This window comes from Flavobacterium chungangense LMG 26729 (assembly GCF_000735715.2).
In the GTDB taxonomy this organism is placed as follows: Bacteria; Bacteroidota; Bacteroidia; order Flavobacteriales; family Flavobacteriaceae; genus Flavobacterium; species Flavobacterium chungangense.
In genome coordinates, this window is record NZ_JASY01000001.1 from 288358 (window position 1) to 346028 (window position 57671).

The 57671-nt window shown below is 32.0% G+C and carries 55 protein-coding genes (2 of these 55 only partly in view); 20 read left to right on the forward strand and 35 right to left on the reverse strand.

The features are described from left to right. The 3 genes from JE46_RS01190 to JE46_RS01200 all read right to left on the reverse strand — a co-directional run. Positions 1–236 carry the beginning of a tetratricopeptide repeat protein gene (locus JE46_RS01190; protein ID WP_031453423.1) on the reverse strand. 670 nt of this gene lie to the left of the window's left edge, so only the first 236 of its 906 coding nucleotides appear in the window; its start codon is at positions 234–236; the stop codon falls past the left edge of the window. A 187-nt stretch (positions 237–423) separates the two neighbouring features. Then, on the reverse strand, positions 424–978 hold the full coding sequence (locus tag JE46_RS01195) for a hypothetical protein (RefSeq protein WP_031453424.1): 555 nt from the start codon (positions 976–978) through the stop codon (positions 424–426). A gap of 215 nt (positions 979–1193) precedes the next feature. Then, the gene (locus JE46_RS01200; protein WP_031453425.1) at positions 1194–1763 is read right to left on the reverse strand and encodes a hypothetical protein; all 570 of its coding nucleotides are present in this window, start codon (positions 1761–1763) and stop codon (positions 1194–1196) included. A 463-nt stretch (positions 1764–2226) separates the two neighbouring features. Here JE46_RS01200 and prfA point away from each other — a divergent pair, with 463 nt between their 5' ends. Continuing rightward, positions 2227–3303, forward strand: a complete 1077-nt coding sequence (prfA, locus tag JE46_RS01205) for a peptide chain release factor 1 (protein WP_031453426.1) — start codon at positions 2227–2229, stop codon at positions 3301–3303. 395 nt (positions 3304–3698) lie between these two features. On the opposite strand, the gene JE46_RS01210 is transcribed toward prfA, so the two are convergent. The 10 genes from JE46_RS01210 to JE46_RS01250 all read right to left on the reverse strand — a co-directional run bounded on the left by JE46_RS01210 (position 3699) and on the right by JE46_RS01250 (position 9530). Beyond that, entirely contained in the window at positions 3699–4073 is a 375-nt protein-coding gene (locus tag JE46_RS01210) for a hypothetical protein (RefSeq protein ID WP_031453427.1), read from the reverse strand. A gap of 30 nt (positions 4074–4103) precedes the next feature. Then, entirely contained in the window at positions 4104–4463 is a 360-nt protein-coding gene (locus tag JE46_RS01215) for a hypothetical protein (RefSeq protein WP_031453428.1), read from the reverse strand. A gap of 36 nt (positions 4464–4499) precedes the next feature. Beyond that, entirely contained in the window at positions 4500–4784 is a 285-nt protein-coding gene (locus JE46_RS01220; RefSeq protein ID WP_031453429.1) for a YtxH domain-containing protein, read from the reverse strand. 49 nt (positions 4785–4833) lie between these two features. Beyond that, a complete protein-coding gene (locus JE46_RS23975; RefSeq protein ID WP_007811479.1) occupies positions 4834–4986 on the reverse strand; it encodes a lmo0937 family membrane protein in 153 nt (50 codons plus the stop codon). A 30-nt stretch (positions 4987–5016) separates the two neighbouring features. Then, entirely contained in the window at positions 5017–5637 is a 621-nt protein-coding gene (locus JE46_RS01225) for a porin family protein (protein WP_031453430.1), read from the reverse strand. A 17-nt stretch (positions 5638–5654) separates the two neighbouring features. Continuing rightward, on the reverse strand, positions 5655–6239 hold the full coding sequence (locus tag JE46_RS01230) for a DUF4142 domain-containing protein (protein ID WP_031453431.1): 585 nt from the start codon (positions 6237–6239) through the stop codon (positions 5655–5657). Between the two features lie 138 nt (positions 6240–6377). Then, positions 6378–8162, reverse strand: coding sequence for a sensor histidine kinase (locus JE46_RS01235; RefSeq protein WP_031453432.1), 1785 nt, complete (start codon positions 8160–8162; stop codon positions 6378–6380). Between the two features lie 11 nt (positions 8163–8173). Next, entirely contained in the window at positions 8174–8623 is a 450-nt protein-coding gene (locus JE46_RS01240) for a response regulator (RefSeq protein WP_031453433.1), read from the reverse strand. 20 nt (positions 8624–8643) lie between these two features. After that, entirely contained in the window at positions 8644–9195 is a 552-nt protein-coding gene (locus JE46_RS01245; RefSeq protein WP_031453434.1) for a helix-turn-helix domain-containing protein, read from the reverse strand. Positions 9196–9344: 149 nt separating this feature from the next. Beyond that, positions 9345–9530, reverse strand: a complete 186-nt coding sequence (locus tag JE46_RS01250; protein WP_031453435.1) for a CsbD family protein — start codon at positions 9528–9530, stop codon at positions 9345–9347. Between the two features lie 253 nt (positions 9531–9783). On the opposite strand from JE46_RS01250, the gene JE46_RS01255 reads away from it, so the two are divergent. The 3 genes from JE46_RS01255 (at position 9784) to JE46_RS01265 (ending at position 13883) form a co-directional block, all read left to right on the forward strand. Further along, the gene (locus tag JE46_RS01255; protein WP_031453436.1) at positions 9784–11967 is read left to right on the forward strand and encodes a DUF5723 family protein; all 2184 of its coding nucleotides are present in this window, start codon (positions 9784–9786) and stop codon (positions 11965–11967) included. Positions 11968–12079: 112 nt separating this feature from the next. Beyond that, positions 12080–12907: an orotidine-5'-phosphate decarboxylase gene (gene pyrF / locus JE46_RS01260; RefSeq protein ID WP_031453437.1), complete on the forward strand. Its 828-nt coding sequence runs from the start codon at positions 12080–12082 to the stop codon at positions 12905–12907. A gap of 175 nt (positions 12908–13082) precedes the next feature. Then, complete coding sequence (locus JE46_RS01265) at positions 13083–13883, forward strand: ABC transporter substrate-binding protein (RefSeq protein ID WP_031453438.1); 801 nt, start codon at positions 13083–13085, stop codon at positions 13881–13883. 324 nt (positions 13884–14207) lie between these two features. Here the strand turns inward: JE46_RS01265 and JE46_RS01270 are convergent, their stop codons facing one another. Further along, positions 14208–15752, reverse strand: a complete 1545-nt coding sequence (locus JE46_RS01270; RefSeq protein ID WP_031453439.1) for a hypothetical protein — start codon at positions 15750–15752, stop codon at positions 14208–14210. Between the two features lie 154 nt (positions 15753–15906). On the opposite strand from JE46_RS01270, the gene JE46_RS01275 reads away from it, so the two are divergent. The 9 genes from JE46_RS01275 to acs all read left to right on the forward strand — a co-directional run bounded on the left by JE46_RS01275 (position 15907) and on the right by acs (position 29105). Continuing rightward, on the forward strand, positions 15907–17082 hold the full coding sequence (locus JE46_RS01275; RefSeq protein ID WP_055726139.1) for a 2-isopropylmalate synthase: 1176 nt from the start codon (positions 15907–15909) through the stop codon (positions 17080–17082). A 42-nt stretch (positions 17083–17124) separates the two neighbouring features. Next, a complete protein-coding gene (gene leuB, locus JE46_RS01280; protein WP_031453441.1) occupies positions 17125–18243 on the forward strand; it encodes a 3-isopropylmalate dehydrogenase in 1119 nt (372 codons plus the stop codon). Between the two features lie 271 nt (positions 18244–18514). Next, positions 18515–20188: a dihydroxy-acid dehydratase gene (ilvD, locus tag JE46_RS01285; protein ID WP_031453442.1), complete on the forward strand. Its 1674-nt coding sequence runs from the start codon at positions 18515–18517 to the stop codon at positions 20186–20188. Between the two features lie 20 nt (positions 20189–20208). Then, on the forward strand, positions 20209–21849 hold the full coding sequence (locus tag JE46_RS01290; RefSeq protein WP_031453443.1) for a WG repeat-containing protein: 1641 nt from the start codon (positions 20209–20211) through the stop codon (positions 21847–21849). A 5-nt stretch (positions 21850–21854) separates the two neighbouring features. Next, the gene (locus JE46_RS01295) at positions 21855–22922 is read left to right on the forward strand and encodes a hypothetical protein (RefSeq protein WP_031453444.1); all 1068 of its coding nucleotides are present in this window, start codon (positions 21855–21857) and stop codon (positions 22920–22922) included. A 56-nt stretch (positions 22923–22978) separates the two neighbouring features. Further along, complete coding sequence (gene ilvB, locus JE46_RS01300; RefSeq protein ID WP_031453445.1) at positions 22979–24667, forward strand: biosynthetic-type acetolactate synthase large subunit; 1689 nt, start codon at positions 22979–22981, stop codon at positions 24665–24667. Positions 24668–24672: 5 nt separating this feature from the next. Continuing rightward, complete coding sequence (gene ilvN / locus JE46_RS01305) at positions 24673–25197, forward strand: acetolactate synthase small subunit (RefSeq protein WP_031453446.1); 525 nt, start codon at positions 24673–24675, stop codon at positions 25195–25197. 47 nt (positions 25198–25244) lie between these two features. Further along, positions 25245–26714 carry a ketol-acid reductoisomerase gene (ilvC, locus tag JE46_RS01310; protein ID WP_031453447.1) on the forward strand — a complete coding sequence of 490 codons (1470 nt, stop codon included), beginning with the start codon at positions 25245–25247 and terminating at the stop codon, positions 26712–26714. Positions 26715–27194: 480 nt separating this feature from the next. Next, positions 27195–29105, forward strand: coding sequence for an acetate--CoA ligase (acs, locus tag JE46_RS01315; protein WP_031453448.1), 1911 nt, complete (start codon positions 27195–27197; stop codon positions 29103–29105). Between the two features lie 96 nt (positions 29106–29201). On the opposite strand, the gene JE46_RS01320 is transcribed toward acs, so the two are convergent. The 3 genes from JE46_RS01320 to prmA all read right to left on the reverse strand — a co-directional run bounded on the left by JE46_RS01320 (position 29202) and on the right by prmA (position 31028). Beyond that, positions 29202–29654 (reverse strand): hypothetical protein, encoded by a 453-nt coding sequence (locus JE46_RS01320; RefSeq protein ID WP_031453449.1) that lies wholly within the window; start codon positions 29652–29654, stop codon positions 29202–29204. Positions 29655–29883: 229 nt separating this feature from the next. Next, positions 29884–30159 (reverse strand): ATP-dependent Clp protease adaptor ClpS, encoded by a 276-nt coding sequence (locus tag JE46_RS01325; RefSeq protein ID WP_031453450.1) that lies wholly within the window; start codon positions 30157–30159, stop codon positions 29884–29886. Positions 30160–30194: 35 nt separating this feature from the next. After that, the gene (prmA, locus tag JE46_RS01330; protein ID WP_031453451.1) at positions 30195–31028 is read right to left on the reverse strand and encodes a 50S ribosomal protein L11 methyltransferase; all 834 of its coding nucleotides are present in this window, start codon (positions 31026–31028) and stop codon (positions 30195–30197) included. A 112-nt stretch (positions 31029–31140) separates the two neighbouring features. Here prmA and JE46_RS01335 point away from each other — a divergent pair, with 112 nt between their 5' ends. Continuing rightward, on the forward strand, positions 31141–32277 hold the full coding sequence (locus JE46_RS01335) for a hypothetical protein (RefSeq protein ID WP_031453452.1): 1137 nt from the start codon (positions 31141–31143) through the stop codon (positions 32275–32277). Then, positions 32237–34567, forward strand: a complete 2331-nt coding sequence (locus JE46_RS01340; RefSeq protein ID WP_031453453.1) for a hypothetical protein — start codon at positions 32237–32239, stop codon at positions 34565–34567. The genes JE46_RS01335 and JE46_RS01340 overlap by 41 nt, the downstream gene beginning before the upstream one ends. A gap of 23 nt (positions 34568–34590) precedes the next feature. Here the strand turns inward: JE46_RS01340 and recG are convergent, their stop codons facing one another. Next, on the reverse strand, positions 34591–36699 hold the full coding sequence (gene recG, locus JE46_RS01345; RefSeq protein WP_031453454.1) for an ATP-dependent DNA helicase RecG: 2109 nt from the start codon (positions 36697–36699) through the stop codon (positions 34591–34593). Between the two features lie 327 nt (positions 36700–37026). On the opposite strand from recG, the gene JE46_RS01350 reads away from it, so the two are divergent. Further along, a complete protein-coding gene (locus JE46_RS01350) occupies positions 37027–37917 on the forward strand; it encodes a hypothetical protein (protein WP_051872785.1) in 891 nt (296 codons plus the stop codon). A gap of 77 nt (positions 37918–37994) precedes the next feature. Beyond that, entirely contained in the window at positions 37995–38537 is a 543-nt protein-coding gene (locus JE46_RS01355; protein ID WP_031453456.1) for a DUF1697 domain-containing protein, read from the forward strand. 64 nt (positions 38538–38601) lie between these two features. Here the strand turns inward: JE46_RS01355 and JE46_RS01360 are convergent, their stop codons facing one another. After that, positions 38602–39456, reverse strand: coding sequence for a hypothetical protein (locus JE46_RS01360; protein ID WP_031453457.1), 855 nt, complete (start codon positions 39454–39456; stop codon positions 38602–38604). A 21-nt stretch (positions 39457–39477) separates the two neighbouring features. After that, positions 39478–40296, reverse strand: coding sequence for a 3-deoxy-8-phosphooctulonate synthase (kdsA, locus tag JE46_RS01365; RefSeq protein ID WP_031453458.1), 819 nt, complete (start codon positions 40294–40296; stop codon positions 39478–39480). Positions 40297–40637: 341 nt separating this feature from the next. Here kdsA and JE46_RS01370 point away from each other — a divergent pair, with 341 nt between their 5' ends. Then, a complete protein-coding gene (locus tag JE46_RS01370) occupies positions 40638–41549 on the forward strand; it encodes a phytanoyl-CoA dioxygenase family protein (protein WP_031453459.1) in 912 nt (303 codons plus the stop codon). A 109-nt stretch (positions 41550–41658) separates the two neighbouring features. Here JE46_RS01370 and JE46_RS01375 read toward each other — a convergent pair whose 3' ends face one another. From JE46_RS01375 to gcvT, 4 genes are all read right to left on the reverse strand, one after another. Further along, entirely contained in the window at positions 41659–41859 is a 201-nt protein-coding gene (locus JE46_RS01375; protein WP_031453460.1) for a hypothetical protein, read from the reverse strand. Between the two features lie 131 nt (positions 41860–41990). Beyond that, positions 41991–42704, reverse strand: a complete 714-nt coding sequence (locus JE46_RS01380) for a YebC/PmpR family DNA-binding transcriptional regulator (RefSeq protein WP_031453461.1) — start codon at positions 42702–42704, stop codon at positions 41991–41993. Between the two features lie 183 nt (positions 42705–42887). Next, positions 42888–44918 carry a S41 family peptidase gene (locus tag JE46_RS01385; RefSeq protein ID WP_031453462.1) on the reverse strand — a complete coding sequence of 677 codons (2031 nt, stop codon included), beginning with the start codon at positions 44916–44918 and terminating at the stop codon, positions 42888–42890. A gap of 199 nt (positions 44919–45117) precedes the next feature. After that, the gene (gcvT, locus tag JE46_RS01390; RefSeq protein WP_031453463.1) at positions 45118–46200 is read right to left on the reverse strand and encodes a glycine cleavage system aminomethyltransferase GcvT; all 1083 of its coding nucleotides are present in this window, start codon (positions 46198–46200) and stop codon (positions 45118–45120) included. Positions 46201–46433: 233 nt separating this feature from the next. On the opposite strand from gcvT, the gene JE46_RS01395 reads away from it, so the two are divergent. Next, positions 46434–47282, forward strand: coding sequence for an NAD(P)H-hydrate dehydratase (locus JE46_RS01395; protein ID WP_031453464.1), 849 nt, complete (start codon positions 46434–46436; stop codon positions 47280–47282). Positions 47283–47353: 71 nt separating this feature from the next. Here JE46_RS01395 and smpB read toward each other — a convergent pair whose 3' ends face one another. Next, positions 47354–47809, reverse strand: a complete 456-nt coding sequence (gene smpB, locus JE46_RS01400) for an SsrA-binding protein SmpB (protein ID WP_031453465.1) — start codon at positions 47807–47809, stop codon at positions 47354–47356. 70 nt (positions 47810–47879) lie between these two features. On the opposite strand from smpB, the gene JE46_RS01405 reads away from it, so the two are divergent. Further along, entirely contained in the window at positions 47880–48113 is a 234-nt protein-coding gene (locus tag JE46_RS01405; protein WP_031453466.1) for a VF530 family protein, read from the forward strand. Here JE46_RS01405 and JE46_RS01410 read toward each other — a convergent pair. From JE46_RS01410 to JE46_RS01455, 10 genes are all read right to left on the reverse strand, one after another. Next, a complete protein-coding gene (locus JE46_RS01410; protein ID WP_031453467.1) occupies positions 48110–48673 on the reverse strand; it encodes a DUF3575 domain-containing protein in 564 nt (187 codons plus the stop codon). The genes JE46_RS01405 and JE46_RS01410 overlap by 4 nt on opposite strands. 104 nt (positions 48674–48777) lie before the next feature. After that, the gene (locus JE46_RS01415; RefSeq protein WP_031453468.1) at positions 48778–49326 is read right to left on the reverse strand and encodes a GNAT family N-acetyltransferase; all 549 of its coding nucleotides are present in this window, start codon (positions 49324–49326) and stop codon (positions 48778–48780) included. 30 nt (positions 49327–49356) lie between these two features. Continuing rightward, on the reverse strand, positions 49357–51087 hold the full coding sequence (locus tag JE46_RS01420) for a sodium:solute symporter (RefSeq protein ID WP_031453469.1): 1731 nt from the start codon (positions 51085–51087) through the stop codon (positions 49357–49359). A 119-nt stretch (positions 51088–51206) separates the two neighbouring features. Beyond that, positions 51207–53735 carry a PIG-L family deacetylase gene (locus JE46_RS01425; protein WP_031453470.1) on the reverse strand — a complete coding sequence of 843 codons (2529 nt, stop codon included), beginning with the start codon at positions 53733–53735 and terminating at the stop codon, positions 51207–51209. 243 nt (positions 53736–53978) lie between these two features. Then, complete coding sequence (gene arsB / locus JE46_RS01430) at positions 53979–55052, reverse strand: ACR3 family arsenite efflux transporter (RefSeq protein ID WP_031453471.1); 1074 nt, start codon at positions 55050–55052, stop codon at positions 53979–53981. Position 55053: 1 nt separating this feature from the next. Continuing rightward, positions 55054–55683, reverse strand: a complete 630-nt coding sequence (locus JE46_RS01435; protein WP_031453472.1) for an arsenate-mycothiol transferase ArsC — start codon at positions 55681–55683, stop codon at positions 55054–55056. 17 nt (positions 55684–55700) lie between these two features. Further along, complete coding sequence (locus tag JE46_RS01440; protein WP_031453473.1) at positions 55701–56174, reverse strand: DUF6428 family protein; 474 nt, start codon at positions 56172–56174, stop codon at positions 55701–55703. A gap of 57 nt (positions 56175–56231) precedes the next feature. Beyond that, positions 56232–56801: a hypothetical protein gene (locus JE46_RS01445; protein WP_051872787.1), complete on the reverse strand. Its 570-nt coding sequence runs from the start codon at positions 56799–56801 to the stop codon at positions 56232–56234. 1 nt (position 56802) lies between these two features. Continuing rightward, entirely contained in the window at positions 56803–57129 is a 327-nt protein-coding gene (locus JE46_RS01450; RefSeq protein ID WP_031453475.1) for an ArsR/SmtB family transcription factor, read from the reverse strand. 303 nt (positions 57130–57432) lie between these two features. Beyond that, positions 57433–57671 carry the end of an endonuclease III domain-containing protein gene (locus JE46_RS01455; protein ID WP_031453476.1) on the reverse strand. It continues 412 nt past the right edge of the window, so 239 of the gene's 651 nt are visible here — the last part of the coding sequence; its start codon lies off the right edge, out of view; the stop codon is at positions 57433–57435.

Genomic DNA, 57671 nt, shown 5'->3' on the forward strand with positions numbered 1-57671 from the left:
TGAAAGTAAGTTGTACCTCTAACTCTAAAATATTTTGAGTTTTTCGCATTTAACTCAATTGCTTTGTTGGAATATTCTAATGCTTCAAGTGAAAGTTCTTCCGATAAAGCATTGTGAGTAGTATTATTTAATATTTCAAATGCTTTATTATAATAATATTCGGCTTTAAATTCATTTTCTTTGTTTTGTCCGAAACATAAAGAATTTAATAAGATAAATAAATAGAATATTCTCATTTTTGAAATTTTAATTGATATTTTCCTCGGTCTGCAGTAAAATTACTACTAACGTTCTGATACTACAACGGTTTTTTGACTAAATAAAACCCTATTTTCAGATTTGGCAAATCATCCCAAATACAAGAACAACTTTTCATTAAGCATATTTCCTAAATCCGTTGTAGCATCTGTTGCGGATGTTTTTTTAGTGAAATAATTGCGGATTAAATATTAAAATCACACCCCATCCTGCGATATTGAATCCAAATACCGTCATCAATAAACCAATTATGAACTTTGAACTTGAAGATGTTTCTTTTACAAGAATTTCAATTTTTTCAGTTGGTAATTTCTTTTGAAATAATCTTTTGGAAACTAGCATCGATTCTTTTACTTCTAAATCTTCAATACTGTTAAATATGAATTTGTGAATTCCAGGATTTTCAATTTCAAACTGATAAAATTCGGTTGCTAATTTACCCTTATGATGAAATTTAAATTTCATTTGTTTTTCAATAGTTTGAATTTCATTCCCGTTGTTAGTTATTTTAGCTTCAAAGTTGCCAAGATTATTTGCGTAACCTCCGCCTACTACGCAAACTGAATATAAACCTGTTTTTTCAAAATTGATTTCATTCAAATTATCTGATAATTTTAGTTCTCCAATAATTTTGCTTTTATATTTTTTAATTAGCATTTTACCACCAATTAGAAACATAACTAATCCAATTACTCCAATTAAAAAAAACACTATTTGCATATCAATTTATTATTTTAAAATTTATTTTTCCTCTAATACTTTTTAAATTTCTGTTACTCAAAATATCCGCCTACGTTTTGGTACTACAGCGGATTTGGAACTAAATAAAACCCTATTTTCGGATTTGCCAAATCATTCCAAATACAAAACTAACAATCCATTAACCCTATTGCCTAAATCCCTTGTACCAGTTAGCGGTTCGGGCTTTTTGTTGATTATGGATATTCAAAGCCAAATTCAATGTTTTCAAGTTTGTCATTTGTCAGTCTATAAGCCGCGTAATAGATTGGCATATTGTTACTCCTTAATAATTTTGTCTTGCTATCGTTAGGAAGTTCAAGTCTATAGTTAAGTGAAATGCCGTTTGTTGTACTGTCTTTTACTATATAACAAGTTCCAAGTTTTTCAATAATTTGTCTTTTGGTTATTCCGAGTTTAATTCCTTTTTCTGTCTCAAATTCTTTTGAATTTATTTGTCGGAAGTTCTTTTTCGAGTTGCCCGAATACGAAATATTGAAAACACTCACTTGACTGTAATAATCTCCTGGGTGCACAGTTAGTCCAAGTTTTTGCTTTTTGTCACTCGAATAGAAAACGTGAGTTGAGTCACCTTTTAGTTTCGTTTTTTTGCCTAATATGTTTAGAGTGCTTTCAATATTTCTAATCTTTATTCCAACTACTGAAGTGTCGGGATTAGAAAAAACACAAGTCGTCTGACTTAATGCTTTTTGCTTCTTTTCATATTCTTCTTTTAATTCTTTATCAGGTTCTGGAACTAATTCCATTCGGTCGGTTTTGTTAACAGTCTTATTATTAGAATTATTACAGTTCGTTAACAATAAGATTGTAATTATTGTTAAAAATAGTCTTTTCATTTTTCTTTTTATTCGTTTTGCCTAACTGTTAACTTGTTTATATGGGTGATAAACATAGGTAATATTTAATTTACGAATGTATAAATAAATTAGCATAACTCATTATGGGGACTTTTAATTAGTGATGCTTCTAATGTTCTTACAAGACCTGATGCCCATAGCCCTGATAGCAGCGGCATCCTTTTTAGGCAAACGAAAATATATAATTCAATCATAAATATTCTGCCTAAAAAGATATAGCGGATAGCAGGAACCAGCTCCTGAAAATCATTAAACTTATGATTAAATTTCTCATCAAAAAACACAAAAAGTTAAAGATAGAATTTTCCACAAAAATTTTGTAATTTTGCAGTCCAATAAAAGGAACTAGAAAATGTTAGATAGACTTCAATATGTAAAGCAGCGTTTTGATGAGATTTCGGATTTGATTATTCAGCCGGATGTTATTGCTGATCAAAAACGTTATGTACAGCTTAATCAGGAATATAAAAGCATTAAGGCTTTGGTTGAAAAGAGAGAAGAATACATTCTTGTTTTGGCCAATATTGACGAAGCAAACGAAATTATTGCTGACGGAAGCGATGCAGATATGGTTGAAATGGCCAAAATGCAATTGGATGAAGCAAAGGAGCGTTTGCCACAGCTTGAGGAAGAAATCAAATTTATGTTGATTCCTAAAGATCCTGAAGATGCGAAAAACGTTATGGTGGAGATCCGTGCCGGAACGGGTGGGGATGAAGCGAGTATTTTTGCAGGTGACTTATTCAGAATGTATACTAAATATTGCGAATCGCAGGGGTGGAGAACTTCTGTCGTAGATATGAACGAAGGAACCTCAGGAGGTTTTAAAGAGGTTATCTTTGAAGTTTCCGGAGAAGATGTGTACGGAACTCTGAAGTTTGAAGCAGGTGTTCACCGTGTACAGCGTGTTCCGCAAACTGAAACTCAGGGTCGTGTACATACATCGGCTGCAACGGTTATGGTTTTGCCTGAAGCAGAGGAATTTGATGTTCAGATTGATATGAATGATGTTCGTGTAGATTTTTTCTGTTCATCAGGACCTGGAGGACAATCGGTAAATACTACGAAATCGGCTGTTCGTTTAACGCACATTCCAACCGGATTAGTGGCGCAGTGTCAGGATCAGAAATCGCAGCACAAAAATAAAGATAAAGCCTTAAACGTTTTACGTTCCCGTTTATACGAACAGGAATTGGCGAAGAAAGAGGCTGAGGATGCTACAAAACGTACCTCTCAGGTAAGCTCAGGTGACCGTTCTGCTAAGATTCGTACCTACAATTACGCTCAGGGACGTGTAACAGATCACAGAGTTGGTTTGACACTTTACGATTTAGGAAATATCATGAATGGTGATATTCAGAAAATTGTAGCTGAACTTCAGTTGGTGAACAATATGGAAAAACTGAAGGAAGCTTCAGAGGTTTATTAATTTTAAGGATCTTGAATGCTGAGAGACTAAGTTTATAAAGTTTTTAACTTAATATATAGTAGGCCGAACTTTTGTTCGGCCTTATTTTTTAGAAATTAATTGTACAAAAAAAAAGAGACTCTTTCAACTTTGTGAAATAGTCTCTTTTTCGGTTGAGATAAAAACAATTATGGCTTAAAAATAAAGCTTGGGGTAATATCTCAGAACCTTAAATATATAATAATGTATTAACTGTTTAATCGTTTTTTATAGCAGAAACGTATAAAGCGAGTTAGATACCTAAAAAAACTCTTGTGTATTCAAAACATTTATAAAAATTTGAGTAAATGTAAACACCATTTTTGATTATTATTTCGTTTATCTTTTCCATAATACATATATTTAAGTTTAAACAATTACTCTTCGGATGTTTCGTATTGTGAGGATTCTTTTGTACTTACATTTTGATGCTGTGGTTTTGATACCAAAGTCGTGACAGCCAGCTGTACTATAGATCCGAAAATATTTTTGAATGTTGAATCTGTTTTTCCTATTACCAGTTTTTTTGCCAGATAACCTATACCTATGCTTATGGCTGACTGAGCAATATCGCTTTTAAAACCAATAGTTTCATTGATTTCTTCAACTGTGTTTCGAATTAGGTTAAGAGGTTTTAAATTCTCTTTAATTTCATCTATTTCATCCTTAATTTCACACCATTCCTTGTCTTGCTGAGCTTCTAAAAATTTAATTTTTTGATTTAATGAATCAATGGTGTAAATAGTTTCCATAACAGTCTTTTTTATTTATTAATCATTTAATCAATTTTTAGATTCTTTTAAAATACTCGAAACAATCATGTTTCCAATAGGTGTTTTAATCAGTTTATGTTGTGTTTTATGTAGAATCACAGCAACTAGTAAGTAAAACACTGCCAGAGCAAAAAAACCATAATAATATTCACCAAGTTCTTTTCCAATCCATAAACTAAGTCCAATATTAAGAAACAAAGTAAAAAATGCAACAACAGCGCCAACCGCTATCCGTGATGTTAATGTTGATAAAACATCTGCAGTTGCTGATACCGTTTTGAGTTTAATTAATTCCAAACTCGTTTTGGTATAGTTTTCTGCTTTTTCATACATATTCAGGTTTTCGTTTGTTGTTGCATTAGTTTCCATGATATTGGGTGTTTTTATGGTTTAAAAAAGTCACTTTTAGTAGTTCGTTTTCACGGTTTTTGCTTCATCTTTAATCGAATTGAAGTCGTCTTTTACCTGATTGAATTTTGCTTTTCCTTCTTCGATAATGTCTTTACCGTTTGTACTTAATGTGCTTAAAATACCATCTACTTTACCTTTAAGGTTATCTCCGTAATCTTTTGATTTGTCTTTGATTTTTTTTCTGGTTTCTGAACCTTTATCCGGTGCAAATAATACTCCTAAAAATGCTCCTGCCGCTGCGGCTCCTAAAATTCCTAAAATTGTGCTACTAGTTTTCATAATATTTGATTTAAAAGATTAATATAAAATGTTTAATATTGTTTGATTTTTAAATTTCGCGACCTTTAATAAGTCTGAATAGTATTGCTATAATGGCAATTACCAATAATATGTGAATAATACTTCCTGCGCTGTATACAAAGAACCCTAAAGCCCAAAGAATGACAAGAATTACTGCGATTGTGTATAATAGATTTGACATGGTTTGTTTATTTAAAGATTAATTAAGCTTTTAGTTTAATTTATATGATAAGTATAAGCTTAAGTTGCTGTTTTTTAAATCTGATGAATCATCTCCATCTTTAACGATAGTTGTCAATCCGTAGTTGTAACGTACTCCGATACTTATTGGGTTAAAATCTAATCCAACACCAGCGGCAAGACCTGCATCAAACTTGTTAAAATTATCAGTATCAAATTCTTCTTCAAAATTGAAGGATCCCTCGCCCGTAACTTTAGAACTAACCAGATAAGAAGCATATCCACCTGCATGTATGTTAAAGTTTTTGGTAAGATTTACTCTTACTAATAAAGGAAGCTCAATATAATTTAATTTGAATTTTGCATTACCTTCTATTAAAGCATTGTTGTATTCTAATTTTGAACCTCTTGTAGTGAATAATAATTCAGGTTGAATTGCTACAAAATCGGATACTGGCAGTGTAGCATAAACACCGGCATTAAAACCAAATAATACATTTTCGTCGTCTGCGTCATCTGTGTATAAATTAGACATATTAAGACCTCCTTTTATACCAAATTCAGTAGTTACATTTTCCTGGGCCTGAAGCATACCAAATGATGCTGTCATAAAAAGTGTCAAGGCGTATAAATAAAATGATTGCTTTTTCATGTTAAAAAAAAATTTAGTTAATAATTGTGATTTGATTTTGAATTGATTTCTTTTCTAATCTTCTCTGTTTCTCTTAAAAATTCGTATTGTTTTGGTAAATAATGAGTAATCAACTTCAATACTGCTACATCACTTGTTTCTCTCGCGATAGATTCAAATAATTTTATCATTCCCGATAAGGATTTTATGATAGAATTAATGCAGGCATAATCAAAATCCATTTCTTTTTTTGCAGCAAGCTCATACAAATCTTTATTTGCAACTGTTGTGTTTATTTCATTTATTATAATGAGTTTTTCAACAGCTGTTTTGCTAATATCCTGTAGTAACAAATTTTGACTGTTTTCTATTTTAATACTGACACTTTTTATTGCGTTATTTAAACTTTTATCTTGTGCCAACTGAGTTTTAGAAATAATTGATTTTGTTATCTCTGCAGTTGCAGTAAAAAAATAAGTTTCAATTTCTTCCGGATTTTTTGTAAGAACGTATTTGTTGTCTACTTTTTTCAGATTTTCATTTTCATTACAGGACGAAATAGTTATTGTTACAATTACTATAAAAAAAGCTGTTTTTAAAAATGATGGTTTTGATAAGCACATCTGTTAAATTATTACTTCATTATTACATTACAAAGATGCTAACCAATAGTAAGTTTTGCTTTACAGCATAAAAAAGAAACGTTATATAATTCCCATTCTGGAAAAATATAACGTTTTAAGAAATTTTTTTTTGGTAGGTTATTCCGGAAGAAATACTGTGAATATGGAGCCTTTACCCGGTTCACTGTCGGCAGTTATGTAACCTTTGTGATTTTCAACAATTTTTTTGCAAATCGCTAATCCGATTCCGGTTCCAGGATAATCTGTTTTGGAATGAAGACGTTGAAACAGGACAAAAATATTATCTTTAAATTGTGGGTCAAAGCCCAGTCCATTATCTGTAAAGGTAATTTTATAGAATTTTTTAAAGGGCAAATCGATCAATTCAGGATACTCATTTGATAAAATCTTATCGCAGTTAATATTGATTTGTGGCGCTGTTCCTGGCTGGCTGTATTTTAAGGAATTACCAATCAAGTTAATGAAGAGTTGTTCTATCTGATAAGGAATGACCTGGAGTTTAGGAAGTTTATCAACTTTAATGCTTCCCTTTTTTTCGTCAATTATTACAGCTAACTCTGATTTGGCATTTTCAAGTAACTCATTCAGATCAGATTTAATGAACTCTTTTTTTGTTGTATTTGTTTTCGAGAACAATAATAAATCATCAATTAAAACTCGCATTCTTTTAGCGGATGTTTCAATCTTTAGTATATATTCCTTGGCACTGTCAGACATAGCCGCTTTGTCTGCATCGGAAATTCTCGAAATAAAAGTTTGAATTTTGCGTAATGGTTCCTGTAAATCATGACTTGCAACATGATTAAATGATGCTAATTCTTTGTTGCTTTTTTCAAGTTCATTATTACGTTCCTGAAGTTCAATATTTAGTAAATGTTCATCAGTGATGTCAAAATTTATACCCAATAGAATCTTACTGCCATGCTGGTCTTCAAGTAATTTTCCCGTAGATTTAAAATATCTGATTTCATCATTTGGGTGAATAATTTTGTAATATATAAAAGGGAGCTCCTTATTATTAATTATCCCTTCCATTGAGGCTGCAATTGCTTCCTGATCTTCAGGATGTACAAAATTTAGAAAACTATCTTTGTTGGGTACAAAAGCATTTGGACGAAATCCTAAAAGACGAAATTGATTATCAGAATAATCTATTTTGTCTGTGTCTAAATCCCACTGCCAGGTACTAAATTTACCAATAACTTCAGATTCAGCTATTAAACCGGATGAGATTAAAAGCTTTTTGTTGTATATTTTTAAGCGTTCTAAGTCTTTGCTAATTTGGCGGTAAGCTAATAAAATAAAACTTAAAGCGGCTAAGAACAATGAAATTGAAAGAATAGGACCGAGAGAAATTTCTTCGTCGTATTTTTTTAAGCTTTTTTGTAAAAATGATTTTTCTATATCATTCATTTCATCCACCTTAAAACGAATGTTCTCCATTAAAATACGGCCTCCGAACATATGATTGTCTAATTTTCTTTTATCATAAGTTTTCGGAGCACTGTATTTTAAACAATTCTCAAATGAAACATAGCGCTGAATAATTAATTTGAATAATTTATTGAGGTTTTGTTTTTGTGTTGGATTGTCTGCAGTAAGTTTCTTTAAGGCAACAAAAGATGTGTTTACCTTGTCGCGGGAAAAAAGATATGGAGTAAGAAATCTATGATTGCGTGTAATCATAAAACCACGCTGACCGGTCTCTGCATCTTTTATAGCCGACATAAGCCGCTCAAGCTCTATGTTTATTTCATAGGTGTGCATGAGCAGCTTGCTGGATTCGTTTAAATCGCGGTTGTGTTTGTAAGCTATTGAGGAAAGAAAGAGTAAAATGAAAATAGCTATTATAAAAATAACTCTCAAATAGTTTGAGGAATTAAACTTAGGTATCCATTTCATTATTATTGCAATTATTTAAGGCTTAATAAGAAATTATCACGATTTAATCCTGATGTATGATAATGCCAATTTAGCGTTACAACTTCATTAATAATTTTTTTAAGTGCATTAAAGTCACTTGGTTTTTTTATGTAAATATTTGCCCCTTCAATAAATGTATCTTCAATATCCTCATCAGAAGATGATGTTGAATAAATTGCAATTATAAGGTTTTTAAGGTGTTCTGTTTTTTTTATTTCGATCAAACATTCTTTACCTGTTTTTTTAGGCATGTTCAAATCCAAAAATAAAATATCAGGCAATTTAGTGTCCGGATTCATTAGATGTTCCATTAACTGTAAGCCATCGAAAACAAATTCGACATTGGTTTGTACTTTTACCTCTTCAAAAGCATCTTTAAAGAAAAGTCTATCGTCTTCGTCGTCATCAGCGAGTAAAATGTGTAATGCGTTTTTTTGCATTGATTAAAGGTATTTGGGTTTTATTTTAAATTTTCTCTTCGTTTTTTAATAATTCTCAGAAATGCCGAAGGGGTTATTCCGGTTGTGTTTTTAAATTGAGTACTTAAATGTGCAACACTTGAATAATTCAGTAAAAAAGCAATTTCGGTTAAACTCATTTCATTTACAATCATTAACTGTTTAGCTCTTTCAATTTTTTGAATGATTATAAAATTTTCAATAGATGAATAGGTTACTTCAGAAAATACATTTGATAAATAACCATAACTATGATTTAATTTGTCAGCCAAATAAGCAGAACTTTTAAAGTTATTATTATCATCTGTATAAACTAATTCAATAATTGCATCTTTTATTTTTTGAACCAGTACACTTTTTTGATTTTCTACTACTTCAAAACCAAAAGGACTTAAATCGTTTTTAAGGGCATCTAATGCTTCTGTACTAAGATTCTCTTCAAGTTCAATTTCTCCAAAACCTAAGGTAGAAAAATTTAAATTTTGCTCCTCCAGTTTTTCTTTGAGAAAAAGTGTGCAAATTGTATTAATATCAAATTTTATAAATAATTTCATTTTGTAAAAAAATATGGTTAAAGATAACTAATTTATTTGGTTTATAAAGTTAATTCAAGCATTTAGGAAATCTAAGACTTTAAAGTTTGAAAATCAAAAAAATACCGCCTAATTTAAGTTAGGCGGTATATTGCATATTTTGAGATGATTTATAAATCTGATACAATTTTATCCCATTCCTCTTTTGTTTTACCTAATTTTTGCTGGATTCTACCGTATATTTCATCTTCTTTTCCTTCTTCATACAGCAAATCATCATCAGTCAAATCAGCATATTTTTGTTTCAATCTTCCTTTGAACTCGTTCCAGTTTCCTTTTATTTCTGTTGTATTCATGGCTTTTATAATTTGAAAATTTATATAGTATAAAATTCAAAATTTCGCTCTTGGTTTGTGTTATATAAAATATTAAAACTATTTCATAATTCACATTTTTTCTTTTGTACAGAGTGCGTTTTGGGTTTTTTAAAAGAACAGGATTATTCTACATAATAAGTATAAGATGTTACATCAAATCAATGTTTTGGTAATACCAATTTAAATGTAATGTTGTAGTTTTGCCGTCAATTAAACTTAAAACCCCGATTTAATGAAAAAACAATTACTCATTCTATTAATTTTAATGACATCCTTTGCGAGTAAAGCGCAATCTTATTCAGGTTATTTTCATGATAATTATGCCGGTGTACAAAGTGTACTGTTTAACCCGGCGTCAATTGCCGATTCTCGTTTTAAGACCGATATCAATTTGTTTTCTGTCAGCACGGCTGTTAGTAATGATTTGTATGGTGTAAAACTTTTTGATGTTTTTAAAGACGGTTATGATTTTGACAGTCAATCAAAAATGACCTCCTCAAACGCGAACAATGCTCTTATCAATTTGGATATTATGGGGCCGTCATTTATGTTTAATATTGCTCCAAAACATACTTTGGCTCTTTTTACCAGAGCAAGATCTGTTACAAATCTTAGAGATGTTAATGGTAATCTTGTTGATCAGGTTAAAGATGGATTAGATCAGTCAAACAGTTTTAGTTTTAATGTTGGTAGTCCAAACGGAGCATCACATGCCTGGGGAGAATTAGGAATTTCCTATGCAGCGGTTCTTTTTCAAAAAAATCAGCATTTCTTAAAAGGAGGTTTAACTGCTAAATATTTGCAGGGTGTTGCAAATGGTTATATTCAGGGAAAAAATGCAAATGCAGTATTTATCGAAAACCCATTAGATCCTGAAAATAGTACTTTAATTACTAATGGAGAATTAAAAATTGGCGGAAGTCAGGATTGGGAAGCTAATGAGGATTATGAATTTGATATAAATTCAAGCGGAGTAGGCTTTGATTTTGGACTTGTATACGAATGGAGGCCGGATTATGAAAAATATGATCTAAGCAAGGCTAAACCTGCAGATAATAATTTTAGAGATTTAAATAAATATAAAATACGTTTCGGATTATCGGTTACGGATATTGGTTCTATAAATTATAAAAAATCAAAACAGGATATTTACGATATATCAGGTACTCTTACGCAGCAAATGATTGATGATACAGATAATTTATATGATCTGTTAAATGATCGTTATACAAAAACATCAACTTCAAAAGGAGTAAAAACAAATTTGCCTACAGCACTTCACGCAGATGTTGACTGGAATATACACAATAAATTCTATCTGAATCTTAATGGAGATATCAGTATGGTTTCAAACACAAAATTAAACGCAACCAGTATTGCTGACAGAGTAAGTTTAACTCCCCGTTATGAAAGCAGATGGTTTAGTTTTTATGTACCTGTTACCTGGATGGAATATAGCGGAACTCAGATAGGTACAGGATTGCGTGTAGGGACTTTCTTCGTTGGGTCTGGATCTGTTGTGTCTAATTTAGTTTCTAAAGAATCGAAAGCAGCTGATTTTTACGTTGGGCTTAAGCTTCCGGTTTATGAGAAGAAATTTAAAGATACGGATGGAGACGGAGTTATAGATAAAGAAGATGGGTGTAAAAAAATAGCGGGACCAATTGAAAATAATGGATGCCCATGGCCAGATACAGATGGTGATAAAGTTTTTGATAAAGATGATACTTGTCCTGAAATTGCAGGTCCTTTAGAAAATAAAGGATGTCCATGGAAAGATAGCGATGGAGATACATTATTAGATAATGTTGATGCATGTCCAACAGTTTCCGGTCCGGTTGAAAACAAAGGCTGTCCATGGCCGGATACAGACGGAGATACGATTTTAGATAAGGATGATGCCTGTCCGGATGTTGCGGGGTTAATTGAAAATAAAGGATGCCCGGTTTTAGATACTGATAAAGATGGAGTTGCTGATAATGCAGATGATTGTCCGCTAGTAGCAGGACCGGCAGAAAATAAAGGTTGTCCTGAAGTTAGCAAAGCTACTTTGGCACAATTGCAGGTTGAAGCAAAATCTATTTTCTTTACAACAGGTAAAGCTACATTAAGTGATGCTAAAAAAGTAGAAACTTCAGGAAGACTTGATGCTATCAAAGAAATTTTAAAAAATTATCCAAATGCTAAGTTTGCCATTTACGGACATACTGATAATGTAGGAAATGCTAAGGCAAATCAAAAGTTGTCTGAAGAAAGAGCAAAAATTATTATGGATGCCTTAATTGAAAAAGGAGTAAATCCGGCTAACTTAACCTCACAAGGATTTGGAGCTTCAAAACCGGTTAAACCTAATAATACAGCTGCCGGAAGAGCTGCAAACAGAAGAACTGAAATTGTTTATTTAGGTAATTTCTAATAACAGTTGAATATAAATACCAAAAGCCATTCTTAATTGAGTGGCTTTTTTTATTTTTGCATACTTTCAAAAAAGAATCATTCTTCATATTGGAAGAACTAAAAAATCACCAATGACCACACAACAACTACACGAACAAATACTTCAGAAGAAATCATTTTTATGCGTTGGATTAGATCCTGATCTGGATAAAATTCCGTCACATTTGTTAGAAACAGAAGACCCTATTTTTGAGTTCAATAAAGCGATAATTGATGCGACACATGATTTGACTGTAGGATATAAACCCAACACAGCTTTTTTTGAGGCCTATGGTATAAAAGGCTGGATATCGTTGCAAAAAACGATCAATTATATAAACGAAAACTTTCCGGAAATTTTTACTATTGCGGATGCAAAACGTGGCGATATTGGAAATACTTCCAGCATGTATGCAAAAGCTTTTTTTGAAGATTTGAATTTTGACAGCGTAACTGTTGCTCCATACATGGGAAAAGATTCTGTTGAGCCTTTTCTGGCTTTCGAAAATAAACATACTATAATGTTGGCTTTAACTTCAAATGAAGGTGCTTTTGATTTTCAAACTCTGACCGCCAATGGAAAAGAACTATATAAGCAAGTTTTGGAAACTTCTAAAACATGGAAAAATAGTCATAATTTAATGTATGTTGTGGGTGCAACCAAAGCTGAATACTTTGCAGAAATAAGAAAAATTGTTCCCGACAGTTTTTTATTAGTTCCGGGTATTGGAGCTCAGGGTGGAAGTTTGTCAGAAGTTTGCAAATACGGGATGAATGATAATGTAGGGTTATTGGTAAATTCTGCCAGAGCTATTATTTATGCTTCAAAAGGAAATGATTTTGCTGAAAAGGCGAGGGAAGAAGCATTGTCTGTTCAACAAGAAATGGAAGAGATTCTTAGTTCGATGTTTCAAGTTTAAAGTTCAGGTTGGCAGCTACACTTTGAACATAATTCTGCCACAGAGATTCACAAAGTTATACTAAGATAATTTTAAAATTGTTTTATAAAAAGCTTTGTCAACTTTAAATATGATAATCTCTCTAAAAAAACTTTGCGAATCTCTGTGGTAAAAATACTAATCAGAAACAAATCAAATGAAACAACTCAGAGATCAAATTGGTACGTTGCATTCTTTTGAAACACACCCAAAACGCATTATTTCGTTAGTACCATCCCAAACAGAATTGTTGTATGATTTAGGTTTGGAAGAAAAAATTACAGGAATAACTAAATTTTGCGTTCATCCCTATCATTTAAAAGCAACTAAGAAAATCGTTGGCGGAACTAAAAAAATCCATTTAGAGAAAATAAAATTATTAGAGCCAGATATTATCATTTGCAATAAAGAAGAAAACACAGAAGAAATTGTAAACCAATTAAGCAAAATATGTCCTGTTTGGGTTACAAATATTGTTTCTGTTGAAGATAATTTCCAAATGATTTCAGATTTTGGGCAGCTTTTTAATTGCAGGACCGAAGCTCAAAAGTGGAATGATAAATTGGCTTTCGCTTTAAGGGATTTCAAAAAATATGTCCAGGATATTTCTATTAAAAAAGCAGCATATTTTATTTGGAAAGATCCTTATATGGTTGCCGGTAATGATACTTATATAAATGAGCTATTAAAGTTAAATCATTTTAATAATATCTACGAAGATAAAGGACGTTATCCCGAAATAGAACTTAAAAAAATGCGACTGGAAGGTGATCCGGATGTTGTATTTCTTTCCTCAGAACCATATCCTTTCAAAGAAGAAGATGCTTTTGAAATAGGGCGCTTCACTCATCATGCCAAAACTATTTTTGTTGATGGTGAGATGTTTTCCTGGCACGGAAGCCGGTTATTAAAGGCTTTTCTATATTTTAAATTGCTTCAGGAAAGATTGAAAAATTAGTTTAAAGTTTTTCTTTGTTTCATGTTTCAAGTTGTTGGAGTGTAAATTTAACTACAAAGCACGCAAAGTTTATATCACACAGCTTTGCGTGCTTTGTGGTTAAATAGTGCAAAGTAAAGCAACTTCAAACATGAAACAAAATAAACCATATAGATATAAAAAAAGAATGCCGGCATCTCGAAGACGCCGGCATCATTTAACTAACCAAAACCAAAATAATAAATAACCAGTTTATTACATTACAAATGTCTGACATATATCTTTCTTTTGCTGTTAAGGTTTTGTTATTACTTTGTTGGACATAAGTTAAGATTTTTAAAACTGTTAACGGCTGCTAAGTTTTGCCTTTTCTTTAATAATATCAGCAATTTTTCTGTTTTCAATTTTGCTTTCCAGCCATGATATTATATCCAAATACAGAAAAGCTCTTTTTTCATACGTGTTTTTTTCTAATTCAATAAAACGTTCCCGCATTTTGATAAATTCCCTTTTAATATCGGCTGGATAGAAATTATTAAGGTTTCTCATGAATTTAATAATTTCCTTCTGAACTTCATGCAGGTCATTCATTTTTAGTAAAAACTTATAGGTGCTTTTGAGGTGATTCTCCAGATAGTAATCCTTGCCTAATTCATAATGTGCTATTAAGGACAGGAGTCTTGCAAAACACATCAAATCTTCGCGCATTGTCAGGTTTTTATTATTGATGATTTTATCTAAATAGTAAATCGAATCGTTGTATTTTTCATTTCCAAAATAGATAGATGCAATTTTGTAATAAAATAACATTTCATGATGTTCATCAAGATGTTCGTTGTGAATTTTTATTTTCTCTAAAATTTCAGGAATCAAATATTCGCTTTCGGCAAATGTACCTTCAAGAATATGATAGTTTAATTTATTATTATATACATACAGAAATGATAGTGATGCGATGTTATCGTTTGCAGGAAATTTATCATCATTAATTGTCTCTTCTAAAAGCGTTAGGTATTTCTTAAAATTCGATTTATATTTCAGCATATAAAGCGATTCTAAAAAGTAATGATTTCCCTTAAGAAAAAATACCGGATTTTGGTAAATCATATTTGGATTATCATAAAACAACCTGACCCATTTATATGCGTATTTATAGCTGGCAAGAAAATCCTGAACAAGAAAACTTCTCCATAAATTGGCATTGTAAAACCAATATTTTTCACGGAAACCAAACTTGCTTTCGTCAAGTTTAGAAATGTGCTTATTGAAATAATCATCAATATATTTATACTCCTCATCGCTTTTTACATAACCGGTCTTCAACATAATTCCATAAAGCTGTAATGATAAATTAGATAACTTACTGGAGATTGTATTTCGATAATTCAATTCCTTTGCCTGAATGACCAATTCATCTGCACGACCCTGAATACTTCGTGTAATATATTGGGATTCGATTAATTTTTCGAATTCAACAATTTCATAAGCCATTAATTTTTCATCGTTTTCAAGTGCAGTGATTTTAGTTTTATCCAGGATTTTCAAGCTCTGTTTGTATAATCCTTTATTGTATAGAATAACAGCAAAATCAATTTGTTCCCGCAATTGATAACGAATATTCTGGCTCGGAATATTCAAGCGAATACTAACTAAAATCTGTTTATATAAGTATGATTTTAAATTAGATAACTGAACTTTTTTGATAATGCCACTTTTAAGAATAAGCTTTTCATCGTAAGTTTCAGACTTATCCAAAATATTAAATAACTCAATGAATTTAGTATTCGAACTCGTTTCTAAACGGCTTGCAAAAATTTTAAACTGTCTTTTTTCGGATTTAGAAAGGGATTTAATCAGTACAAATAAGAAATCTTTTTGATGGTTAGCCATTGTAAAATATAATAATGTAACTTATTGATTTTTAATTGTTTAACTCGTTATAAATTGCGTTATGAACAGTATAATTTCATTAAAATGAATTTCATACTGAAGAAGTACAATATATATTTGTTTCAAGATGTGAAATTACATTAAATAAATGAATATGAATAGAGAGAAAGTTCAAATTTTTGACACCACTTTGCGTGATGGTGAACAGGTTCCAGGATGTAAGTTAGATACCAATCAAAAATTGGTTATTGCAGAAAGACTAGACAAAATGGGAGTTGATATCATTGAAGCAGGTTTTCCTGTGTCAAGTCCGGGCGATTTTTTATCGGTCTCTGAGATTTGTAAAATTGTAGAAAATGCAACCGTCTGCGGATTAACAAGAGCCGTAAAAAATGACATTGATGTTGCTGCAGCTGCCTTAAAGCATGCTAAGAAACCTAGAATCCATACCGGAATCGGAACTTCACAATCTCATATCCTCCATAAATTAAATACTACTCCGGAAGATATTATTGCCAGAGCAAAATATGCTGTATCACATGCAAAATCATATGTTGAAGATGTTGAATTCTACGCAGAAGATGCTGGTAGAACTGATAATGCTTTTTTAGCTAAAGTGTGCGAAGAAGTAATAAAATCAGGTGCAACCGTTTTAAATATTCCGGATACAACAGGATATTGTTTGCCTGAAGAATACGGAGCAAAAATAAAATACTTAAAAGAAAACGTTAAAGGAATAGAAAATGTAATTCTTTCTTGCCACTGTCATAATGATTTAGGAATGGCTACTGCAAATTCAATTTCAGGAGCTATAAATGGAGCACGACAAATAGAATGTACTATTAATGGTATTGGTGAGAGAGCAGGAAATACAGCACTTGAAGAGGTAGTGATGATTTTCAAACAACATCCTTACTTAAATTTAGATACAAATATCAATACAAGAGAATTGAACGAAATGAGTCGTTTGGTTTCTGAAAGTATGGGAATGATAGTTCAGCCAAATAAGGCAATTGTGGGAGCAAATGCTTTTGCTCACAGTTCTGGAATTCATCAGGATGGTGTGATCAAAAACAGAGCTACTTACGAAATTATGGATCCTTTGGATGTAGGTGTTAATGAGTCTTCCATTATTTTGACTGCAAGAAGCGGAAGAGCTGCTTTAGCATACCGAGCTAAAAAAGTAGGTTATGAACTTACGAAAGTGCAATTGGATATCGTATATGTTGAATTCTTAAAATTTGCAGATATTAAAAAAGAAGTTTTAGACGAAGATATTCATCAGATTATTGAAGCTTCCAAGATTCAGGGAGATTTAATTAGAAGTTAATTTAGAAAAAACAGATTTTAAATACATAAAGAACGAGGCATTATGAATTTGAAAATAGCAGTTTTACCAGGAGACGGAATAGGGCCGGAGGTAATTGCACAAGCCAAAAAAGCGTTGTATGCAATTGGCGAAGTGTATAATCATGAATTTGTTTTCGAAGAAGCTCTCATGGGAGCAATTGCTATTGATAAAACAGGAAAACCGCTTCCTGAACAAACACTGAATCTTTGTTTAAATACTGATGCTGTTTTGTTTGGAGCTATTGGTGATCCAAAATATGATAATAATCCAAATGCTAAAGTTCGTCCTGAGCAAGGGTTGTTGAAGCTACGCAAAGAATTAGGGTTGTTTGCAAACATCCGACCAATTAAACCTTATAAGTCATTAATTGACGCATCTCCTTTAAAAAGAGAAATTATAGAAGGAGCTGATTTTACTATTTTCAGAGAATTAACAGGCGGTGCTTATTTTGGAGCAAAAACATTAAATGAAGAAGGAACACATGCTTCGGATTTATGTGAATATTCGGAAGAAGAAATTGCCAGAATTGCACATCTTGCTTTTAAATCGGCGCAAAACCGTCGTAAAAAGTTAACAATGGTGGATAAAGCAAACGTTTTGGAAACCTCAAGGTTGTGGAGAAAAGTTGTTCAGAAAGTTGGTGAAGAATATAAAGATGTTATACTGGACTTTTTGTTTGTGGATAATGCGGCAATGCAACTGATTTTAAATCCAAAACAATTTGATGTGATTTTGACAGAAAATTTATTTGGAGATATTTTGTCTGATGAAGCAAGTGTAATTACAGGATCAATCGGTTTGTTAGCTTCGGCTTCTTTAGGTGAAAAAAATGCGCTTTTTGAGCCAATTCACGGTTCGTATCCTCAGGTAAAAGGGAAAAATATTGCCAATCCAATAGCTTCTATTTTGTCGGCAGCAATGTTGTTAGAGCATTTTGGACTATTTAAAGAAGCAAATGTAATTTATAAAGCAGTTGAAAAGGCAATTGAATTTAAGGTAGTTACAATAGATTTAAAAGCAGATTCAAAATTTGGAACTAATGAAGTAGGGGAGTTTGTGTCAAACTTTATTTTCAGTAAAGATGATTTGCTCTATTTTAATAATGATAACGTTCATATCGGGCAATCTACGATTGTTTAATATTTTTTGTTAAATGTTGCAATAATTAACAACAAGTGTTTGAAATGTTGAGATTTTATTTTTTTTTGTCCTATTAGTTTTTGTACTTTTGTGGCATCAAAAAAATAAATGATGCAAATCTCAATTATTATTACTTCTGTCATTGTTGTCAATGTGTATAGCACATCTGCATCGGGAATGGTATAAATATAATTGAAAAATATATATTATAACCTCCCACTTAGTTGGGAGGTTTTTTTTAGGAATAAAATTAGAAATACAAATATTACAAATGGAATTAAACAAGTACAGCAAAACAATCACGCAAGATGAAACTCAACCAGCTTCACAAGCAATGTTCTACGGAATTGGTTTGACAGAAGAGGATCTTAAAAAAGCGCAGGTAGGAATTGTGAGTATGGGCTACGACGGAAACCCGTGTAACATGCACTTAAATGACCTGGCTAAAGATATTAAGAAAGGGGTCTGGGATGCTGATTTGGTCGGTTTGATTTTTAATACTATTGGTGTTAGTGATGGTATTTCTAATGGTAATGACGGGATGCGTTTTTCTTTAGTTTCTCGCGATGTTATTGCTGATTCTATTGAAACTGTAATGGGTGCACAATGGTATGATGGTATGATTGCTGTTCCGGGTTGTGATAAAAATATGCCGGGAGCTTTAATGGCTATGGGTAGAGTAAATCGTCCTTCTATTATGGTTTATGGAGGATCCATCCATCCGGGGAAATGGAAAGGTGAGGATTTGAATATAGTTTCTGCTTTTGAAGCTTTAGGTAAAAAAATAAGTAACAAAATTACTCCGGAAGATTTCAAAGGTGTAATTCAAAATGCTTGTCCGGGCGCAGGTGCTTGTGGTGGAATGTACACAGCGAATACAATGTCATCTGCAATTGAAGCGTTAGGAATGAGTTTACCTTATAGTTCTTCTAATCCTGCTTTAAGTCCTGAAAAGAAACAAGAGTGTGTTGATGCAGGTAAAGCTATCAGAATATTATTAGAAAAAGATATCAAACCTAGAGATATCATGACTCGTAAAGCATTTGAAAATGCAATTACGATGGTAGCTGTTTTAGGTGGTTCTACAAATGCTGTTATGCATTTAATTGCAATGGCGCACTCAGTAGGTATTGAATTGACATTAAAAGATTTCCAGGATATTAGTGATAAAACACCATTATTAGCTGACTTGAAACCAAGTGGTAAATACTTAATGGAAGATTTACACAATGTTGGTGGTGTTCCGGGAGTAATGAAATATTTATTAAAAGAAGGTTTTTTACATGGTGATTGTTTAACTGTAACAGGGAAAACAATAGCAGAGAATTTAGCTTCTGTTCCTGACTTACATGATGGACAACAAGTAGTTTTTGAAATAGCAAAAGCATTAAAATCAACCGGAAATATTCAGATTCTATACGGAAACATAGCAACAGAAGGTTGCGTAGCTAAAATTAGCGGCAAAGAAGGTGAGTTTTTTGAAGGTACAGCTGTTGTTTTTGAAGGTGAAAAAGATGTAATCAGAGGAATACAGGCTGGTGAAGTTAAACCTGGAAACGTGGTAATTATTCGTTATTGTGGTCCAAAAGGCGGTCCTGGTATGTCTGAAATGCTAAAGCCAACATCTGCCATTATGGGAGCTGGTTTAGGAAATTCAGTAGCATTAATTACTGATGGACGTTTCTCCGGAGGTTCGCACGGTTTCGTGGTAGGTCACGTTACTCCGGAAGCTTATGAAGGTGGTGGAATCGCATTGATAGAAAATGGAGATGTGATTACAATTGATGCTGTGAAAAACACCATTGATATGAAAATTTCCGATGAAGAATTGGCAAATCGTAAAGCCAATTGGAAAAGACCAGAGTCGCCGATCAAACAAGGAGTTTTACTTAAATATATGCGTTCGGTCTCCAGTGCCTCAGAGGGATGTGTTACGGACAAATAACATAAAATTTAATACGATAAATGAATATTAAAAAAAATATAGGTCTGTTACTTTTGCCCGCTTTAGTTTTTTCACAAAATGCTAAAATCGAAAAGTTTAAAAAGTCTTACAATGTTGAAACTGTCAAAAATGGATATTCTATTTTAAGAGATAAAGACGATTTTAATAAAGTAAAAATTGCAGATCAAAATGGAGAAATAGTCAGTTCTTATACAGGAAATGAATTGTATCTCGGAACTTTAAATTGTAATAAATATTTTACCGGAATTGCTGTACATGGCGGGAATGATGGTGGTGGATGGACTCATGTTGATTATAAAGAAGTTAAAGTGAGAGATATAACCGATTCAAAATCTGTTCAAAGTTTGGATTATTATTTTTATTCATTTTATGATACAGATGAATTCGGTTTACATAGAATTTTCTATGACAAAAATCAAATAGGACTGGTCAATTCTTGTGGTAAAATTGTAGTTGCTCCAAAGTATAAATACATTAAAAAGTTTAACGAGCAGGGGCAGGCAATCGTTTTTACAGAAAATGAATACACGGTCATTGACACTTTGGGTAATGCTGTTTTACAAAAACCTTTCAAATATGTTAGAAACGATTTTAATGGTTCTACGTTTGCATTCGATCAGAATTTCAAGGTAAATGACAACAGGATAGTAGCTACCTATGACACTAAGAATTACGGATTATTAGATATAAAAACAAACAAAGAAATTCTTCCATTTAAATATGATTTTATAGAAGAAAAGAAAAAAGAATTAGGTATTGATTTAGAAAAGTTTTATGTTGTATACAAAGATAAAAAGATAGGAATTCTTGATTACAAAACACTTAAGGAGGTTTTGCCAGTATCAGAAAATGCGACCTACGTTATGTATGCCGGAGCGAAAAATGATAAATATCTAGTTTTGTATTCAGGAGAAATAAATGGCAAAAGATTTGAAAATGCCTATTACGGGAAAACGCTTTTTGATCCTAAATTAGATATTAAAGCAGTTAAGATTTATAATGACAGATTTATTACGCTGCATTTAGGTAATGGAGATTCAATGATTTATGATGTTGATAAATCAAAATTTATTTCTACCATAAAAGGGCAGTTAGTAAAAGTTGGCATATATTCTCAGTCTTTCGGTTTGCCAGATAATAAAAAGCAAAATAGATATGACAAAAGTGAAAATTTCTTTCTGGTAACTACATGTGAAAATAGTGATTGTTATAATGAACCATCTATACGTAGTGCGCTTTTTAGTACAGACGGAATTGCTAAAACAAGTTTTTTAAAAGACCCAAGTTTTGCAATAATTCAAATTGATAAACAACAGGAGAAACTTCTTTTTTTGGTAAATCACAGAATTGGCAGTTCACTCGGTTGTAGTTTATTTGATAATAATGGAAAACCTGTATTAGAAAATTTTAAAATTTTTGATACTGATAAAGAGTACAACTTTATAGTAGATAATAATTTACTGGTATTAAATGAAGAAAGTGATCCCTTTGTCTACGGAAAAACAACTTTTGATATTGATGGAAAAATGATTGGTGAACGTTATATGTACATAAGCAATCCATCGAGAAAAGCGGCGGTAAAAACTGAAACTAAAGAACAAACAGAATCTCAAAAAAACAATAGATTTCTAAAAAAATAAATTTTATGAATTTAAAAAATACAATAAAATATTTCTTGTTACTTTTTGTTTCGTTTAAATCTTTTGCACAAGTAAAACCTCAAAAAGTTGATTTAGATAAATTTTCGTTTAATGTAAATTATCAAATTTTGCCTAAAAAGTTTGTTGCATTTGAAAAAAGAGTTTTTAGTACAGAAACAGTTGTCGGTAATGATTTTGCTTCTTATTATCCCAATGTGATAGCTTTAAGAAACAGAGTTGATCTATATGGCTGGAAAAGAGGCCCGAGAACTTCAAATGTTGATGTCGAAGTAATTTTGAAAAGTTTTACTCTGGGTGAACCAAAACTGGAAACAAGAATTGACGAATCTAAAGACAAAAATGGTGTAGTAGTAAAAACTACCTATTATTTTGTAACCGCAAAAATTGAAGCAAAAGGTTCTGCAATCGTTAAGGTAAAAGCATTATTAAATGAATCTGGAAAAGACGAGGAAACTGTATATCCATTTGATAAAGATTATGTCTATAAATCTAATAATGAACATGTGAATCCAGAAGTCGTCAAGGATTTGTATAAAACACAAAAAACAGATTTTTATAATAAGAATATTATAGACTATGTTGATTTAGTGACTTATCAAACGAACAATAAAGTCAATAAATTGTACGGTTTTGAGCCTACAACGTACAGCGATAATTTATGGATTATTGACTCTAAGGACGAAGAAGGAGCAATTCAAAAAGAAGCTTTGGAAGCTGTTAAAGTGATTTTTTCTAAAATGACGGCAACTGCTCCAATTGATGAAATTGTGACCGAGATGAATCCGTTAATTGAATATTTTGATTCTCTTAAAACAAAATATACAGAAAACGATAAATCTAGTAAAAAGATTAGATATTCAGCTTATTATAATCTGGGAAGAATCTACATTCATTTAGATCAGCCTGAAAAAGCAATTAAAGAAGGAGAGGGATTAATTGCTAATGATTATGATAAAAAAGATGGGAAAAGAATTATTGAAGATGCAAATTATGACTTGGAAAATTTTAAAAACTCACCATTAAAATCTAAGCATAATCCCGTGCTCAATTAATATACATTCAAGTTAGTATTATAGATGCTAGTAATTGTTTATAAAAATAATAAAAAATGAAAATATCAGGGGCAGAAGCCGTTATAAGATGTTTATTAGCAGAAGGAGTAGATTTGGTTTATGGATATCCGGGAGGAGCCATAATGCCGGTTTATGACGAATTATATAAATTTCAGGATCAATTGCACCACGTATTGGTGCGTCACGAGCAAGGTGCAGCTCACGCAGCACAAGGATTTGCCAGAGCGACTGGTAAAGTAGGTGTAGCGATTGCAACCTCAGGACCAGGAGCAACAAATTTAGTAACTGGTATTGCTGATGCTCAAATCGATTCAACACCATTAGTGTGTATTACAGGTCAGGTTGGAAAACATTTATTGGGTTCTGATGCTTTTCAGGAAACAGATATTATTGGAATCTCAACTCCGGTAACCAAATGGAATTACCAAATTACAGAAGCTCACGAAATTCCGGAAATTATTGCAAAAGCATTTTATATTGCAAGATCAGGGCGTCCCGGGCCAGTTTTGATTGATATTACTAAAAATGCTCAATTCGATGAGTTTGATTTTAGTTATGGAAAATGTACTGGAATCAGAAGTTATCATCCAAAACCAGTATTGAATATTAAAAAGGTCGAAGCAGCAGCGGATATAATTAATAATGCCAAAAAACCATACATTATTTTTGGTCAGGGTGTTATATTAAGTCAGGCAGAAGAGCAATTGAAAAGATTAGTTGAAAAATCAGGAATTCCTGCGGCCTGGACAATTCTGGGACTTTCAGCTTTGCCAACAGATCATCCTTTAAATGTAGGTATGGTAGGAATGCATGGTAATTATGGGCCTAATCTTTTAACCAATGAATGTGATGTTTTAATTGCATTGGGAATGCGTTTTGATGACCGTGTTACAGGAAATTTAGCGACTTATGCTAAACAAGCCAAAGTAATCCACTTCGAAATTGATCCTGCTGAAATCGATAAAAATGTAAAAACAGAAGTAGCTGTTTTGGCTGATTTAAAAGAAGCATTAACAGCTTTGATTCCATTAATTGACAAAAAATCGCATGATTCATGGCATAATGAATTCAAAGAAAAATATAAAATTGAATTAGAAGCAGTTATAGATGAAGAGTTGACACCAACGAATGGAAAAGGAATTTCGATGGGAGAAACGATTGAAATGATTAATAAACACTCTAAAGGTGACGCAATAATGGTATCGGATGTAGGACAGCATCAAATGTTTGCCTGTCGTTATGCCAAATTCAATTCCACAAAAAGTAATGTTACTTCAGGAGGTTTAGGAACTATGGGGTTTGCTTTACCAGCAGCTATTGGTGCCAAAATGGGAAGACCAGACAGGGAAGTTGTAGCTATAATTGGAGACGGAGGTTTTCAAATGAACATACAAGAATTAGGTACTATTCATCAAACGAAGGTTCCTGTGAAAATTGTAGTACTAAACAATGAATTTCTAGGAATGGTTCGCCAATGGCAGGAATTGTTTTTTGATTACAGATACGCTTCTACGGTTATGGTAAATCCAAATTTTTGTGCTATTGCAGAAGGGTATTATATCAAATCAAGAAAGGTAACGAAAAGAGAGGATTTAGATGCGGCAGTCGCTGAGATGCTGGCTTCAAAAGATTCTTATTTCTTAGAAGTTATGGTAGAAAAAGAAAATAACGTATTTCCAATGATTCCAACAGGAGCTTCGGTTTCTGATATGAGATTAAGTTAAAAATTATGGAAGAAAAAACATTTACCATATCGGTATACTCAGAAAATAACGTAGGCTTATTAAATAGAATATCAGGAATATTCTTAAAACGGCATATTAATATATTAAGTTTAAACGTTTCAGAATCAGAAATAGAAAATGTTTCAAGATTTATTATTGTAGTTGAAACAACAGAGAAATGGGTTAAGAATATTGTTGGACAAATCGAAAAACAAATTGAAGTTATAAAAGCATTTTATCATACAGATGAAGAGACAATTTATCTTGAAAATGCATTATTTAAAATAGCTTCAAGCTTGCTGTTTGATGAAAAACAAATTCAGAATATAATCAAAGACAGTCAGTCAACGATTGTAACTGTTTCCCGTGATTTCTTTGTGATTTCAAAATCTGGAAGACGCTCAGAAATAGAAGAATTATATGCGAAGTTTAAACCTTACGGAATTATGCAATTCGTGCGTTCAGGAAGAATTTCTGTGTCAAAAGAAAAGATGGAGATTTCATCATTATTATTAGAAGAATTAAAATAGTTTATCAATTTTCAAATTAAACATCATACTTATTAAATATTAAAAAAATGGCCAATTATTTCAACACATTACCACTTAGATTACAATTAGAACAATTAGGCGTTTGCGAATTTATGGATCAATCTGAATTTGCAAACGGAATAGATGCATTAGCAGGAAAAAAAGTCGTAATCGTAGGTTGCGGAGCGCAAGGTTTAAACCAGGGTTTAAATATGAGAGATTCCGGTTTGGATATTTCTTATGCTTTGCGTGCAGATGCAATTGCTGAAAAAAGAGCTTCTTTTAAAAATGCTACTGAAAATGGTTTTAAAGTAGGTACTTATGAAGAATTAATTCCAACTGCTGATTTGGTTTGTAACTTAACTCCGGATAAGCAACATACAGCTGTAGTTACTGCTATTATGCCATTAATGAAAAACGGTTCGACTTTGGCTTATTCTCATGGTTTTAATATCGTAGAAGAAGGAATGCAGATTCGTAAAGATATCACAGTAATTATGTGTGCTCCTAAGTGTCCGGGTTCTGAAGTGCGTGAAGAATATAAAAGAGGTTTTGGTGTGCCAACACTTATAGCTGTTCACCCTGAAAACGATCCAAACGGTTTAGGTTTAGATCAGGCTAAAGCTTATGCTGTTGCTACCGGAGGACACAGAGCAGGAGTTCTAAAATCATCATTCGTGGCTGAAGTAAAATCAGATTTAATGGGTGAGCAAACTATCCTTTGCGGATTATTGCAAACAGGTTCTATTTTATGTTTTGATAAAATGGTTGAAAAAGGAATCGACGCGGCATATGCTTCTAAACTAATTCAATACGGTTGGGAAACTATCACTGAAGCATTGAAACACGGAGGTATCACAAATATGATGGATCGTCTTTCTAATCCTGCTAAAATTGAAGCTTATGAGCTTGCAGATGAATTAAAAGATATTATGCGTCCGTTGTTCCAAAAACATCAGGATGATATTATTTCTGGAGAGTTCTCAAGAACTATGATGATTGACTGGGCAAATGATGATGTTAATTTATTGAAATGGAGAGCTGCAACTGGTGAAACTAATTTCGAAAAAACAGCTCCACAAGAAGCTCCAATTTCAGAGCAGGAATATTTCGATAATGGAGTATTAATGATTGCAATGGTTAAAGCAGGTGTAGAATTAGCTTTCGAAACTATGACAGAAGCTGGTATTATCGAAGAATCTGCTTATTATGAGTCATTACACGAATTACCTTTGATTGCTAATACTATCGCAAGAAAGAAACTATTCGAAATGAACCGTGTAATTTCTGATACTGCAGAATATGGTTGTTATTTATTTGATCATGCATGTAAGCCTTTATTGACTGAATTCATGAAAAAAGTAGAAACTAATATTATTGGTAAACCATTTTCAACTTCAAATGGAGTAGACAATGCTGTTCTGATAGCAGTAAACAAAGAAATTCGTCAACATCCTATCGAAGAAGTGGGAGCTTGGTTGAGAGAATCTATGACTGCAATGAAAAAAATAGGATAATATATTACGCACCACGTTGTGTGTTGGGATTTTGCACTGTATCTTGGTTTTATATAATATTTTGAATTAGTAAGCACTTATTAAGATAATAACAGATATGGCGCAGTTACATTCACTTAACTTTGAATCATTCAGGTTAAGTGAAGTAATCCCTAATTATTTCGGTATATTTTGTTATAGATATACTGTAGAAGTTTCTGTTATGATTAATGTTGCTTTTATTTTCAAAGTAAAAAGAGAATAGTAAGATCAGGCAAAATTAATTGTTATTGAAATTGTTAGAATTAAAAAGGCATGGTATTTAGAAATATCATGCCTTTTTGTATTGTTAATATTTGATTAAAAGTTTAAAATTTAGGAAAAACACAATAAAATTAATGTTTTTTTTAGTGATCAGTATTTTTTTGATAAAATTTATAAATTAAATAATTTTAAGAATACATTGTTATTTAATACATTTATAAAAAAATTACAACAACTATGAGTTATTATAAAATAGAAAATTTAGAACAATATTTTAAACATTACAATAAGTCAATAAGAGAACCAAGAAAATTTTGGGGTAAAATTGCAGAAGAAAATTTTACTTGGTACCAGCAATGGGAAAAAGTTGTTGATTTTAACATGGCTGATGCAGAGGTAAAATGGTTTACTGAGGCCAAAGTTAATATTACAAAAAATTGTATTGACAGACATTTAAGTAAAAGAGGAGAAAAAACGGCAATTATTTTTGAACCAAATAATCCTTCTGAGGATGCAATACATATTACATATAATGAACTATATGAAAGGGTTTCCAAAATGGCAAATGTATTGCGTGAGCAAGGAGTAGCAAAAGGAGACAGAGTTTGTATTTATTTACCAATGATTCCTGAACTTGCTGTAGCTGTGTTGGCTTGTGCAAGAATAGGTGCTATACATTCGGTTATTTTTGCCGGATTTTCGGCTTCAGCAGTTTCTGCAAGAATCAATGATTGTGAATGTAAAATGGTAATCACTTCTGACGGAGGTTACAGAGGAAATAAAACAATCGATCTTAAAGGTATTGTTGATGAAGCATTAGAAAGCTGTCCATCAGTTTCTAAAGTTTTGGTTGTGAAAAGAACAGAAACTGAAATAAAAATGCAGGAAGGCAGAGATATTTGGTTGCAACCATTATTAGATGCTGCTCTTGATTATAATGTAGCAGAAATAATGGATGCAGAAGATCCATTATTTATTTTATATACATCAGGTTCTACAGGAAAACCAAAAGGAATGGTTCATACAACAGCCGGATATATGGTTTATACAGCTTATACTTTTAAGAATGTTTTTAGTCACGAAGAAAATGATATTTTTTGGTGTACTGCAGATATTGGATGGATTACAGGACACTCATATATTTTATACGGACCATTATTGAATGGAGGTACAACCGTAATATTTGAAGGAGTTCCATCTTATCCTGACTTTAGTCGTTTTTGGGATATTATCGAAAAACATAAAATCACGCAGTTTTATACAGCACCAACTGCAATTCGTTCATTAGCGAAGGAAAGTTTAGATTATATCCAGAAATATCCTTTAAAATCACTTAAAGTTATCGGTTCTGTTGGAGAACCAATTAATGAAGAAGCTTGGCACTGGTTTAATGACCACGTTGGAGATAAAAGATGTCCTGTTGTTGATACATGGTGGCAAACAGAAACAGGTGGAATTATGATTTCGCCAATTGCTTTTGTAACGCCAACCAAACCAACTTATGCAACTTTGCCGTTGCCAGGTATTCAACCGGTTTTAATGGATGATAAACGTAATGAAATTGAAGGTAATCAGGTAGTAGGTAGTTTATGTATTAAGTTTCCCTGGCCTGGTATAGCCAGAACAATCTGGAATGATCACGACCGTTATAAAAAAACATATTTCTCAGCTTTTCCGGGTAAATATTTTACAGGTGATGGCGCTTTAAGAGACGAAGTTGGATACTATAGAATTACAGGTAGAGTAGACGATGTTGTAATTGTGTCAGGGCATAATTTAGGAACAGCACCTATTGAAGATGCGATAAATGAGCATCCGGCAGTTGCTGAATCTGCAATTGTAGGTTTTCCTCATGAAATAAAAGGGAATGCCTTATATGGTTATGTAATTTTAAAAGAAACAGGTGAAGTTAGAAACAAAGAAAATTTAGCGAAGGAGATTAATCAATATATTGCTGATCATATTGGTCCAATTGCTAAATTAGATAAAATACAGTTTGTATCAGGATTGCCAAAAACTCGTTCAGGTAAAATTATGCGTAGAATTTTACGAAAAATAGCTGAAGGGGATTTTTCTAATTTTGGAGACACCTCTACTTTGTTAAATCCGGAAGTTGTTGAAGATATTATGAATGAAAGAATTTCGTAATAAATTATAAAAACTAAAAAAGCCAAATCTTAATTTTTAAAGATTTGGCTTTTTTCTTTCAATCAAATAATTTTACATCTTTAAAATTAATTTGTATTACTCTTTTTTCAGGCTCAATCCCATTGGAACCATCAAAATACCTTTTTCATAAACATTCAGATATAATGTAATTGGTTTTTTCTGTCCTTCCCACTTTAACTCGTAGACATTTAAAAATCCAGCTCCCATATCACTTCGTTTGGTTGGAAACGGGCAACAGGTCTCTAACCTTGTATATGTTATTTTTTCGCCGTTTGGGCCTGCTAAAGCGTTTAAAAAACGAATCTCATTTAGCGTCTCATCTTTAGTGTTTCTGTAGAAAATATTAATAGGATAGTCCGGATTATAGCCATACTTTTTGTCCTTGCTGAATTCTTTAATGACAAACGTATTGTTTTTGCTTAAAACTAAATCAGGAGCGTTGTCATCTACATTTTTTAATGTCGATTTTGTACTTACGCATGAAGTAACGGCAATTAATAAAACAATAAGAATGGTTATTTTTTTCATGGACTTAATATTATTTTAATACAAATGTAAAAGATTTTTTCACCAGAGATTTATGAATTAAAACTAAATTTTAGATTTTATTGAAATTAATCTATTCTTAATTTTGATTTTTAAAATCAATTTGTGACATCAGTTATGATCAGATATTATGCCATAAAATTATGAATAAAAAAAACACTCTACCATGAATTCTGTGAATGTGGTAGAATGTTTTTTATATTATTTCAATTTAAACAATTTCGGCACTGAGTCCAGCTTCCAAAAGCTGTGTACATTGTGGTTTTAATTTATCGATAGGCCCTGTTTTTACGGTACATTTTCCATTGTAATGTACAATCAGTGAGCATTGTTCCGCTTGTTCGGCTGTATGGCTGCAAACACGCATTAAAGTATCAATCACATGATCAAAAGTGTTTACATCATCATTATAAACAATAATTTCGTTATTGAAACCTATGGCTTCTTTTTCGCGATTTTTTTCTCTTACTTTTTCTTTAGTACTCATATTTTTACGTTTTGTACTTTAGTAATTTCGATTAACTAATTTACGTATTTTAATGAAACCCAGGTGTTTCTTTGAAACTTTTTTACATATGTTAAACCCTTTTCGGTACAAGAAGAATCAATAAAAGGAATATCTTCTTCATAAAAACCGCTCAAAAGTATAATGCCTTTGGGGTTAAGGCAATCAACATAAAACTGCATATCGTTTAACAAAATGTTTCGATTGATGTTTGCTATTATTAAATCATATTTTTTGCCTTTTAATAAAGCTGCATCACCTTCGTAAACGGTGATGTGAGTACAATTATTGCGTTCTGCATTCTCTATCGAATTCAAATAACACCAGTTATCAATATCAATAGCATCAATTGGCTGAGCACCTTTCATTTCAGCCAAAATGGCTAAGATTGCTGTTCCACAACCCATGTCTAATGTTTTTAAACCTTCAATATCAATTTCAAGTAAATGCTGAATCATCATATGTGTTGTTTCATGATGACCTGTACCAAAACTCATTTTAGGTTCAATTACAATATCAAATTCTGCATCGGTTTTCTGATGAAAAGGAGCCCGAACATGACATTTTCCATCAACATCGATGGCTTCAAAATTCTTTTCCCATTCTTCATTCCAGTTAATCTGATCAATTTCTTCAACAGTATATTCGATTTTAAACTCTTCAGATTTTAAAATATAAATGTCATCTAAAATATTCTCATCCCATAAATCTTTTTTTACAAAAGCTGATATTCCATTTTCTGTTTCTGTAAAACTTTCGAATGCTTTTTCGCCTAATTCAGCTATTAAAATTTCTGATCCTGATTCCTTAGGCTCTATTGTAAAATGATATCCTAAATATATATTTGACATAAATAATTTTTTTGCAAAGGTAATAATCGAAATTAGAAGTTGTTTATAAATAATCGATATCCTTACAAATATTAGTGTTAATTTTGATCAGCGTTTTTAGTCGATTAATCATATGAAGAATATTATTTTTGTTTTACTTTTTGTAGTGTTATGTTCAGGAAGCTGTAAGAAAGAACACGAAGTTATCAGATCATTTTGTTATTGGAAAACCGATTTATCTTTCGACAAAGAAGATGATTCTTTGATAAAAGATTTGAATGTAAAACACATGTATGTTCGTTTTTTTGATGTTGATTGGAATCCATATTCAAAAGAACCTTTACCTGTTGCAACGATTAATGATATTAGACTGAATGAGAGTAATCTGGATATTACACCAAGTGTTTTTATAACAAATGAAGTCGTTATCCAATCTGACAGGAAACAACTGGATAGTCTTGCAATCCAGATATTCAGGCGAGTTCTGCAAGTTGGTAATAAAATGAATCAAACCAAGGCTGAATCAATCGCATATAAAATTGTTTATCCGGAAAATTATCATAAAAAGAAAGATTTTAAAACACTGAATTATGATTCTGTAAAATCTGCTGAGCTATCAAAACTGAAAGTTAATTTTAAAGAAATTTTGATAGATTGTGACTGGTCAGAAAAATCAAAAGAAAATTATTTCTATTTACTTCAAAAAATAAAAAAAGGATTTCCAACTTCTAAAATCGCTGCTACAATTCGGCTTTGGCAGTATAAGTATGCTGAAAAATCAGGCATGCCACCGGTTGATAAAGGTTTATTAATGTGTTATAATTTGGCAAAACCGGATGATTTTAAAACAGAAAATTCGATTGGTACAAGTGCTGAGCTCGAGCAATATATAACTCACAACCAATACAAACTCAGGTTAGATATATCTTTGCCGCTTTACAGTTGGGCTGTGCTTTTCAGAGGTAATGCTTTTAAAGGCATTTTATCCGATTATGATCAATTATTGAATGACACAATTAAATTAAAAAAATCTTCATCGAATAAATTTATACTTCAGGACGATGTGTTGGTTGGGCAAACTTATTTACGAAATGGAGATGAAATCAGAATTGAAAAGATTTCAAATGATGAATTGGACAAAATGATTTCCGTCATTAAAGATAAGATTCAGATTGATGGACAAACCCGGATAACTTTTTTTTCTTTCGATAAAAAATACATAAATGATTATGGAACTCAAGAAATATCTAATTACTATGCGCGTTTTTAGAAGTTTAATTTTAGTATTAAGTTTTCAGGTTTCTTTTGCCTGTGGATGGAGTGTTTCACCTGAGACAAGCAGATTGGCATTGTTTAAAGCGCAACGTGAAGGTTTTTTTAAATTGACTCCTTTTTATTATTCTGCTGATTCTTATTATTCTACCAACACAATTTCTAATGCAGATCAGGAATTGAATTGTTTAGAGTGGAAGAAAAAACTAGGTAATCAGATAAATAAAGATGATGCCTATTTTATTTTGTATCAGACAGATGCAGAAGTTTTTCAAAATGCATATGAGAACAAGGCTTTAAAAGATGTATTTGCAAAGAATACTTTTATTGAAACTTTATTGATGCCCCAAAATAAAGCTTTTTTGGATTATATTTTATTCGCAAAAAAAATGGAATATGATAGTAGTCCAGTTGAAAAATGGGAATCCTGGGATAATATTAATTATGACAGTAATGGAAAAAAATCTTCTGATTTAGAGAATTTCGAACAAAAAATTGCCTCCTCCAAAGATGCTTTTTTAAAACAGCGTTATGCTTTTTTAATTTTACGATATAGTTTTTACGCTCAGGAACCAAAAGAGGTTATCCGGTTGTATGACACCTTTTTTGCTGAAAATAAAAAAACAATATTAGCACCCTGGGCATTATATTATAAAGCTTTATGTATTGACGATTTGACTTTGCAAAACTATTTACTGAGTAAGGTTTTTGCAACTTGTGAAGAAAAATCATTTGCTGTTTTACAACATTATAATTGGAAACGGACCACAGAAACTTTAGCCTTAGCTAAAAGTGATGAAGAAAGAAGTGTGATTCTGGCTATTGAAAGTTTGCGAAATCCGGCCCCGGATTTTAAAGTTATAAAAGAAGTTTATGCCTTAAGTCCAAATAGTTTGTATTTGAGTTTTTTAATTGGGAGGGAAATCAATAAACTAGAAGATTGGATTTTTACACCACAGTTTACCAATGGGAGTCCTTCTGTAGTTTTAAATGGTGAAATATGGTATGAAGATTTTGCCAAAGCAAAACAAGAAAATTACAGTAAGGATATTTTATATTTAAGAGAGTTGAAAGATTTTTTGATTAGTATTCTGGATAATACATCCGGAGAGCAAAAGGATTATCTCACAACTGCAATAGCACAACTCTGTTTTATTGATGACGAAGTTGATTTAGGGAAGAAATATACCAATATGATTTCTGATAGAGCTAATGCTACAATACAAATGCAAAAGAATATTCAGATGGCTTTAATTGCACTAAAGCAGAATGATCTTAATGATGAAAAAGTTCAGAACCGACTTTTTGAGAATTTTAATGCTGTAGAAAACCTGATAGAAAATGACAAAGGGTTATTTAAAAATCTGTATAGTTTATATAGAATTGCCAGTAATGAATTTTTCAGGCAAGGAAACAGAGTAATTGCGGGTTTATTATTTATGAAATCTGATATTAAAAATGAAGGTGAATATTCGAGATATAACACTCCTTATTTCTACACCTATATTGGTTATTTTGATCGCCATGCGACAGTTGAAGATATCGATAAGCTGATCACTTTACAGCAAAAAGAAAATAAAACGCCTTTTGAGAAATACATTTGTTCAGGGACGATATCACCTAATATTAACTATTATAAAGATTTAAAAGGAACGCTTGCTTTTAGAAATAATAATTTGGAATTAGCTTACGAAACTTTTTCCGGAATGCCGAAAGATTTTTGGGAAAAGAATTATTCATTTACGGATTACCTGAATGAAAATCCGTTTGTGCCTAAAATACTTCAAAAAACGGAAGAACGTAAATTTAATTATCGTTTCAATAAAGCAGAATTTATAGCAAAACTTATTCGCTTAAAGAAACAAAACACAGCTGCCAGTAATCTGCAATTAGCACATGCCTATTTTAACGTTTCATATCTGGGAAATTCCTGGATGATGACTGCTTATGATTGGACTTCAGGAGAATCCTACATTGATTATATTTATGGAGATAATACTGATTTTGAAAAAAAATACCAAAACGGTAATTATTATAATCTGACAATGGCAAAACTATATTATGAAAAGGCCTTGAAAATGTCTAAAAATAATAATGAAAAGGCAATGGCAAGCTTAATGATTTTCAAATGTAATTATTATAGTTATCATGCTGATCATGTTTATTCAGATCAGGAAGTTGTTCCTTTTGAAGCAGGGCAGGAGCTGGAGGATTTTTATTCAATTTATTCAAATACGGCAAATTTTAAAAAATACAACTGTCCGCTTTTGGATTCTTATATAAATTAATCAACTTTAATAATACTGGATTATCAACTAATATAGTTCCAGATGCTTTTTTTCTTTGTAATTTCAATGAAAACTGCTTTTAAAGTAGCGTGTTCAGTTTTTTGTAACGGAGCATCTTCTTTTAAAATTTTCATTGCATAATTTCTGGCCAATGACAAAATATCGCGATCGCGAACAATATCGGCAATTTGAAGATTTAATACACCGCTTTGCTGAGTTCCCATTAAATCGCCCGGCCCACGAAGTTTAAGATCAACTTCGGCAATTTCGAATCCATCATTGGTTTGTACCATAGTTTCCATTCGGGTTTTGCTATCGGAACTTAATTTATGGCTTGTCATCAAAATACAATAACTTTGTTCGGCTCCTCGCCCTACACGGCCTCGTAATTGGTGTAGTTGTGATAATCCAAAGCGTTCGGCACTTTCGATAATCATAACACTTGCATTTGGAACATTTACACCAACTTCTATTACCGTTGTTGCTACCATGATATTAGTTTTTCCTTCAGAAAAGCGTTTCATTTCGGCATCTTTATCGGCTGGTTTCATTTTACCATGCAAAATAGAAATTGAATACTGAGGAAGCGGAAAATCGCGTGAAATACTTTCGTAACCATCCATCAGATCTTTGTAATCCATTTTTTCTGATTCCTGAATCAGTGGATACACGATATAAATTTGTCTTCCTTTTGCAATTTCGTCACGAAGAAATTTCCATACTTTTAATCTGTTGCTGTCAAATCGATGAACCGTCTGGATTGGTTTTCTTCCCGGAGGTAATTCATCAATTACAGAGATGTCTAAGTCGCCATACAGACTCATCGCTAAAGTTCGGGGAATAGGAGTGGCAGTCATAACCAAAACGTGTGGCGGAATTTCATTTTTCTTCCATAATTTTGATCGTTGCTCAACACCAAAACGATGCTGCTCATCAATAACCGCTAATCCTAAATTGTGAAATTTTACCTTATCTTCCAGCAAAGCATGAGTGCCGATCAAAATGTGTAAATTGCCATTTTCAAGCTCTTCATGAATAATTTTTCTTGCTGAAGTTTTAGTTGAACCGGTTAGTATTTTAATATTAATGTTTAATGTTTTAGCTAATTCAGATAAACCAATGAAATGCTGGTTGGCAAGAATTTCAGTAGGAGCCATCAAACAGGCCTGAAAGCTATTATCAATTGCCAAAAGCATACTCATAAACGCAACAATAGTTTTTCCTGACCCAACATCTCCTTGTAAAAGTCTATTCATTTGAGCATTACTGCCCATATCGGAACGAATTTCTTTTACAACTCTTTTTTGTGCATTTGTGAGTTCAAAAGGTAAATGATTTTGATAAAATTCATTAAAATAAGTACCAACTTTTGTAAAGGGATGTCCTTTTATCTTGTGCTTCCGAATTAGATTTTTGGTTATTAATTGTAACTGAATGAAAAATAATTCCTCAAATTTTAAGCGAAACTGTGCTTTCGCCAAAGCATCTGTACTTTTAGGGAAATGGATATTGAATAAGGCTGCTTTTTTAGAAATTAATTTTAATTCTTCAATTAAGTAAGAGGGAAAAGTTTCAGTAAATAAAACTTGCGTTTCGATGAAAAGCTGTTCCATCAGTTTGTTAATAGTCCTGTTTGAAATACCTCGGTTTGACAAGGTTTCCGTTGAAGGATAAACTGGTTGCATAGCTGAACGAAGGCTTTTTTCGTGCTCAGCAAATAATTCAATTTCAGGATGTGCCATACTAAACTGGCTTCCATACAAAGAACATTTTCCAAAAATGACACATATTTCATTTAGTTTTAAACTCTCTCTAATCCATTTGTGCCCCTGAAACCAATTAAGTTCAATTTGTCCAGTGTCATCCACAAAAGTCGCTACCAGACGTTTTTTGTTTTTTGCAAATTCTACCGTTTTTATATTGATGATTTTTCCAATAATCTGAACTTCAGTACCAGTATTTTGAAGCTCATTTATTTTGTAATAACGTGTCCTGTCAATGTATCTGTTTGGAAAAAAATTAACTAAATCTCCATATTTATGAATTCCTAATTCCTTACGAAGCAACTGACCACGACTAGGGCCAACGCCTTTTAAGTATTCGATTGGGGTATCAAGGAGATTATTGGACATTGTTTTTTATACGGTTAGATTTTAGAATTTTCAATTGATAGAATGCAGAGAACAGTTGATATATTTGGTCTGTTTTCTTTGTATAATATATTTTTCTTTTCTTAAGCGAAGATAGATTTTAATTAGGAAATTTAAAAACAGGAAGATTTGAACTCAATAAATATTTTTATAAAAATAAATAAGAATTTTCTTTTTATAAAAAATATATAGTAATCTTGTACTGTAAATATTAAACTATCAAATAACCAAATTTTAGTAACCGCAGAGAAAATGAAATCAAAACTATTTTTTTTTATATTCCTTATAGTAATAGGGATAAATTATAAAATGATAGCGCAAACTCCAATTGTGTCTATTGAATCTAAAACAAATGATGACAAAAGTATTGACTTATCATATACAAAAGACAAACCTGGGACATATACAATAAGTTTAGAATTTACCAATGTAGAGAACTGCGATATAAGCAATTATAAAACAGAAGTTAGGGGGTACTCCGGTAACTTGTATAGATTAAGACCTCTCGATAAAAGTAGAGGAATTAGATATTCTATGCGATATTATACCGTTATGGGAGAACTTAATCCGAAGATTGATACTTTGTTTCGTTATACACTTCCTTTTAAAAATGGAAAAAAAGTAAAAATTTATGAAGCTGGAAATATAGGAGAAAAATATTTGGGACAGGAGAAAGCTTTAAATTGGAAGTCTTATGTAGTTCATTCAGAAAAACCAGATACGATCTGTAGTATGAGAAAAGGAATTGTAGTACAGGTAAAAAATGAATATGATGATAATTCATCGACCAATGCCCATTATACCAGCATGAGAAATTCAGTAGTTGTTGAGCATGCAGATGGAACTTTTGCAGAATATAAGGGTTTTAAAAAGAATGGAATTTTTGTAAAATTAGGAGAAACAATTTATCCACAAACAGAATTAGGAATAACCGAAAAGTATGATTTAAAATCCTACCGACTTGATTTTTCAGTTTACTATTTATCTGATATCGCTTTGAAAGAAAACCGAAATCAGACATTAAAAGGATATAAAAGCAATTATAAATATTTGATGCCTAATTTTGTTACACAAGATGGTGAAAATACAATTGAATCTAAAAAAGAATATATAACCTCTGTAAATGAAGCCATTATAACACAAGAATTTTCACGTTCAGAAAAGAAAAAATATGCTAAAGAGCATGCATCTGCTAAATGATGCAAAAATTTAAAATTTCTAAATCTGATTTAAGTTTTAGAAAACAATATCTTTGAAGTATTAAAAAGATAAAATTAATGACAACTCACTTAGCACTTTTACGAGGAATCAACGTTTCAGGTCATAATATAATGAAAATGGAAGCATTAAAGACAATGCTCGAAAATATAGGTTTTACCAACGTTAGAACTTATCTCCAATCCGGAAATGTTTTTGTAGATACGGAAGAAGAAAATGCATCGAAAATAGGATTCATGATCAAACAGGAAATTTTTAAGGTGTTTGGACATGAAGTCCCCGTGGTTGTTATTACAAAAGAAGATTTGGAGTTGTGTTTTAAAAATAGTCCTTATTTGAAAGAAAAAGATGTTGATACAAAAAAGCTATACGTTGCATTTGTCTCTATTGCTTTAAAAAGTGAAAATATAAATGATTTAAAAATAAGTCAGTTTAAACCTGACGAAGCCAGCATTGATGGTAACAGAATATTTATCAAATATGCAGTTGGGGCCGGGAAAACAAGATTTGACCAAAAGTACATTGAGAAAAAACTAAACGTAACAGCAACAATCAGAAACTGGAATACAGTAACTAATTTGCTGAAAATGTATTCTGAATAACAAATAAATAAAAAAGCAGAATCCAATTAATGAATTCTGCTTTTTTATTATTGTTTATGTCTTTTTAAATTCTGAATATTCCTCCAAAAGCAATAATTCGCTGAAAGAAGAAAAAGTCTTGAAAAGCACTATCGTCATTACTTGCCGTAGTTTTGATATCCTGCATGTTAATGTAGCCGCCTTTAAGTTCTCCCTGTACATAAAAATGTTTGAAAAAGGTAATATTAATACCCGCTTTTGCAGAAACTCCATAACCGGAAACATGAAAATCATCGTGACGTTCTTTTCCTAAAAGCATTGTATTTGTTTTAGGGTATAAAATTCCACCACCCAGGCCTTCAGTTAGATTGATTTGAACTTTGTCTGTATTTGGCAGATGAAACAATTTTGAAATATCATCAAATCTAGAAACTTCTGTGTTTACATAATTTAAACCATCCGTATGTTCATAAGTTAAAAACGTTTCATCAGTAAAGTCTACAGGTGTGTTGTTATAAGTAGTGTTGTCATACTGGGAACCAGTATTATTAATATAACCGGTGACATTTGCTATTTGATTTTGGTTCATTACATATTTCATGTGATCAACTCCAATGGTTACACTGTAATGATCACTAAAAAAATAACCCAATCTCAAATTAGTTTGAGGAATAGTCATTCGGGATGGATTAACATAATCAACATGCCATCCTTTTGGTTTATCATGTGCAGACATATCATGAACCGTGAATTCATAATCTTTTCCTCTGAAGGTTACATCAGATTTAGAGTAACTTTCTCTGTTACCGCCCCATGAAAAAAAGAACTTTCCTTTGTTATGTGCTGTATATTTATCTTGTATTGCAATTTCATCCTGAGCAAATGTATTTACAGCAAAACACATTAAAAAGAAAGGCAAGAATAAAAAATTATTTTTCAACGAACTAAAATTGTATAAAAGTTAAAATGAATTTACTGTTGTTCTAATGGCAACTAATTTGGTCATTAATCCTTCAAAATAATCTAAATGAAGCATATTGGCACCATCACTTTTAGCATTTGCAGGATCAAAATGAGTTTCGATAAAAATACCGTCAACACCCACAGCAATACCGGCTTTGGCAACAGTTTCAATCATATCGGGTCTACCTCCCGTAACACCGGCAGTTTGATTTGGCTGTTGCAATGAATGTGTTACATCCAAAACTGTGGTTGCATATTGCTGCATAGTAGGTATTCCTCTATAATCAACAATCATATCCTGATAACCAAACATAGTACCACGGTCTGTAACCATAACATTTTCATTATTACAATCCAGTACCTTTTGTACAGCATGCTTCATGCTTTCAGGACTCATAAATTGTCCTTTTTTAAGGTTAACTACTTTTCCTGTATTTGCTGCAGCGACAACAAGATCAGTTTGACGAACCAAAAAGGCAGGGATCTGCAAAACATCTACATATTGTGCAGCCATATCAGCGTCTTCGTTAGTATGAATGTCTGTTACAGTTGGAATGTGAAAAGTTTCAGAAACTTTTCGTAAAATTTTTAGAGCTTTTTCATCACCAATTCCGGAGAAACTGTCAATTCTTGAACGATTGGCTTTTTTAAACGATCCTTTAAAGACATAAGGAATTTGAAGTTTGTTGGTAATACCAACTAATTTTTCGGCAATTCTGAGAGCCATTTCTTCTCCTTCTATAGCGCAGGGACCTGCCAACAAAAAGAAGTTTCCACTTTCAGTGTGCTTAATTTGTGGAATATGTTGTATGTTCATAATATCAATTTTTTGACAGTGCAAAGGTAGTTATGATTTACGATTTAAGGTCTAAGAATTATGTTTTTTTTAAGAAGCTATTCCTGCTATCCATTATAATATATTTCTCGAAACATTTTTTTTCTAAATTCTTGCAGGATTTTCCTCTGGTCGTTCTGCGAAAACAAGAAAAAATAAGTTTTCTCAAAATATGATTTCCATTTTTATCAATGCTAGAGGCTTAGTGGTATAGCAATTTAGTTATAGATAATTTTCTAAAATTCAAAAAGTTAATAGATGTTTTAGTAAGAATAGTTATTGGATTTTATTATTTTAGCATTATAACAATTTTATTGAAAATTATGCAATGGATTCTTTTTAAAAAACTTTGGAAACGTACATTAGATACTCAATCTCTTACTGATAATTCTACATGGAACGAAGAAATGGAAATGTTATATAGATTAGGCATCAGTATGGAAGAAACGCTTCAATATTTATATTCAAAAAAACCTGATTTCGAGTCTTTTAAAAACTGGATCTTGGAAAATAAAAATGAAATAAAAACCATAAAATCAGTTGACTCTGAGAATGTTCTTTCAAAAGAGGATCTTGATTTTTGGGATGAAAATGGATATATAATAGTAAAGAATGCAATTCCAATATCTGATTGTGTGGAAACACAAAAAGCTATTTGGAATTTTCTGGAAATGAATCCTGATGCGAGAGAAACATGGTATAAAGGACATTCAGAATTAAAAGGACTTATGCTTAATTTTTTTAATCATCCCACTTTAAATAAGAACAGATCATCTTTACGAATACAAAAAGCTTATGAACAGCTTTATAAAACAACAAATATTTATAAAACAATAGATAAAGTAAGTTTTAATCCTCCTGAATCAAAACACTTTAAATTTTTAGGAAGCCCGCTTCATTGGGATGTTAGTTTAAAATTGCCGATACCTTTTGGATTACAAGGTCTTTTATATCTTACAGATTGTGACGAAACGGAAGGCGCATTCCATTGTGTGCCTGGATTTCATAGAAAAATAGAGCAGTGGCTCGGAGAGTTAAAACCAACGGATAATCCAAGGGTCGTAGCCGAAGAAAAACTAAAGCCGGTTGCTGTAACTGGAAACGCAGGTGATTTTATTATTTGGCATAAAGCTTTGCCTCATTGTGCTACTCCTAATCTTGGTTCATTGCCAAGAATGGTACAGTATCTTACATATCTTCCTGATGGTTACAAAGAAGTTTCGGAATGGATTTAGTAAAAGAAAAAGCCCTGAATTTCAGAGCTTTTTTATGTAAAGGAAATATTTTTTGGCTCTATATTCTACTAATTGAAAGTCTTTAGCAAAAAATAGCTTTTTGGGTAAATTATTTTTTTTGCTGACCTGGAGCATATGCTTTTGCACTTTTACTTCCTGACATTTTCTTTGCTTGTCCTGGTGGTACTTTCTTTGAACTGTTATTAGAATGTGAATGCTGATGATGTACAGTACAGCTTAACATGCTAACAATTATAAATAAAACTACCATTATAATTACAACAAATTTTGTGTATTTTGAATTTTTCATAAAAATGTTTTTGGTTTGGTATTGCAAATATAGTAGTAAAAAGCACATGTGTTTGGTTTATGAATTTGTTTAAATTCATTATAAACAAAAAAGCTCTGGATTTCCAGAGCTTTTTAATATATACAGAAAAATTATTCTTCTTTCATTGTGTGATAAACGTTCATTACGTCATCATCTTCTTCTATTTTTTCGATTAGTTTTTCCACATCAGCAATTTGGGCTTCTGTTAATTCTTTGGTAATTTGAGGAATACGCTCAAAACCAGAAGATAAAATTTCTAAACCTCTGTTTTCTAATTCTTTCTGCAAAGCTCCAAAACTTCCAAAAGGAGCATAAATTAAAATTCCGTCTTCATCTTCAAAAACCTCTTCGGCACCAAAATCTATTAACTCTAATTCTAATTCTTCCGGATCAAGATTTCCCTTTGCAACCCGGAAATTGCAAGTGTGATCAAACATGAATTCAACGGATCCCTGGGTTCCCATTGTACCGTTGCATTTGTTGAAATAGCTACGAATATTGGCAACTGTTCTATTGTTATTGTCAGATGCAGTTTCAATTAAAATTGCAATTCCGTGAGGCGCATATCCCTCAAACAAAATTTCTTTATAGTTGGCAGTATCTTTATTGCTTGCATTTTTTATAGCGCGCTCCACATTGTCCTTAGGCATGTTAGCTGCTTTTGCGTTTTGTATTACAGCTCTTAATCTGGAGTTGGCATCCGGATTTGGACCACCTTCTTTAACAGCCATAACAATATCTTTACCAATTCGGGTAAATGTTTTGGCCATTGCTGACCAACGTTTCATTTTTCTTCCTTTTCTAAATTCGAACGCTCTTCCCATTACTGATTTTTTATTTTGAGATGCAAAAATACAGTTATTCCTTATTTTTCCAAAATCAAAACTCTATTCTTTTTTAAATTATGTTATATCTTAAAGAAAAGGCTAAAAGTTTGGGTTGAGTTATTTTTCTTATTTAAATGATTAAAATAGATTAAAATTGTATTTTGTAGCGGAAGGCTGAATTTATTTTGAATTATTAAATTCATTAATAATATTTACAGCTTCGTTTAAGTAAGGATTTGTTTTGAGATTATCAATTTGATATTGATTGATTGTTTTTTCGGCAGGATAAACACCTAATAAAAACTGATTGACTGTTGAATTATAAACATCCAACGGATTGTTATCATCCTTAAAAGTATTAATTTCTGTCCATAATTTATTTCTAATGGTTTTTTGTTCAAAAATCGAATCGAGTGTCATTGGGACTTCTGATTTTGGGACATTTATCATTTTGTCAATTTTTGAATTGATTTCTTTGATTTCTTTAAAATAAAAATTATCGGCCAGTCTTGCTGAGCTGTTTTTCGCAATTTTATCAATTAAAGCTCTTTTTACATACGGTCTGTATTTTAATGACGGGGTAATACTGTCGTTTTTTATTGCAGTTGGAAAATTACTTTCTTTTTGGTAAACATTTTCATAAAATTCCGGAAGTACAACATCTGGTGTAACTCCTATATTTTGATGGCTTTTTCCCGTAATCCTGTAAAATTTATTAATGCTGATTTTTAAAAAATCTGTAGTCGTATTTTCATCAAGTGGAATAATGGTTTGCATTGTGGCTTTTCCTAGTGTATTGCTTCCTAACAATAAAGCACGGTTGTAGTCCTGTAATATTGAAGCAAAGAATTCGCTGGCAGAGGCTGTGTTGCTGTTTACTAAAACTACGATAGGACCTTTGTATATAAGACCTTTGTAGGGATCATCAATTACGGATCTGTTCTGTTTATTATCTATAACTATTGAAATTGGCCCGTAATCAATAAACATTCCGGACAATCTTATGGCTTCTTCCATAGAGCCTCCGCCATTATTAATTAAATCGATTACAAGACCTTTTATATTATCTCTTTCAAGTTTTATAATTTCGCGGGCAACGTCATCAGCACATCCTTTTCTTTCATTTTGATTCAGATCTGCGTAAAAACTTGGAATTTTAAGATAACCAATTTTACTGTTTTTGCCTATAACGAAACTATAAACAGAATTATCCTCGTCTTTCATGATTTGTTTCTCGATATAAACCTCAAAATTTTTGCCTGAATTTCGCTTTAAAGTAAGTGTAATATTTTTATTTGACTCAGATGAAATCATAGTAGAAACTGATTCTAATGAGGCACATGAAACCTGTAAAGTGTCTTTTTGATTGGAAATTGAAACGATCTGATCTCCCTTTTTAATTTGTCCTGTTTGAAAAGCCGGGCCATTTGGGTCTAATTCTTCAATAATGATTTCATTTTTTTCATTCAGTTTTAAGCTCATTCCCAAAGAAAAATGTTCTTTTGAAAGTGAGGCTACAAAACTGGATTTTGAATCATCACTAAAGTAGGCAGTGTGAGGATCAAAATAAGTACAGAAAAAGTTATAAAGGTTTTCCTGTTGTGTGTCTTTTCTTTCTAAGAGAGTGTTGATTCTGCAAATTTCGTTGGATAAAACAGTGGTTCTTGATTGTAATTCAATCGATTTAAAATTTAATTTTATAGAATCGAGATCATTACTTGTTTCAGTGATGTTATCCAAAATTTGATAGCGGATTTTTTTTTGCCAGACTTTTTCCAGATCCTCTTTTTTTAGATAAAACGTAAATGCTTTTTTGTAAAACCGGATAGTATCTTTTTTATTGTAATCAATTGGTCCGGCTTGAATTTTCTCTAAAACAGTTTTCGTTCGTAAAAGTCCATTTGTGTATTTAGCATTGATATCAGATAAAAAATTGCAATCTCCTTTTAAGACTAAATCGTCTAAATTTAATCTGTATTTTTTGGAGAGCTCGTCATATTCTGATTTCAAAAAAATATTTCTGGAAGGATCTAATTCATCCATTAGATTGTCAAAAACATATACAGATAAACTATCATCCACAGGCTTTGGTCTAATGTGTTCACTTTGAATTAGTGTATTTATTTTGGTAAGTATTTCGCACGTTTGACCGCTATTTTGACTAAATAGAATGTTCGTTGTAAGCAGAAATATCGATAATACTTTTTTCATATTTGTGAATCTTAGATTAAATTTACGTTTAATTTTTTTATAAACTGTTACATTTTTTCTAAATATTCCTAATATCAAAGCTATGTATTTTAGTAGAAAATGATTTACAAAATAGGCTGAAATCATTTTATCGATAAATTTAAAACAAAAAAATGCACTACAATTAAGTAATGCATTTTAAGTTATCGATAAGATTTAATTATTTCTTATAAAAAGGTAATTTTACAACTTTAGCAGCAACATCATTTTTTCTGATTCGGATAAAAATATCGCTGTCAATTGCGCTATGATTTACAGTCACATATCCCATGCCAATTCCTTTATTCATTGATGGTGACATAGTTCCGGAGGTAACAATACCAATTACAGCACCGGTAGCATCTACAATTTCGTAATCATGTCTTGGAACAGCGCGTTCCTGCATTTCAAAAGCTACCAGTTTTTTAGAAACGCCTTCTTCTTTTTGCTTCTTCAGGCTTTCTGAGTTTGTAAAATCTTTATTGAATTTTGTAATCCATCCTAAGCCTGCTTCAAGAGGAGATGTTGTATCATTAATATCGTTTCCGTACAAACAAAATCCCATTTCAAGACGTAAAGTATCACGGGCAGCAAGTCCAATTGGTTTGATACCAAAAGAAGCTCCGGCTTCAAAAACTTTATTCCAAACCTGTTCAGCTTCACTATTTTTACAGTAAATTTCAAATCCTCCGGAACCTGTGTAGCCGGTAGCAGATATGATTACATGTTCAATTCCTGCAAAATCAGCCACTTCAAAATGATAATATTCAATTGCTGACAAATCTATTGAAGACAAAGATTGCATAGCTTCAACCGCTTTTGGGCCCTGAATTGCCAATAATGAATAATCATCTGAAAGATTTTTCATGTCAACCCCTAAATCATTATGTGATGAAATCCAGTTCCAGTCTTTCTCAATATTTGAAGCATTAACAACTAATAAGTATTGTTCTTCTTTCATTTTATAAACAATCAAATCGTCTACAATTCCACCTTCATTATTAGGTAAACAAGAGTATTGTGCTCTCCCAATTGTAAGTGTAGCAGCATCATTTGAAGTCACTTTCTGAATTAGAGCCAAAGCGTTCGGGCCTGTTAATAAAAACTCTCCCATGTGCGAAACGTCAAAAACGCCCACACTGTTACGAACCGTTTCGTGTTCAGCATTTACACCTTCGTACGTAATTGGCATATTATAACCTGCAAAAGGCAGCATTTTTGCTCCTAAACCTTCATGTATGTGCGTAAGCGCAGTATTTTTCATTGTATTGTTTTATAAAAATTGAGTTGCAAATTTATTTAAAAAATATCTAAAATAAGGAGTCTAAATTATAAATTTCGCAATGATTAGGAGCTGTTTCCTGTTATTCGCTATATCTTTTTGTTTTTAAAGAAAAAACAAAAAGGATGCCGCTACTACCAGGGCTAGGGCTCTATGCTTATAATAATCATTCTTGTATTCAGTTTTTATGTAACTTTAAATATAAAATTACCTAAATGAAAACTTCCTATTTAATTACAAAAGAAGAAATTCTCAAATTTTACAAACCTGTAAATTCATTAACACACAAAGGACTTCAGGGACATGGAGTTATCATTGCCGGAAGTTATGGTAAAATAGGGGCAGCAGTTCTGGCTTCGAAATCGTGTATCAAATCTGGCTGTGGACTTGTGACGACTTTTATACCAAAGTGTGGTTATCAAATCCTGCAGATTTCAAATCCTGAAGTTATGGTTCTCACTGATGAGAATACAAATTTTATCACTCAGATAAATTTGACTTTTATTCCGCAAGCAATTGGAATCGGACCCGGAATAGGGAAGGAGCTGGCTACACAAAAGGGTTTGTTTGAATTTTTGAGAGTAAATAAATCACCTTTGGTTCTTGACGCAGATGCTTTGAATATTTTATCAGAAAACCAGCCCTGGCTTGAACTGATTCCTGAGAAAACAATTTTAACGCCACATCAAAAGGAGTTAGAGCGTTTAATAGGTAAATGGGACTCCGAATCTCATAAATTTCAAAAAACAATCGCTTTTTCAGAACAATATAACGTTATTATAGTGATGAAAGGAGCACCCACTTTTATTATAAATGAAACTACAGTCTATAAAAACACAACCGGAAATGCTGCTTTGGCAACGGCGGGAAGCGGAGATGTACTAACCGGAATTATTACCAGTTTGCTTGCTCAAAGTTATCAGCCCCTTGAGGCAGCACAATTGGGTGTTTTTCTTCACGGATTGACGGCTGATATTGCTTTACCCCAAACAGGCTATCAATCTTTTATTGCCTCGGATATTATTAAAAATCTTGGAAAAGTTTTTTTGAGTCTTGAATATTGAAATTAATTGGCAGTCAAATAGATATGCAAAAAAAAGCAATACTCATCATATTGCTTTATTATAGATAAAAGCTAATTGAAAGCTTTTTTAATTCGGTCCAAATCACGTTTCGTGTCCTGTTCTTTCAGGGATTCACGTTTATCGTAATTTTTCTTTCCTTTACAAAGGCCAATTTGTAGTTTGGCAAGTCCTTTTTCATTTGTAAATAATTTTAGCGGTACTATGGTCAATCCTTTTGCCTGAACACTTTTTTGAAGATTCTTTAACTCTTTCCTGTTCAATAGCAATTTTCTCTCACTTCTTGATTTATGATTGAATTGATTTCCAAAGGCATATTCTTCGATATAGGTATTAATGGCAAAAAGCTCATTATTACTAAACTCACAAAAGCTTTCGGTAATATTGGCCTTTCCTAATCGAATGGATTTAATTTCAGTTCCGGCCAAAACAATTCCGGCAGTGTAGGTGTCGATTATTTCATAATCAAACCTGGCTCTTTTATTAAGTATATTGACAGTTTTTAACATAGGAAGACAAATTTAAGAACAAATATATGAAAGAGCAATTGTTTTTGCAGAAATGATATAAATTTGCAGAATGGAAAATCAAAAATCAAAAGATCCTTTACATGGAGTTACACTTCAAGCGATAGTAGAAAAATTAGTTTATTATTATGGGTTTGATACTTTGGGTGAATTAATTTCGATAAAATGCTTTACTGAAAACCCCAGTATAAAATCAAGTTTGACTTTTTTAAGAAAGACAGATTGGGCTAGAAAAAAGGTAGAAGAATTATATGTGAAATCACTATCTAAGTTTCCTGAAAATTAATTTATTTTGTAGGAGATCATAATTCCCCCTCCGTAAGGAAGCCATTCACCACTTTTATTCCAATTTTTTATGTTTTCATAACTTCCGGGCGTTCCATCATTATAATGACCTTTATAAAAGCCGTGATGCCAGCCTCCTCTAATAAAAAGATCTAATAAAAATTTATCATTTAGTTTTTTATTGTAACCAATTGTGGCTCCAATTCTGTATCCCATTCCTGTTTCGTAATAATTAGGATTTTTATTCCAATACGTCCATTTTTGAAGCTCATAAGTATCGAATCCTGCATTGAATCCTGTATAAAAACCATTATATTTTTCTTTAAAATGATAACGTATTTCTGGAGTGAAAGTATAAAACTTCATTGGTTTTTTGCCATCAACTGATTCCCAAAACGAAGCCATTACATCAAAGTTAAAAGTAGTTTTTTCTCCAATACAGGTTTCTACTCCTAAATTTGGAACAAGAGCAAGTGCTGTAAAAACATTAAATTTTACATATGTTTGACTTTGTACACTACCAGAAAATATAAAAACAATTATAAAAAGTATTTTTTTCATGCTTAAAAGTTTGAAACAGGAAAATTATCTTGTTTTGCCTGTAAATATAATGGAATTTAATAATGATAATTATATTTTTTTAAGCATTCATTATTAATGAAATTTTAATTATTCAATAGTGAATAAATTACCTTATCCAGAAATTTTCCTTCATAAAAGTCAGATTCTTTAAAATGAGCTTCTTTGACGAAATTGCATTTTTGTAAAACCTTTTCAGATGCAAAATTCTCAGGATCAATTACGGCTTCAATAGAGTGTAGTCTTAAATCGTTAAACCCAAAAGTAATTAATCGTTGTACAGCTTCAGTAATAATTCCTTTTCCATGAAAATCAGGAAGTAACATATAACCTATTTCGGCTCGGTAATTTTCAGGCTGCATTCTGTAATAGCCAATAATACCAAGAAGTTTAGAGTTTGACTTTAAAGTAATTCCCCAATTAATGCCGGTATTTGTTACTATTTTTTCTTCAATCATTGCAATATGTTCGAGCGCGTCTTCACTAGATTTTACTAGAGGTCTGGGAATGTATTTCATTGTTTCCGGATTAGAACGTAATTCAAAAACTTCATTTACATCGTCGTTTGTAATTCGTCTTAAAATCAAACGATCTGTTTCTATAACCGGAAACGGAGTAAAATTAAAATTCAGCATATTCAGTGATATTATAAAAAATAAATAGAACTATAACTCGCTCAACTCATTATTATTTCTTTTAAAAAAAGAAATTTGCATAAATAATGATAATAAGATCGTTAGGATTGCACCAATAAAATTCAACCATAAGTAACCTAATTTTTCTTCACCACTAGGATAAATATATATCATAAAGTAATAAATGACGAAAATAGTAAACTGGCTAATAATTGCACTATAGAACATTGGTTTTGCCTGAACCCTTCGCAGATAAAATCCAACCAAAAAGATTCCCAGAACCGTACCATAAAAAATAGAACCAATTATGTTAACCAACTGAATTAAATTCTCAAATAAAGTACCTACACAAGCAAAAAGGATAGCAACAATTCCCCAAAAAAGTGTGAAGAATTTGGTTGCATTAAGATAATGCTTTTCTGACTTCTCTTCTTTGAGATTTCTCTTATAGATATCAATTGCAGTAGTTGAGGCCAAAGCATTTAAACCTGAAGCTGTTGAAGACATCGCTGCCGAAATAATTACAGCAAGCAGTAATCCAATAAGTCCTTTTGGCAAATAATGTAAAATGAAATGAAAAAACACATAATCTTTATCATTGGTTTCGCTATTGCTATCAGCTTTAGAAATCAATTCTTTCGCCCGGTCTCGCAGATCTTTTTCCTTGTTGGATAATGTGACTAATTCTTTTCGAAGAATAGGATTGTCATAATCCTGGTTTAATTGCTCAATATACAAAAGATTGATTACTTTTTTATCTTCAGACAGCTTATTCAATTTGATTTCCAAAGCATGATATTGCTCTTTAAAAACAGATTTTTCAATAACAATTTTATTATTCGGATTAAAGTTTAAGGGAACAGGATTGAATTGAAAAAACACAAATACCATGACTCCCGTTAGCAGAATAAAAAATTGCATAGGAACTTTTAAAAGACCGTTCATAATTAATCCCATTTGGCTCTCCTTAACAGATTTTCCAGATAAGTAACGGCCAACTTGTGATTGATCAGTGCCAAAGTAGGCAAGCATAAGGAAAAAACCACCTGTGATTCCGCTCCAAAAAGTATATCTTTCTTCAGGATCAAAAGAAAAATCTACAATATTCATTTTGTCATTGGCACCGGCTATATGCATGGCACTTGAAAAAGTCATATCCTGTGGCAAATAATGTAGAATTAGAAAAAAAGTGATAAACATTCCGGACATAATAACAAACATTTGCTGCTTTTGAGTCACGTTTACAGCTTTTGTACCTCCTGAGAAAGTGTAAATGATAACCAGAACACCAATAATAATGTTCATGAAAGTTAAATTCCAGCCTAACAGAGTTGATAATATAATTGCAGGAGCATAAATAGTTAGGCCAGTTCCTAATCCTCTTTGGACTAAAAAAAGAATAGCAGCTAACGAACGGGTTTTTACATCAAATCGTTTTTCTAGAAATTCATAAGCGGTAAACACTTTGTTTTTATGGTATAATGGAATAAATGTCAAACAAATAACAATCATAGCAATAGGCAATCCAAAATAAAACTGCACAAAACCCATTCCGTCATGATAAGCCTGTCCTGGTGTAGACAAAAAAGTAATGGCACTTGCCTGTGTCGCCATTACCGAAAGTCCTACAGTATACCACGGTGTTTCGTTATTCCCTAAAATAAAGTCTTCGACATTTTTGCTTCCTTTGGTTTTCCAGGATCCATATCCTACAATAAATAAAAGGGTAACAATGAGTACAATCCAGTCAAATAGCTGCATAAGTTATGAGTATAATTGCATGATTAAGAAAAAAATAATGATGTAAACAGCATTAGCAACTAATACATAAGTATAGCTTTTTTTCCATTTTTTTTCTTTTTTAGTTTCCATTTTGAGTTTTAGTTTTTTAATTCCTGTTTTGGAGCCTCTATGGGTTGTTTTAACGATATAATATTCGAAAGTAATCGATAAGCACCGGGAACACCTTCAGGCAATTCTCTAAAAAAGCTCAGGCCTGTGTAAATGTAGTATCCTTTTCCATATGGAGCCACTAACAAAGCACCATTTTTTCCAGACTCACCTTTATCATGGGAGGATATAATAGGAGTAAAAGCAGAATCGAACTGGTTAGGATAATATAATCCTTGTTCCTGTGTCCAGCCTTCAAAATCTTTTGTACTGATTTTATTTGGAATATTTAAGACCGGATGATTTGGGGCTAAAAAAGTAATTTTCGCATTTTCTTCTGTAACACGATCATTAGAAGGTTTAAGCGGGTAAGGAGCTATCTGGTCAGTAATTAATTTACCATTAGTGTTGTATTGTACAATCATAGTTTTGCCACTTTTTACAAAATCAAAGAGAATAGATTGTTTATTAGCCAGAGCATTTACAGTGTTATAGGCACGAATTCCGGTAATTACAACAGCAAATGAATCAAGTTTTTCAGGAGTAATTTCTTCCGGTTTTAAAATGGTTACTTTATAGCCCATCTGTGCTAAGCTTTCAGGAACTTCATCACCTGCACCCATAATATAGCCAATAGCACCACCACTTGTTTTTAAATCAATTTTTAAAAATTTTGATTCAGCAGATTTTAAAACCATTTGTTTGGTAATATGCGCAAAATCAATTACTGTTTCATCTTTGTCAAAACGTTGATTGTTAATAATTACAACGCTTTTAGCAATAGCTTCTTCAAAATTTGATGGAGGTGTAACTTCAAAGTAAAATGTTTGTTCCATGCCTTTTTTATCCAAAGAAAACGGAATTAGTTTTGGAGAAACTATCCAGTTTTTAGGCAGCTCAAGTTGCAAATCTCCCTTAATACCATCTTTTCCGGCACGTACTTTTACCGGTACCAATTTACTTTTATTATCTTTAAAAATCAGTACTTTTTCAAGAATTGAAGTAGTTACTTCCGGTACAATATCCAGAAAATTGTACATTTCGCCATTTACACCATCGTTGTATTTATATACTACAGTTCTTTCAAACGGAATTTCAATTCCATTAATTTTCACATTAAAAACAACTTTTACATCTCTGATAATATCCGGAATTCCTATGATTTCCTGCTTAGAAACGGTATACATTCCAACACTTGCTTTTTCTTTCAGCCAATAAGGTTGTGTATATTCCATAGTCTCGGGAAGCTCAATTTCGAGTTTTAATCTTTGGTCGTTATTGTTTTTTAAGAAAAGTTTATATTTAACCGTGGTTTTGTTATCCGGTAAAGAAGTTAAGCCTGTCAATTGCATTTCAACTGAAGATCTGTTGATTGCTTCAAGATTTAATTTAATAGTGCTTCCTGGCGTTGCTTCCTGTTCTTCGGCAACTGCTTCTAAATATAAGCCTGCACTGGATGCGATGATGTTTTTTATAGCATCCGATTTTAAATCTTTCCAATGAGTATCTTCTAAAGACTGAATCATATCATAGGCACTTACCAAATCAGGAATACTGGCTGATGGATTATTGAAATTATAATTGGTAATAATTTTTGAAATCAGTTCCCCAATTGGTTTTCCGTTTTTGACACGGTTCCATGTAGTGTCAATTCCATCAAATAAATTGTTGCGGTCTTTTGGTTTCTCTCCATTTATCGGTTCCAGATATTCAGTTTCGTTACCACGGCTTCCTGTACTTCCAAAACCCTGAGACTGATGACGGCTGCGACTTAAAGCTGCAATTTCCTGATTAGATTTTCCTGTTCTGGCATAGTAAACTCCAGTTTCCAGTGTAGTAAATTTAGATTTATCAGCAGCATCAAACTTTTCCTGACTGCCGTAAAACCACCACGACGGATTAAAAAACTGTCGTTTCACCTGCCATGGATTTACATATTCTAATTGTTCAGGATATATTTTAGGATTATTTGTTAAATCAAAACTCTCAACACTCAGCATTGCGGATGAAGTATGATGTCCATGAGTAGTTCCTGGCGAACGATGATCAAAACGGTTAATGATTACATCTGGCTGGAATTTTCTAATGGTCCAGACAACATCGGCAAGTACTTTGTCTTTGTCCCAAATTTTTAAAGTTTCATCAGGGTTTTTAGAAAAACCAAAATCATTCGCACGAGAAAAAAATTGTTCCCCGCCATCAATTTTTCTGGCTTCAATTAATTCCTGAGTTCTAATTACACCCAATAATTCACGTAATTGAGAGCCAATTAAATTTTGTCCACCATCGCCACGTGTTAGAGATAAATAACCGGTCCTGGCATTTACTTCATTGGATAAATATGAAATTAATCGCGTATTTTCATCATCGGGATGTGCTGCAATATACAGTACAGATCCTAAAAAGTTTAATTTTTGAATTTGATTATAAATTTCAACAGCATTAGGTTTTTGTGGCTGTTGAGCAAAAGAAATTTGTATACTGATAAAAAAAATTAAAAAGAGCTGAGTTTTTCGCATAGCGTGATTCGAATTTTTGAAATAGCTCCAAAAATACTAATAATATCTGTGTACAATATTTAAATGATATGTTAATGTTCAAATTATTTCAGATTTAAAAGATACTTTATTGTCTTTAGGAGCTATTTCCAGCTGTACACTATATCTTTTGTGGCAAACGCTGCCACAAAAGGATGCCGTTTCCATCTGGGCTAAGGCTTTAGGTTTAATTAGAAATTGAGTAAAAACTAATATTTTAAAACTTCAATAATTGGATCTAAAAAAATACTTTTTTCTAAACCAAAAAGCAACATTTACAAGTGCAATCAATGCAGGAACTTCAACCAATGGACCAATAACGCCTGCAAAAGCCTGCCCGCTGTTAATTCCGAAAACACCAATGGCTACCGCAATTGCTAATTCAAAATTATTTCCTGTAGCTGTAAAAGCAATCGCAGTACTTTTCGAATAATCGGCACCAAAATACTTTCCGATAAAAAAGCTAATGACAAACATGACAACAAAATAAATCACCAAAGGAATCGCAATTAGAAGTACATCCATCGGAATTTCAACAATCAATTCTCCTTTTAGACTAAACATAATCACAATCGTAAACAGTAAAGCAATCAAGGTAACAGGAGATATAAAGGGAACATATTTATTCTGAAACCATTCTTCTCCTTTAAGTTTTACCAAGCTATAACGACTTATACTACCAAGTGCAAAAGGAATTCCTAAATAAATGCCTACGCTTTCTGCAATTTGCCCAATGCTTATATCCACGTTAAATCCTGTATACCCAAAATAAGGAGGTAAAATCGTGATAAAAATATAGGCGTAAACACTATAAAGCAAAACCTGAAAAATACTGTTTAAAGCGATTAATCCTGCGGCATATTCACGGTTTCCATCAGCCAGGTCATTCCAAACCACAACCATTGCAATGCAGCGCGCTAAACCAATAAGTATCAAACCAATCATGTATTCCGGATAGCTTTTTAAAAATAGAAGCGACAGTGAAAACATCAATATTGGTCCTACAATCCAATTTAGGAATAATGAGGCGCCAAGGATTTTTGTATTTTTAAAAACCTCTCCCATGTTTTCATATTTCACTTTTGCCAAAGGCGGATACATCATCAAAATGAGTCCAATTGCCAACGGAATATTGGTAGTTCCGCTGGAAAAGGAGTTTATAAAATTTCCGCTTGACGGAATAAAACAGCCAATAGCAACACCTATTATCATGGCAAGAAAAATCCAGACTGTAAGAAATCGATCCAGAAAACCCAGTTTTTTTCTTTCGGCAACCGGAGTACAATGATTTATAGCCATATTATTTTTTTATTTGAGAGAAAACATAAAACATTTCAGTTGCAATTTGAAGACTGCGTTCCTGATATTTCTCAGTTTGCTGTGCTGTATTATCAAAAGCTTTTGGATCTTCAAACATAATCGGAATTCTGTTTTCTGCCCCTGCAATGAACGGACAGCCACCGTCAGCCTGTGAGCAGGTCATGATTGCAGCAAAACCACTTTCAGGATTGAATATATCATTATAAGTTTTAGAAAAACCAATAATTGGAGGTGCATTCTCAGCAAATTTTATGGCATAAACGGGATTGTTTTCCTGAGAAAGTTTTTGAATTTTAAAACCTGTGTTTTCTAAAACTTCAGCAACTTTTGGAAACATTGCTGTAGCTTCTGTTCCTCCCGAATAGCAAAAGACATTTTTGATTCTGTAATAATGCGCTGCCGTTTGCGCCCAAATTTGCGATAAATGACTTCTTCTGGAATTGTGTGTACAAATTAAATTCAGGCGAATGTCTTCTTTACTGTCAACTTTAAACTGAATAAAATCTATAAGCGGCTGCAAAATATTTTTGCGTTCAAAGTCAATTCCATCAAAATCAAAAGATAACACGGTTTGTTCAATTTCAGGAAATAAAATTTCTTTATTTAGCATTTTCTTAGATGTAAAAATTAGCAGCAGCTTCCGCCAGGAGTGCAGGAATTAGTGTTGTCTGTATGAAGTTGGGTAAGATTCAATTTAGATTTTTCTGTAGGAGTTCCACAATTTTCCTGAGCCAAACAAGCCGTTTGCTTATTAAGAAGTTGAAAATCTTTACCATTAAAGTCTAAATCATATTTGCCAATAGTATGGTCTTGGTATTCTACTTCAATTTCAAAATCTTCAATTCCCAAAACCTTTTCCGAAAGCTCGATAATATGAATCAGTTTTTGTGGTTTTAAGCGATGTTCAAAATCATTGGCATCCCAAAGCTGAAAATTAACAACAGTTTCTTTGCGAACCGTTCCGCCACAATCAATAAAATTTTTGGTAATTAAACCGACTTCGGTTACATGAAAATATTCCGGAACATAGCTTCCGTTTGGTAATTGAAAATTTACTGTTTCAACAGTATTCAGTATTTGTTTGATTTCTGAAAGTTTCATAATCTTTTATTTAATTGTTTATTGCAATATTGCGATTTTTGTTGCGAAAAAAAGTTTTTAACAACACTTAAGTTGGATTTTTCTAAAGTAAAAATTGAATCCAGGTATATAAACCAAAACATGTAGTAAGCCTATTAAAATTGAACCAGGTAAGATATTTAGAACAATTATTTTAAAAAGATTATAACTTTCAAATTCCTGAAAATTATTTTGCAAGCTCATCATGCCTTCTTTTGTAAGATTGATTTTAAGGACTAGAAATACAGCAAGACCGGCAAAATGAAAACCATTTACCAAAAGATGTATCATATACTCCCAGCGAGGTAGACCACCCATAAATTCCCGACTGTCTTTTTCTACAAATGCATCGATAGTCATTATAAAAATGTCTAGAAAAATAAATAGTACACCTATAAAAAATAGTTTGTTGTTTTCGATGCTAATAAACAATGTATAAAGAATACCTGAAAATAAAAAAGCTCTTATAGTATGTATGAGATGCTCAAATTTACATTCTTTATATTCATGCAAACGATATTTATAAAGATGTAAATACACTCCATCAAACAATGCTAATGCTGAATATAAGATTAATAATATTGTACAGATAACAAAAGCAGTTTCCATATTAACAGCATTTTTGATTTGTAACAGTCAGGATAATTTTAGAAAAGTATTCCTTTAAGGTATCAAATGTTTTTTCGTCGATACAATAGCAAATCGAATTTCCTTCAATGTTTCCTTTGATGAGACCTGCGTTTTTCAATTCTTTCAAGTGTTGAGAAACTGTAGGTTGTGCAAGAGGAAGCTCATTTACAATATCACCGCATATACAAGTGTCTACTTTTAATAAGTATTCAATGATGGCAATTCTGGCAGGATGTCCTAATGCTTTTGCAATTATAGCAATCTGATTTTGCTTATCGGTAAAATGATCTGTTTTAGTTGCGCCCATTATTTTATTTTTATATTGCAATATTACGATAAATATTTTAAAAAAAAATGATGATGACATTTTTTTTATATCTAAAGACATAGGTTAATCCGTTGGTTGAAATTGATTAAAAAAAATGATTCGATTATAAAAAGTATAAAATCGGGAGTAAAACATCATTTATAACTTAAGGAATTGATGTCATCCTGAGCGGAGTCGAAGGCTTTTGAACACGAAAGGGCTTCGACTAAGTTTATCCTGAGCGAAGACGAATGGACTCAGCCTGACACTTATTTTTAATTTCACCCAACGGGTATAGGTCAATCAAATTCCATTTTTAAGATGTAGAAAATAATAACAAATATCATTCAAAACGCATTCTTTACATTTAAGTTGTGGCCGACAGATTTCCCTGCCTAAAAAAGAAATTGCCATACCAATTTCTGACCAGATTTTCTTTGGTAAAGCTTCCATCAATTGTTTTTCTACTTTATTGCCATCCTTGCTTTCCTGGGCAATCCCCAGTCTGGGAGCAACACGAATTACATGCAAGTCAGTGATAA

Excerpts from the sequence above, each read along its gene's own strand:
- JE46_RS01355 (WP_031453456.1), top strand. The coding sequence starts at position 37,995 with ATGACAACTCACTTAGCACTTTTACGAGGAATCAACGTTTCAGGTCAT.
- JE46_RS01380 (WP_031453461.1), bottom strand. The coding sequence starts at position 42,704 with ATGGGAAGAGCGTTCGAATTTAGAAAAGGAAGAAAAATGAAACGTTGG.
- gcvT (WP_031453463.1), bottom strand. The coding sequence starts at position 46,200 with ATGAAAAATACTGCGCTTACGCACATACATGAAGGTTTAGGAGCAAAA.
- ilvN (WP_031453446.1), top strand. The coding sequence starts at position 24,673 with ATGGAAGAAAAAACATTTACCATATCGGTATACTCAGAAAATAACGTA.
- JE46_RS01350 (WP_051872785.1), top strand. The coding sequence starts at position 37,027 with ATGATAGCGCAAACTCCAATTGTGTCTATTGAATCTAAAACAAATGAT.
- JE46_RS01230 (WP_031453431.1), bottom strand. The coding sequence starts at position 6,239 with ATGTGCTTATCAAAACCATCATTTTTAAAAACAGCTTTTTTTATAGTA.
- JE46_RS01395 (WP_031453464.1), top strand. The coding sequence starts at position 46,434 with ATGAAAACTTCCTATTTAATTACAAAAGAAGAAATTCTCAAATTTTAC.
- leuB (WP_031453441.1), top strand. The coding sequence starts at position 17,125 with ATGAATTTGAAAATAGCAGTTTTACCAGGAGACGGAATAGGGCCGGAG.
- ilvB (WP_031453445.1), top strand. The coding sequence starts at position 22,979 with ATGAAAATATCAGGGGCAGAAGCCGTTATAAGATGTTTATTAGCAGAA.
- JE46_RS01415 (WP_031453468.1), bottom strand. The coding sequence starts at position 49,326 with ATGCTGAATTTTAATTTTACTCCGTTTCCGGTTATAGAAACAGATCGT.
- JE46_RS01425 (WP_031453470.1), bottom strand. The coding sequence starts at position 53,735 with ATGCGAAAAACTCAGCTCTTTTTAATTTTTTTTATCAGTATACAAATT.
- JE46_RS01450 (WP_031453475.1), bottom strand. The coding sequence starts at position 57,129 with ATGGGCGCAACTAAAACAGATCATTTTACCGATAAGCAAAATCAGATT.
- prmA (WP_031453451.1), bottom strand. The coding sequence starts at position 31,028 with ATGTCAAATATATATTTAGGATATCATTTTACAATAGAGCCTAAGGAA.
- JE46_RS01195 (WP_031453424.1), bottom strand. The coding sequence starts at position 978 with ATGCAAATAGTGTTTTTTTTAATTGGAGTAATTGGATTAGTTATGTTT.
- JE46_RS01370 (WP_031453459.1), top strand. The coding sequence starts at position 40,638 with ATGCAATGGATTCTTTTTAAAAAACTTTGGAAACGTACATTAGATACT.
- arsB (WP_031453471.1), bottom strand. The coding sequence starts at position 55,052 with ATGGCTATAAATCATTGTACTCCGGTTGCCGAAAGAAAAAAACTGGGT.
- JE46_RS01240 (WP_031453433.1), bottom strand. The coding sequence starts at position 8,623 with ATGCAAAAAAACGCATTACACATTTTACTCGCTGATGACGACGAAGAC.
- JE46_RS01435 (WP_031453472.1), bottom strand. The coding sequence starts at position 55,683 with ATGCTAAATAAAGAAATTTTATTTCCTGAAATTGAACAAACCGTGTTA.
- JE46_RS01220 (WP_031453429.1), bottom strand. The coding sequence starts at position 4,784 with ATGAAAACTAGTAGCACAATTTTAGGAATTTTAGGAGCCGCAGCGGCA.
- JE46_RS01250 (WP_031453435.1), bottom strand. The coding sequence starts at position 9,530 with ATGAATACAACAGAAATAAAAGGAAACTGGAACGAGTTCAAAGGAAGA.
- recG (WP_031453454.1), bottom strand. The coding sequence starts at position 36,699 with ATGTCCAATAATCTCCTTGATACCCCAATCGAATACTTAAAAGGCGTT.
- JE46_RS01375 (WP_031453460.1), bottom strand. The coding sequence starts at position 41,859 with ATGAAAAATTCAAAATACACAAAATTTGTTGTAATTATAATGGTAGTT.
- JE46_RS01235 (WP_031453432.1), bottom strand. The coding sequence starts at position 8,162 with ATGAAATGGATACCTAAGTTTAATTCCTCAAACTATTTGAGAGTTATT.
- JE46_RS01225 (WP_031453430.1), bottom strand. The coding sequence starts at position 5,637 with ATGAAAAAGCAATCATTTTATTTATACGCCTTGACACTTTTTATGACA.
- JE46_RS01210 (WP_031453427.1), bottom strand. The coding sequence starts at position 4,073 with ATGGAAACTATTTACACCATTGATTCATTAAATCAAAAAATTAAATTT.
- JE46_RS01295 (WP_031453444.1), top strand. The coding sequence starts at position 21,855 with ATGAATTTAAAAAATACAATAAAATATTTCTTGTTACTTTTTGTTTCG.
- JE46_RS01385 (WP_031453462.1), bottom strand. The coding sequence starts at position 44,918 with ATGAAAAAAGTATTATCGATATTTCTGCTTACAACGAACATTCTATTT.
- JE46_RS01405 (WP_031453466.1), top strand. The coding sequence starts at position 47,880 with ATGGAAAATCAAAAATCAAAAGATCCTTTACATGGAGTTACACTTCAA.
- JE46_RS01270 (WP_031453439.1), bottom strand. The coding sequence starts at position 15,752 with ATGGCTAACCATCAAAAAGATTTCTTATTTGTACTGATTAAATCCCTT.
- JE46_RS01420 (WP_031453469.1), bottom strand. The coding sequence starts at position 51,087 with ATGCAGCTATTTGACTGGATTGTACTCATTGTTACCCTTTTATTTATT.
- JE46_RS01255 (WP_031453436.1), top strand. The coding sequence starts at position 9,784 with ATGAAAAAACAATTACTCATTCTATTAATTTTAATGACATCCTTTGCG.
- JE46_RS01200 (WP_031453425.1), bottom strand. The coding sequence starts at position 1,763 with ATGGAATTAGTTCCAGAACCTGATAAAGAATTAAAAGAAGAATATGAA.
- JE46_RS01215 (WP_031453428.1), bottom strand. The coding sequence starts at position 4,463 with ATGGAAACTAATGCAACAACAAACGAAAACCTGAATATGTATGAAAAA.
- JE46_RS01410 (WP_031453467.1), bottom strand. The coding sequence starts at position 48,673 with ATGAAAAAAATACTTTTTATAATTGTTTTTATATTTTCTGGTAGTGTA.
- ilvC (WP_031453447.1), top strand. The coding sequence starts at position 25,245 with ATGGCCAATTATTTCAACACATTACCACTTAGATTACAATTAGAACAA.
- prfA (WP_031453426.1), top strand. The coding sequence starts at position 2,227 with ATGTTAGATAGACTTCAATATGTAAAGCAGCGTTTTGATGAGATTTCG.
- JE46_RS01325 (WP_031453450.1), bottom strand. The coding sequence starts at position 30,159 with ATGAGTACTAAAGAAAAAGTAAGAGAAAAAAATCGCGAAAAAGAAGCC.
- JE46_RS01275 (WP_055726139.1), top strand. The coding sequence starts at position 15,907 with ATGAATAGAGAGAAAGTTCAAATTTTTGACACCACTTTGCGTGATGGT.
- JE46_RS01440 (WP_031453473.1), bottom strand. The coding sequence starts at position 56,174 with ATGAAACTTTCAGAAATCAAACAAATACTGAATACTGTTGAAACAGTA.
- JE46_RS01320 (WP_031453449.1), bottom strand. The coding sequence starts at position 29,654 with ATGAAAAAAATAACCATTCTTATTGTTTTATTAATTGCCGTTACTTCA.
- kdsA (WP_031453458.1), bottom strand. The coding sequence starts at position 40,296 with ATGAACATACAACATATTCCACAAATTAAGCACACTGAAAGTGGAAAC.
- JE46_RS01245 (WP_031453434.1), bottom strand. The coding sequence starts at position 9,195 with ATGAAATTATTTATAAAATTTGATATTAATACAATTTGCACACTTTTT.
- JE46_RS01340 (WP_031453453.1), top strand. The coding sequence starts at position 32,237 with ATGGAACTCAAGAAATATCTAATTACTATGCGCGTTTTTAGAAGTTTA.
- acs (WP_031453448.1), top strand. The coding sequence starts at position 27,195 with ATGAGTTATTATAAAATAGAAAATTTAGAACAATATTTTAAACATTAC.
- JE46_RS01265 (WP_031453438.1), top strand. The coding sequence starts at position 13,083 with ATGAAACAACTCAGAGATCAAATTGGTACGTTGCATTCTTTTGAAACA.
- JE46_RS23975 (WP_007811479.1), bottom strand. The coding sequence starts at position 4,986 with ATGTCAAATCTATTATACACAATCGCAGTAATTCTTGTCATTCTTTGG.
- ilvD (WP_031453442.1), top strand. The coding sequence starts at position 18,515 with ATGGAATTAAACAAGTACAGCAAAACAATCACGCAAGATGAAACTCAA.
- smpB (WP_031453465.1), bottom strand. The coding sequence starts at position 47,809 with ATGTTAAAAACTGTCAATATACTTAATAAAAGAGCCAGGTTTGATTAT.
- JE46_RS01445 (WP_051872787.1), bottom strand. The coding sequence starts at position 56,801 with ATGGAAACTGCTTTTGTTATCTGTACAATATTATTAATCTTATATTCA.
- pyrF (WP_031453437.1), top strand. The coding sequence starts at position 12,080 with ATGACCACACAACAACTACACGAACAAATACTTCAGAAGAAATCATTT.
- JE46_RS01335 (WP_031453452.1), top strand. The coding sequence starts at position 31,141 with ATGAAGAATATTATTTTTGTTTTACTTTTTGTAGTGTTATGTTCAGGA.
- JE46_RS01290 (WP_031453443.1), top strand. The coding sequence starts at position 20,209 with ATGAATATTAAAAAAAATATAGGTCTGTTACTTTTGCCCGCTTTAGTT.